This window comes from Streptomyces sp. NPDC006516 (assembly GCF_040611875.1).
Lineage (GTDB): Bacteria > Actinomycetota > Actinomycetes > Streptomycetales > Streptomycetaceae > Streptomyces.
This window is the reverse complement of sequence record NZ_JBEXPD010000011.1, coordinates 1-50,998: the sequence shown is the minus strand read 5'-3', so window position 1 is coordinate 50,998 and position 50,998 is coordinate 1. Positions and strand designations below refer to the sequence as shown.

At 71.0% G+C, this 50,998-nt stretch carries 41 protein-coding genes, 1 pseudogene and 1 riboswitch; of the genes and pseudogenes, 18 read left to right on the top strand and 24 right to left on the bottom strand.

The annotated features are described in order from the left end of the window. The 6 genes from ABZY45_RS25875 to eccD all read right to left on the bottom strand — a co-directional run. Positions 1–1,423, bottom strand: a 1,423-nt coding sequence (locus ABZY45_RS25875) for an AAWKG family protein (RefSeq protein ID WP_356743461.1), incomplete at its 3' end; no start/stop codon positions are given. Between the two features lie 159 nt (positions 1,424–1,582). Then, positions 1,583–2,047, bottom strand: a complete 465-nt coding sequence (locus tag ABZY45_RS25870; protein WP_356743459.1) for a type VII secretion system-associated protein — start codon at positions 2,045–2,047, stop codon at positions 1,583–1,585. Positions 2,048–2,203: 156 nt separating this feature from the next. After that, positions 2,204–2,512 (bottom strand): WXG100 family type VII secretion target, encoded by a 309-nt coding sequence (locus ABZY45_RS25865; RefSeq protein ID WP_356743458.1) that lies wholly within the window; start codon positions 2,510–2,512, stop codon positions 2,204–2,206. Between the two features lie 90 nt (positions 2,513–2,602). Next, positions 2,603–2,938: a hypothetical protein gene (locus ABZY45_RS25860; protein WP_145805774.1), complete on the bottom strand. Its 336-nt coding sequence runs from the start codon at positions 2,936–2,938 to the stop codon at positions 2,603–2,605. 441 nt (positions 2,939–3,379) lie between these two features. Next, positions 3,380–4,981 carry a type VII secretion protein EccB gene (eccB, locus tag ABZY45_RS25855; RefSeq protein ID WP_356743457.1) on the bottom strand — a complete coding sequence of 534 codons (1,602 nt, stop codon included), beginning with the start codon at positions 4,979–4,981 and terminating at the stop codon, positions 3,380–3,382. Between the two features lie 44 nt (positions 4,982–5,025). Beyond that, entirely contained in the window at positions 5,026–6,432 is a 1,407-nt protein-coding gene (eccD, locus tag ABZY45_RS25850; protein ID WP_356743455.1) for a type VII secretion integral membrane protein EccD, read from the bottom strand. A gap of 458 nt (positions 6,433–6,890) precedes the next feature. On the opposite strand from eccD, the gene eccCa reads away from it, so the two are divergent. Further along, positions 6,891–10,913 carry a type VII secretion protein EccCa gene (gene eccCa / locus ABZY45_RS25845; protein ID WP_356743454.1) on the top strand — a complete coding sequence of 1,341 codons (4,023 nt, stop codon included), beginning with the start codon at positions 6,891–6,893 and terminating at the stop codon, positions 10,911–10,913. A 103-nt stretch (positions 10,914–11,016) separates the two neighbouring features. On the opposite strand, the gene ABZY45_RS25840 is transcribed toward eccCa, so the two are convergent. The 4 genes from ABZY45_RS25840 to ABZY45_RS25825 all read right to left on the bottom strand — a co-directional run bounded on the left by ABZY45_RS25840 (position 11,017) and on the right by ABZY45_RS25825 (position 17,913). Then, positions 11,017–12,264 carry a S8 family serine peptidase gene (locus ABZY45_RS25840; RefSeq protein WP_356743453.1) on the bottom strand — a complete coding sequence of 416 codons (1,248 nt, stop codon included), beginning with the start codon at positions 12,262–12,264 and terminating at the stop codon, positions 11,017–11,019. Continuing rightward, positions 12,261–15,572: a right-handed parallel beta-helix repeat-containing protein gene (locus ABZY45_RS25835; protein WP_356743451.1), complete on the bottom strand. Its 3,312-nt coding sequence runs from the start codon at positions 15,570–15,572 to the stop codon at positions 12,261–12,263. Before ABZY45_RS25835 ends, ABZY45_RS25840 begins: the two co-directional genes overlap by 4 nt. Positions 15,573–15,718: 146 nt before the next feature. Continuing rightward, positions 15,719–17,116 carry a ricin-type beta-trefoil lectin domain protein gene (locus tag ABZY45_RS25830; protein WP_356743449.1) on the bottom strand — a complete coding sequence of 466 codons (1,398 nt, stop codon included), beginning with the start codon at positions 17,114–17,116 and terminating at the stop codon, positions 15,719–15,721. Beyond that, positions 17,113–17,913, bottom strand: coding sequence for a type VII secretion system-associated protein (locus ABZY45_RS25825; RefSeq protein ID WP_356743803.1), 801 nt, complete (start codon positions 17,911–17,913; stop codon positions 17,113–17,115). Before ABZY45_RS25825 ends, ABZY45_RS25830 begins: the two co-directional genes overlap by 4 nt. 546 nt (positions 17,914–18,459) lie before the next feature. Here ABZY45_RS25825 and ABZY45_RS25820 point away from each other — a divergent pair. After that, positions 18,460–19,581 (top strand): mannose-binding protein, encoded by a 1,122-nt coding sequence (locus ABZY45_RS25820; RefSeq protein WP_356743448.1) that lies wholly within the window; start codon positions 18,460–18,462, stop codon positions 19,579–19,581. Between the two features lie 3 nt (positions 19,582–19,584). Here the strand turns inward: ABZY45_RS25820 and ABZY45_RS25815 are convergent, their stop codons facing one another. Further along, on the bottom strand, positions 19,585–20,142 hold the full coding sequence (locus ABZY45_RS25815) for a TetR/AcrR family transcriptional regulator (protein WP_356743802.1): 558 nt from the start codon (positions 20,140–20,142) through the stop codon (positions 19,585–19,587). A 91-nt stretch (positions 20,143–20,233) separates the two neighbouring features. Here ABZY45_RS25815 and ABZY45_RS25810 point away from each other — a divergent pair, with 91 nt between their 5' ends. The 5 genes from ABZY45_RS25810 to ABZY45_RS25790 all read left to right on the top strand — a co-directional run bounded on the left by ABZY45_RS25810 (position 20,234) and on the right by ABZY45_RS25790 (position 27,406). After that, positions 20,234–21,283: a zinc-binding dehydrogenase gene (locus ABZY45_RS25810; protein WP_356743446.1), complete on the top strand. Its 1,050-nt coding sequence runs from the start codon at positions 20,234–20,236 to the stop codon at positions 21,281–21,283. Positions 21,284–21,819: 536 nt separating this feature from the next. Next, the gene (locus ABZY45_RS25805; protein ID WP_356743445.1) at positions 21,820–23,055 is read left to right on the top strand and encodes an oxygenase MpaB family protein; all 1,236 of its coding nucleotides are present in this window, start codon (positions 21,820–21,822) and stop codon (positions 23,053–23,055) included. A 111-nt stretch (positions 23,056–23,166) separates the two neighbouring features. Next, a complete protein-coding gene (locus ABZY45_RS25800) occupies positions 23,167–24,390 on the top strand; it encodes an oxygenase MpaB family protein (protein ID WP_356743443.1) in 1,224 nt (407 codons plus the stop codon). Positions 24,391–24,604: 214 nt separating this feature from the next. Continuing rightward, positions 24,605–26,914, top strand: a complete 2,310-nt coding sequence (locus ABZY45_RS25795) for a molybdopterin cofactor-binding domain-containing protein (RefSeq protein ID WP_356743442.1) — start codon at positions 24,605–24,607, stop codon at positions 26,912–26,914. Positions 26,915–26,929: 15 nt separating this feature from the next. Further along, the gene (locus ABZY45_RS25790; RefSeq protein ID WP_356743440.1) at positions 26,930–27,406 is read left to right on the top strand and encodes a (2Fe-2S)-binding protein; all 477 of its coding nucleotides are present in this window, start codon (positions 26,930–26,932) and stop codon (positions 27,404–27,406) included. 448 nt (positions 27,407–27,854) lie between these two features. Here the strand turns inward: ABZY45_RS25790 and ABZY45_RS25785 are convergent, their stop codons facing one another. Beyond that, the gene (locus ABZY45_RS25785) at positions 27,855–27,977 is read right to left on the bottom strand and encodes a hypothetical protein (RefSeq protein ID WP_356743438.1); all 123 of its coding nucleotides are present in this window, start codon (positions 27,975–27,977) and stop codon (positions 27,855–27,857) included. A 240-nt stretch (positions 27,978–28,217) separates the two neighbouring features. Between ABZY45_RS25785 and ABZY45_RS25780 the strand changes: the two genes are divergently transcribed. Further along, on the top strand, positions 28,218–29,096 hold the full coding sequence (locus ABZY45_RS25780) for an alpha/beta hydrolase fold domain-containing protein (protein ID WP_356743436.1): 879 nt from the start codon (positions 28,218–28,220) through the stop codon (positions 29,094–29,096). A 101-nt stretch (positions 29,097–29,197) separates the two neighbouring features. Beyond that, positions 29,198–29,725, top strand: a complete 528-nt coding sequence (locus ABZY45_RS25775; RefSeq protein WP_356743434.1) for a DinB family protein — start codon at positions 29,198–29,200, stop codon at positions 29,723–29,725. A 135-nt stretch (positions 29,726–29,860) separates the two neighbouring features. On the opposite strand, the gene ABZY45_RS25770 is transcribed toward ABZY45_RS25775, so the two are convergent. The 3 genes from ABZY45_RS25770 to ABZY45_RS25760 form a co-directional block, all read right to left on the bottom strand. Further along, the gene (locus ABZY45_RS25770) at positions 29,861–30,694 is read right to left on the bottom strand and encodes an NAD(P)H-binding protein (protein WP_356743432.1); all 834 of its coding nucleotides are present in this window, start codon (positions 30,692–30,694) and stop codon (positions 29,861–29,863) included. Positions 30,695–31,424: 730 nt separating this feature from the next. Then, a complete protein-coding gene (locus ABZY45_RS25765; protein WP_356743430.1) occupies positions 31,425–32,621 on the bottom strand; it encodes an MBL fold metallo-hydrolase in 1,197 nt (398 codons plus the stop codon). Between the two features lie 123 nt (positions 32,622–32,744). Next, entirely contained in the window at positions 32,745–33,185 is a 441-nt protein-coding gene (locus tag ABZY45_RS25760) for a PPOX class F420-dependent oxidoreductase (protein WP_356743428.1), read from the bottom strand. A gap of 210 nt (positions 33,186–33,395) precedes the next feature. Between ABZY45_RS25760 and ABZY45_RS25755 the strand changes: the two genes are divergently transcribed. Beyond that, positions 33,396–34,610 (top strand): Glu/Leu/Phe/Val dehydrogenase dimerization domain-containing protein, encoded by a 1,215-nt coding sequence (locus tag ABZY45_RS25755; protein WP_356743426.1) that lies wholly within the window; start codon positions 33,396–33,398, stop codon positions 34,608–34,610. A 56-nt stretch (positions 34,611–34,666) separates the two neighbouring features. After that, positions 34,667–35,278, top strand: coding sequence for a TetR/AcrR family transcriptional regulator (locus tag ABZY45_RS25750; protein ID WP_356743424.1), 612 nt, complete (start codon positions 34,667–34,669; stop codon positions 35,276–35,278). 59 nt (positions 35,279–35,337) lie between these two features. Here ABZY45_RS25750 and ABZY45_RS25745 read toward each other — a convergent pair whose 3' ends face one another. Both ABZY45_RS25745 and ABZY45_RS25740 read right to left on the bottom strand, forming a co-directional pair. Beyond that, positions 35,338–36,339: a DUF6745 domain-containing protein gene (locus ABZY45_RS25745; protein ID WP_356743422.1), complete on the bottom strand. Its 1,002-nt coding sequence runs from the start codon at positions 36,337–36,339 to the stop codon at positions 35,338–35,340. Positions 36,340–36,430: 91 nt separating this feature from the next. Continuing rightward, on the bottom strand, positions 36,431–36,757 hold the full coding sequence (locus ABZY45_RS25740; RefSeq protein ID WP_356743420.1) for a hypothetical protein: 327 nt from the start codon (positions 36,755–36,757) through the stop codon (positions 36,431–36,433). Between the two features lie 218 nt (positions 36,758–36,975). Here ABZY45_RS25740 and ABZY45_RS25735 point away from each other — a divergent pair, with 218 nt between their 5' ends. From ABZY45_RS25735 to ABZY45_RS25710, 6 genes are read left to right on the top strand one after another with little or no spacing between them, the layout of a single operon-like run. Further along, positions 36,976–37,932, top strand: coding sequence for an STM4015 family protein (locus ABZY45_RS25735; RefSeq protein ID WP_356743418.1), 957 nt, complete (start codon positions 36,976–36,978; stop codon positions 37,930–37,932). A gap of 7 nt (positions 37,933–37,939) precedes the next feature. Further along, positions 37,940–38,905 (top strand): STM4015 family protein, encoded by a 966-nt coding sequence (locus ABZY45_RS25730; RefSeq protein ID WP_356743416.1) that lies wholly within the window; start codon positions 37,940–37,942, stop codon positions 38,903–38,905. Next, complete coding sequence (locus ABZY45_RS25725; protein ID WP_356743414.1) at positions 38,886–40,031, top strand: STM4014 family protein; 1,146 nt, start codon at positions 38,886–38,888, stop codon at positions 40,029–40,031. The genes ABZY45_RS25730 and ABZY45_RS25725 overlap by 20 nt, the downstream gene beginning before the upstream one ends. 37 nt (positions 40,032–40,068) lie before the next feature. Next, positions 40,069–40,881, top strand: a complete 813-nt coding sequence (locus ABZY45_RS25720) for an STM4013/SEN3800 family hydrolase (RefSeq protein ID WP_356743412.1) — start codon at positions 40,069–40,071, stop codon at positions 40,879–40,881. Continuing rightward, complete coding sequence (locus tag ABZY45_RS25715) at positions 40,878–42,257, top strand: STM4012 family radical SAM protein (protein ID WP_356743410.1); 1,380 nt, start codon at positions 40,878–40,880, stop codon at positions 42,255–42,257. The genes ABZY45_RS25720 and ABZY45_RS25715 overlap by 4 nt, the downstream gene beginning before the upstream one ends. A gap of 9 nt (positions 42,258–42,266) precedes the next feature. Further along, positions 42,267–43,226 carry an STM4011 family radical SAM protein gene (locus ABZY45_RS25710; protein WP_356743408.1) on the top strand — a complete coding sequence of 320 codons (960 nt, stop codon included), beginning with the start codon at positions 42,267–42,269 and terminating at the stop codon, positions 43,224–43,226. Between the two features lie 4 nt (positions 43,227–43,230). Here ABZY45_RS25710 and ABZY45_RS25705 read toward each other — a convergent pair whose 3' ends face one another. Then, positions 43,231–44,058, bottom strand: coding sequence for an SGNH/GDSL hydrolase family protein (locus tag ABZY45_RS25705; protein ID WP_356743406.1), 828 nt, complete (start codon positions 44,056–44,058; stop codon positions 43,231–43,233). 164 nt (positions 44,059–44,222) lie between these two features. Further along, positions 44,223–45,137 (bottom strand): LysM peptidoglycan-binding domain-containing M23 family metallopeptidase, encoded by a 915-nt coding sequence (locus tag ABZY45_RS25700; protein WP_356743404.1) that lies wholly within the window; start codon positions 45,135–45,137, stop codon positions 44,223–44,225. Positions 45,138–45,141: 4 nt separating this feature from the next. Further along, positions 45,142–45,330, bottom strand: a riboswitch (cyclic di-AMP (ydaO/yuaA leader). 402 nt (positions 45,331–45,732) lie between these two features. Here ABZY45_RS25700 and ABZY45_RS25695 point away from each other — a divergent pair. Continuing rightward, positions 45,733–46,557 (top strand): tyrosine-protein phosphatase, encoded by an 825-nt coding sequence (locus ABZY45_RS25695; RefSeq protein ID WP_356743402.1) that lies wholly within the window; start codon positions 45,733–45,735, stop codon positions 46,555–46,557. A 32-nt stretch (positions 46,558–46,589) separates the two neighbouring features. On the opposite strand, the gene ABZY45_RS25690 is transcribed toward ABZY45_RS25695, so the two are convergent. The 5 genes and pseudogenes from ABZY45_RS25690 to ABZY45_RS25670 all read right to left on the bottom strand — a co-directional run. Beyond that, complete coding sequence (locus ABZY45_RS25690; RefSeq protein ID WP_356743400.1) at positions 46,590–46,763, bottom strand: DUF6126 family protein; 174 nt, start codon at positions 46,761–46,763, stop codon at positions 46,590–46,592. An 85-nt stretch (positions 46,764–46,848) separates the two neighbouring features. Beyond that, entirely contained in the window at positions 46,849–47,463 is a 615-nt protein-coding gene (locus ABZY45_RS25685) for an XRE family transcriptional regulator (RefSeq protein ID WP_356743398.1), read from the bottom strand. A gap of 62 nt (positions 47,464–47,525) precedes the next feature. Further along, positions 47,526–48,923 (bottom strand): aspartate aminotransferase family protein, encoded by a 1,398-nt coding sequence (locus tag ABZY45_RS25680; RefSeq protein ID WP_356743396.1) that lies wholly within the window; start codon positions 48,921–48,923, stop codon positions 47,526–47,528. Further along, entirely contained in the window at positions 48,920–50,830 is a 1,911-nt protein-coding gene (dxs, locus tag ABZY45_RS25675; RefSeq protein ID WP_356743395.1) for a 1-deoxy-D-xylulose-5-phosphate synthase, read from the bottom strand. The genes ABZY45_RS25680 and dxs overlap by 4 nt, the downstream gene beginning before the upstream one ends. A 25-nt stretch (positions 50,831–50,855) precedes the next feature. Continuing rightward, positions 50,856–50,998: pseudogene (locus tag ABZY45_RS25670) on the bottom strand (4-hydroxy-3-methylbut-2-en-1-yl diphosphate synthase); the annotation flags it as partial.

Below are 50,998 nucleotides of genomic sequence, written 5' to 3'. Positions count from 1 at the left end.
GTATCTTGTCCTCCTCGCGCTGCTGGTTCTGCTCCTCGCGCAACTCGTCCTGGTACTTCCTGTCCTCCTCCCGCTGCCTTTCCTGCTCCTCGCGCAGCTCGTCCTGGTACTTGCGGTTCTCCTCGTTCTGCCGGTTGATCTCGTCCTTCTCCTCCTCGAGCTTCTTCTCCTCGTACTCCTCCGAAGCCGTACCGGTCGACTTCGGCTTGGGCACGTTGTCGGAGAAGTCCGCCCCCAGCTCGAGGAAGTGGTTGTTCAGCGCCGACTGCACCTGGGCCGCGGGCTTGCCCAGGTACTCGTCGACGCCCTGGGTCCAGATCTTGACCGCCTTGTCGCCGACCTTCGCCCAGTTCGCGATGTCCGCGAGGTCGCCGTACTCGGGGTGGACCTGGGAGAACCCGCCCTGCGGGCTGTGGCTGACAGTCGTGTTGTAGCGGGTGGTGTACGAGGTGATGTCCGTCTTGGCGACGTTGTTCGCGTCCACCCACTGGGCGAGGTCGTCCAGGACGTAGCGCAGCACTTGGTGAGGGTCGTAGTACGAGGATTTGGCCCAGGTCAGCCACGCGTCCAGCAGCTTGCCCGCAGCGTCCTCGAGGTAGGTACGGCCCAGTGACAGGGCGCGCGAGTAGACCGTGTTGCCGGTGCCCGTCCGGTCCCCGGTGCCGACCGAGGAGTTGAAGGTCTCGACGTAACTGTCGTAGTTCTCGCGGATCTTCTTCAGCAGACTGCGGAAGACCTCCGCCGCCTCGCCCTTCCAGCTCGCGTCCTCCCGGCCGAACCGGTCCTCCCAGTCCTTCAGGACTGTCGCGTGGTCCTTGAAGAACTTGGCGGCGAAGTCGAACGACTGGCCTGTGCTGTCGAAGGACGTGAGGTCGACGACGTCGGCTCCCGGCACACCGAGGTTGCTGAACCGGGCGTCCTGGGTGTTGCCTCCCAGCAGCCCGAGAAGCGCTGCCCGCGGCCCGTTCATGTACCGGGCGAGCGGGATGGTGCTCATCTTGTCCTTGTTGTAGTCCGTGAACTCGTTTCCCTCGCGGACCTGGGCGTCATGGACGCTGTCCGAGCCCGGGCCGGCGAAGATGATCTCCTCACCGGCTTTCACACGGCCCTCGAAGACGATCCGGGCCTGCATGATCGACCGCTTCTTGCCGCTGTCGAAGAACCAGATGTCGTAGTCCTCGCCCTTGTTCGTCAGGAATCCGGAGTCCTTGACGAGCAGGCCGAGGCTGCGCTCCTTGATGTCCATCCGGAAGAGCTTGCCGCCGTGGTCGGAGCGCAGGGTGTCGAAGACGGTACTGCGGTCCGGGACGGGATAGCCGGTGATGTGGGTGACCAGGGTGGCCCAGGTGTCGGTCGAAGGGTCGCCCGCGTTGTCGAACTTGTCGAGGTTGGCGACGGAGTTGGGATCGTACCGATCGGCCACCGGGCGCCCTTTCTGGTCGGTTGTCGGCCGTGTCGGCAGACGGCTTTCTCGTGCGGTGTTACTTCCGGGTGTTCCGGGGCCGCCGGGCTTCCGAGGCCTCCGGGTGGCTCACACGCGCGTTCCGGACGCTGAGGCTTCCGCGACCCGCGCGTATCGGGATCAGGTGCCTTCTGTCTCCGACGATCCGCTGGTGAGCGCGTCGACCTCGTCGAAGGTCTGGAGCAGCGTCTGCGCGTCGATCGCGTCGAGGTTCTTGTCCTTGGTCTTGTTGGCCTCCTCGATCGTGTCGGTGAGCGCCTCCTTCAGTTCCTTGAAGAGGTCCATCTGATCGCCCAGCAGCTTGTCGATGGCCTCGGCCGCCGTACGGACGCCCTCGATCAGCTTCGGCCCCGAGACGAGGGGTTCGGTGACCATCCGCCCGATGCGCAGGAGTTGCTTGTTCTGGTCGAGGTTGTCCGGGGTGGTGTGCCCGTCGACGAGGTGGCCGAGCGGCCGGATGTGGGCCCCGTCGCCGTCCTCGCGGTGCTTCTTCGCGGCGGTGTACACCGGCTGCACCTCGTTGTCCCGGAAGTTCTCCATCTGCTTGAGGTCAAAATGCTTGACGTCGGCCTTCTCACCGGCCATGGGGCGTCCTCCTGCCGTTCGGTGCCGGACGGGGGTCGGGATGTCCGGGCGGGCGACCGACCTGTAGGGGGCGGCCCCGCCGGAGCACCCGCGCGCCGGGGAGCGCGCGGGTGCCTGATGCTCCCCTCCGGGCCGGCCGGAGGGGAGCATCACGAACTAACGGGCCCGCACATTGCCCCAGTTGTCGGCGCTCCTGCGCTCGTCCCGGGAGTGGTTGTCGTGGATGCTCTGGACCAGAGCGCCGCTGTCCCCGAGGAGCAGGGCCATGTTCTTGGTCGCCTGGTCCCACTCCGCCTGCACGTTGCGGTACATCTGCTGGTCATCACCCTCCCAGGAGGTGACGAGCGGCCTCAGCTCGTCCTCCAGATTGTTCAGTGTGGTGATGATCTGCTGGGTCTGGTCCTTCAGCTCCTCGATCGCGTGCCGGACCGTGGAGTACTGCACATCGATGATGCCGTCGGCCATGACGTCTCCTTTTCGATGGCCGGGCCCGCGGGGCCCGGGTGGCTCACGCGCTCCGGCCTCCTGGAACGGGGCCGGTGCCGCATGGTGGGGTCAGCGCAGCGCTTCGAAGACGCCCTGACTGGTCTTGCTGTTGAGGACCTCGGTCAGGTCCTGGTTCTCCTTCGCCAGGCGGTTGGCCGAGGTCACGTTCTCCTGCAGCGCGTCGACCATCGTGCTGATCTGCACGACGACCTTCTGCGCCTCGGCGTTCCAGCTGCGGAAGAGCTTCAGCAGGGCCTGGCCCTCGTCGCCACCGACGCCGGAGCGCGCGGCTATCTCGGCGACGTTGTTCTGGACCTTCTCGACCGCGCTCCGGGCCGACTCCAGGGAGGAGACACCTCCCAAGCCCTTGGCATAATCCGCTTTCCTCGCGCCACTGTCCGCCATGTCGCGCTCCCTTCGTTGAGGCCGGTCTCGTTGCACCGTTGCCCGCTGAGGCTAAAGAAAGGCACTCGCTCGGCGCAACGCATGTAGGGAAGATTTGAGCATAGGTCAGCTGCCCGGATTCCCTTCGTGGCGCGGGAGTTGCCCGAATGTTTCCACGAGATGATGTCCGGCCCAACCATCCGGGCAGCCGGCCCGTCACACAACGCGATACGGCAGGAGAACGGGCAGGGCGGGAAGGCAAACGGGCACGCCCACTGTTTGTTTCCGGCGATATGCGGGCTTCTGCGGGATTCCACGGAGGTGCCGGTCGATTGTCTGAGCTTTTTCTGAGGTTTCCCACCGTGCTCGCCCCATGACGAATCACCGGTCGGCGCCGAGTTCGGTGCGATTTTTTTCCCGCCCGTCTTCCCTTTCTCGACGCCTGGTGCGGTCCTTACGCGGTCAGGAAGCGGAGCCTGCCGTGTCGACCGCGGCTGCGGCGCCGGCCGTGTCCCCCTTGTCCGTACCGGCCTTCTCCTCACGCACCCCCGGCCGCGTGCCGGTGGCGCATTCGGGAGCCGTGACCGAGGGCTCCGCGGCACCGGAGGCCGCTGCCGGGTCCAGGTCCGCACCGGTCGGGAGGGCGGCCAGCAGCGGTGCGGGGACGGAGCCGATGTCCCCTGCCGTGTAGCCGAGCGCCGCCAGCGAGTCCTTGGCGGAGACCCGGTACTTCACCCCGTTCTCCGCCACCAGGTAGGTGGTTCCCGCGTGCGCGGCACCGCTCGCGTGCAGAGCCCGGACCAGGGCACCGTGTCCTGGCCGCACCACTGTGGCGTCCGTCCGGACACAGGCCTGCCGGAACGGCTGGGCGGTTCCGTCCGACACCACGACCGGGGTGAGTTCGGCCAGCGGGACGAGCACCGACCTGATCCGGGTGCCGCCGTCGTCGCCGTCCACCTGGGCGCACAGCGCCGTACCGCGTGGCGCGGACTGCGGGGCGGGCGGGGCGTCCGGCAGTCCGGCGGAGGCGGCGGGACCGGAGTCCTCGGCCCGGTGGGTGCGCAGCGCGTCGGCGCCGAGCGTGCGGACCTCGGGTGACCGCCCCTCGTAGGCGTCCTTCTGCGTGGCCGGATCCCCCAGCACCAGGGCGGCGCCGAGCCGGGTCAGCGGCGCCAGGCCGTCCTCGCGCAGCAGGTGGTACGTGCTGCCGCCGCCGGGCACGCTGACCTTGAACAGCTGGCCGATCCGGCTCGCCTCCCCGCCGAGTACGGGACCCTCCTTGCCGCGTCCCGTGACCGCGGGCGGTTCGAGAGTGGGACCCGGGGCCAGCGCGTCGAGGAAGGCCGCGGAGACCGGCATCGGCCGCTCGGAGGCGTAGCCGAGGGCGTTGCGGGCGTCGGAGGCACGGTCCAGAGGCATTCGGCTGCCTCGCCACACCAGGTACTCGGCACCGTCCGGGCCGCGGACGAGTACCCCGTTGTCGCTCCCGACCCCGCGGGAGCCCAGGGGTGCACCCGCGACGAGGGTGGTGGCGCCGGGCTTCTCCACACCGGTGGTCGACGTGGCACCGGAGGTGCTGGGCAGGGCCCCGTCCGGTCCGGTGACGCACATGTGCCAGGCGCCGTCGTCGAGTCGGCCGGGGCCGGGCACGCTGTCCGGCGCGCCCGGTATGCCGGCCGGGGTACCCACCGGGACGTCCCGCAGCGAGGCGGTGCCGACGTCGGCGGTGGCCAGGTCGGCGCCGCCGATCAGCCGTGCCGATGCGTAGTTGCGCACCGGGTGCAGTACGCCGTCGGTCCCGGTCCAGAGGTAGCGGGCACCGGTGTCCCGGTTGACCACCAGGTGTTCACCCTTGCGCCAGCTGTCGTTCCCGCCGGGCCGCAGCAGCCCGTAGACGGTGGCTCCGGCGCCGATCAGGACGGTCACCAGCACGCCGAAGACCACTCCTCGGGTGGTGCGTCCGAGCGGGCTCTCGGGGGCGTCGGGGTCGGCCGTCAGCAGACCCGAACTGAGTCTGCCCATCATGAAACTGTGGGCCTGTACCTGGTCGCGCTTGGACTGCACAGCCTCTCCTCAACTCGTATCCCATGTCCTGCCTGCGGGGGTGCTCAGCCGAACAGGCCACGCAGCCAGCCGAAGAGGCCCACCACCCACAGGCTGAGCGGCAGCAGCGCGACGGCGAAGCCGGTGTGCGCGAGCTCCGCCGCACGCCCCCAGTACGGCAGCACCCGGCGGCCGGGCACGATCCAGGAGGCGATCACGAGCCCGGCCGCCGCGGCGAGCAGCACCGCGAAGACCACCACCCGCCCGTCGCTGTCGCTGTCCACCGCCCAGGCCCGGGCGAGCAGCAGCAGCCCCCAGACCCCGGGCACCGCCAGGGTCAGCCGCTGCCAGATGTGCACCAGGCCCCGGCAGTGGAGGAGCAGCAGCAGGCTCAGCGTGAGCGCGGTCAGCACCTCGGGCAGGTCGGGGTGCTCGGCGAGGACGGCCAGAGCGCCCGCGGTGACCGTGCCGGTGGCGGCGAAGAGCGCGGTGACCCAGCGCCCGGCCAGTTCGGTGCGCTCGGCCACCTCGTCGCCCGAGTAGGGGTCGATGCCCTCCTGGAGCTGGCCGGCGGACGACGGCAGCGCGGGCAGTCGCATTCCGGCCAGTTTGAAGGCGAACGGCGCCACCGCTCCGGCGGCGAGCACGACGACCGCGGCGACCAGCGCCACCGCCGCCGGCATGTCCAGTCCGGTGTATCCCATCAGGGCCCCGGCGATCGCGGCGGCCACGGAGACCACCGCGGTGGCCAGCAGGGCGGGGGCGCCGACCGCGGTGGCGGCGAGCGCGATGACCGCGCCACCCGCGCCTGCGGTGCCCGCGGCGAGCAGCCGCGCGCCGACGACCTTCACGGCGTCAGGGCCGGTCAGATCACCGCCGGGGAGCACCCAGCCGGCCAGCGCCAGGCAGGGGGCGACCAGCAGGCCGAGGGCCGTCGCGGAGAGGCGGTCGCCGACCGCGCGGCTGGCTGAACCCGCTCCCGCGAGCAGCAGCAGCCCCGCGAGGGCGGCGCAGGCGGCCCGGGAGGAGCCGGAGGCGGCCACCCCCGGCCGGAACACCAGCACGAGGGCAGCCGCCACGGTCGCCACGGCGGTGCCCACCAGCAGGCCACGTGCGGCTCCGGGGTGCCAGGTGTGCAACCGCCGGCTCGCGGTGTCGGCTATCCCGTCCACCAGGTCGTCGAGCCGCGCCTCGGGCAACGCCTCGGTGTGCGGGCGCAGGTAGAGCACGGCGCCGTCCGCGAGACCGGCTCCGGCCAGGGTGGTCTCCTCGTCGAGCGGGGCGTCGCCGAGCCGCTGGAGCACCCATCCGGCGTGGTCGAGTCCGGCCTCCTCGGCCTCCTCGCCGACGTATCGCAGCAGCGTGGGCAGCAGATCGGCGACCGGTACGTCGGCGGGGACCGCCAGATCGACGGAGACGCTCGGCGCACGTACGGTCAGGCGGCACGATTCGGCCACCGCACTGTCGGTCATCAGCTGAACTCTCGTCTTCCGTGGGGGCTCTGACAGGAGGACGCCCCCGGGGGCGGGGGACGTGGGAACGATACGGAAGGTGCGCACGGCCGGGAAAGAGCTTCCCGGGCAGCGGAATTGCGGCCGCACGCCCGGCTGCCACCACACCCGCGTGGACAGGTCGCGTTCCGTGAATGCAGACTACTGCCTACGACCACCGGGTCGTGCTGCGGACCGGTCTCCATTTCCGGTATGCAATTGGCCGCCAAGGGAGTTGGCCGTCCCCACGCCATCCGCTCGTCACATTCACCCGGCGTACACCCGCGTCATGTGGGACCCGGGGGAATCAGGGCGGCGCGGTCTTTCCCACTACCGGGTGCACCGGTATTCGGTACGGGCCGGAAGGCCAGTGAAACCGGAGGTTCTGTTCCTTGAGCGTGGTCCTGTTCCGACGACCGGCCCGCAGACGCGGACCGGAGATGCCCGAAGGGCAATTGACCCTCCAGGAACCCCCGGTCCTCGCCGAGACAGTTCCGGACACCTCGGCAATATGGACCTATTTGCCGATGGCGCTGATGTCGGTCTCGATGATGCTCATGTTCCTGCGGCCCGGCGGCGGGAACGGCGTCTTCATGTACCTGGCGATGGGCGTCATGGCGCTCTCCGCCGGCGCCATGCTGCTGGGACAGCTGATGCGGCGCTCCAGCGAACGCAAGCAGCGCCTCAAGGGCGAGCGCCGGGATTACCTGCGCTACCTGGCGCAGACGCGTAAGCGGGTCCGCACCACCATCGCGGAGCAGCAGCGGGCGCTCGCCTGGCGCCACCCGGAGCCCGCGTCGCTGCGCTCGCTGGCCCGTACGTCACGGCTGTGGGAACGCCGCCCGGCGGACGAGGACTTCGGCGAGGTCCGCCTCGCGGTCGGCGAGCAGCAGCTGGCGCTCAGCCTGAACCCCGTCTCCACCCGCCCGGTCGAGGACCTCGAACCTCTCTGTGCCCACGCCCTGCGGCGCTTCATCCGTGCCTACTCCACCATCCCCGACCAGCCGCTCGGCCTCTACCTGCGCTCCTCGGCCAGGATCCTGCTGCGCCCCGAGGGGGCGGACGGCGAGCTCGCGGAGCCGGACGCCCCGGCGCGCGGTGCGAACGGCGCCGCCGGAAGCGACCCGGCCGCCGGCGAGGCCGACGCGGTACGCGCGCTGGTGCGCGCCGTGCTCGGGCAGCTGGCGGTGTTCCACGCACCCGAGGAGCTGTGGCTCGCGGTCTGTGCGAGCGACGAGCGGCGCGCGGACTGGGAGTGGGTCAAGTGGCTGCCGCACGCGCTGGATCCGTACGAGGAGGACGGTGCCGGCCAGGCCCGCAGGATCACCGCCGACCTCACCGAGCTGGACGATCTGCTCGGCGCCGAGTTCGCCGAGCGCCCGGGCTTCGACCCGGAGGGGCGCCCTGGCCGGGACGAGCCCTACACGGTCGTCGTCCTGGACGGTGTCACCGTTCCTGAGGGGCATCGCTGGGAGGGAAGCGGCTACCGCAACGCCTTGGCCCTCGACGTCTCCGGGGCGCTGCGCTGGCGCCCCGGACGCAACACGCTGCGGCTGACCGTCGGGGCCGACCAGGTGAGCCTGGTGCGCACCGACCGCAGCCGCAAGGAGCGCTCCGTGCCTCTCGGCCGCCCGGACCGGCTCGGCCCGCTCGGCGCGGAGTCGCTCGCCCGGCTGATCACCCCCCGGCGGATGAGCCTGGGCACCGACATCGCCCAGCCGCTGGACGCCGACGTCGAGCTGACCACGCTGCTCGGTATACCCGACCTGCACCGGCACGACCCGCGCACCCTCTTCGAGCGGCACACCGGCTCCGCCCGGCTGCGGGTGCCGATCGCGGTCGGAGTGGACGGCCGCCCGGTGGAACTCGACATCAAGGAGTCCGCGCAGGGCGGCATGGGCCCGCACGGCATGCTCATCGGCGCCACCGGGTCCGGCAAGAGCGAACTCCTGCGCACCCTCGTCCTCGGACTCGCCCTGACCAACTCGTCCGAGACACTGAACTTCGTGCTGGTCGATTTCAAGGGCGGCGCCACGTTCCTCGGCCTGGAGGAACTCCCCCACACCTCGGCCGTCATCACCAACCTCGCCGACGAAGTCGCACTGGTGGAGCGCATGCAGGACGCGCTTCACGGTGAACTCATTCGTCGGCAGGAGTTGTTGCGCGCCGCAGGGAACTACACCTCCGCCCTGGAGTACGAGCGGGCGCGCGCCGCCGGCACGGCCCTCACCCCGCTGCCGAGCCTCTTCGTCGTGGTCGACGAGTTCAGTGAGCTCCTCTCCACGCACCGCGAGTTCATGGACCTCTTCGTGATGATCGGCCGCCTCGGCCGTTCGCTCGGGGTGCATCTGCTGCTCGCGTCGCAGCGCCTGGACGAGGGCCGCATGCATCAGCTGGAGAGCCACCTGTCGTACCGCATCGGCCTGCGCACCTTCTCCGCCATGGAGAGCCGTGGCGTGCTCGGTGTGCCCGACGCCTACGAGCTGCCGGCCCAGCCCGGGAGCGGCTATCTGAAGTCCGGTGTGGAGGCCCTGACCCGGTTCCGCGCGGCGTACTCCTCTGGCACCTACCGGCGGCGCACCGGCGCGGTGGTGCAGGCCCGGGTCGCCAGCCAGGTGGCGCCGTGGACCAGCGGATGGGTGGTGCCGCGCGCCCTGCCGCCCGTCCCCGATCCGGAGCCGGAGGCCGGGCAGGCCGAGGACGAGGAGGCGCTGCTCGACGTGGCTCTCGACCGGCTGCGCGACTCCGGCCCCGCCGCCCACCAGGTGTGGCTGCCTCCGCTGGACGAGCCCTCCCCGCTGGACGTCCTGCTGCCCGGCATCGCCCCCGACCCGGAGCGCGGACTCACGTCCGCGGGCTGGCCGGGCACCGGCAGGCTGCGGGTGCCCGTCGGCCTCGTCGACAAGCCCTTCGAGCAGCGCCGTGACCCGCTGGTCGTCGACCTGTCGGGAGCGGGCGGCCATGTCGCGATCGCGGGCGGCTCGCAGAGCGGCAAGTCCACCCTGGCCCGGACGTTGATCGCCGCCCTGGCCCTCACCCACACCCCTGCCGAGGTCCAGTTCTACTGCCTCGACTTCGGCGGTGGCGGCCTCTCGCAGCTCGCCGCGCTCCCCCACGTCGGCGGCGTCGCCGCACGGCTCAACCCCGAGCGGGTGCACCGGGCCGTCGCCGAGGTCATGACGCTGCTCGCCCGCCGCGAGCAGTTCTTCGTGGACCACACGCTGGACTCCATGCAGTCCTACCGACGCCGCCGCGCCGCCGGGGAGTTCCCCGACGAGCCCTTCGGTGACGTGTTCATGGTTGTCGACGGCTGGTCCACGGTTCGTCAGGACTACGACGACCTGATACCGAAGTTCAACGAACTCGCCGCCCGTGGCCTCAACTACGGCATCCACCTGCTCATCACCACCACCCGCTGGGTCGAGCTGTCGGCCCAGGTCCGTGACCAGGCCGCCACCCGCCTCGAACTGCGGATGGGCGACCCGATGGACTCCGAGATCGACACCCGCAAGGCCCGCTCGGTGCCGCGCAGCGGCGGCCGGGGCATCACCGCCGACAGCAAGATGCACTTCCTCGCCGGCCTGCCCCGTCTCGACGGCAGCGGCTCGCTCGACGACCTCGGCGAGGGAGTCACGCATCTGGTCGCCGAGATCTCCCGTCACTGGGCCGGCGCTTCCGCTCCCGCGATCAGGATGCTGCCGCATCGGCTCCCGCTCGCCGATCTCCCCGCGCCCGAGCCCACCGAGGGCGGCGGCATGCGCCTCGCGCTCGGTATCGACCAGGAGGCCCTGGAGCCGGTCTGGCACGACTTCAGCCGTACCCCGCACCTGATCGTGGTCGGTGACACGGAGAGCGGCAAGACCAATCTGCTGCGCCGCATCTCGAAGGGGATCACCGACCGGTACGCCCCGGACGAGGCGAAGATCATCGTGGTGGACTACCGCCGCACCCTGGTGGACGCCGTCCCCGAGGAGTACCGCATCGGCCACGTGATCTCCCTGGACAACCTCAACGAGACCGTCGAGGGCGCCGCCCGCGCCATGAAGGGGCGCGTCCCCGGCGCGGACATCGCACCCGCGCGGATGCGTCAGTGCGACTGGTGGACCGGGCCGCGGCTCTTCATCCTGGTCGACGACTACGACATGGTCTCCGGCAATTCCTTCCAGAGTCCGTTCGAGCCACTCTTCGAGAATCTGACCCTGGGCTTCGAGATGGGTCTGCATGTGGTCGTCGCCCGCAGCGCCATGGGGGCGGGCCGCGGCCTCAGCGACGGTCTCGTCCGGCGGCTCGACGAGGCCAACAACCCCGCCGTGCTGCTGTCCTGTCCGCCCACGGAAGGCCGCCTCTTCGGCGACGCGAAACCCCTCAATCTGCCGCCCGGCCGGGCCCTTCACATCGCCCGCCGCCGGCCGCGGCTGATGCAGACGGCCCTGATGGAGGAGAGCGGGGGACAGCGGGACTGAGGCACGGACGACACGCAGCGGAAGCGGGGGCCACCGGTGGTGGCCCCCGCTTCCCGTAGGACCGGGCGACACCGCGGGCGCCCCCGGGGCCGGAGCCCTCGGCTCAGTCCCTTCCCGCTCCGCCCGCTTCCGCCGGGCGCCATCCCCGCCTGCGGGCCCGGGAGAAGGTGAACGTGGCCCAGAGCAGCGCGAGGACGGTGGCGGAGCCGAGCAGTACGAAGAGCACCGCTCGGCCCGCGGCGCGGTCGGCCCCCGACGTGTCGCGGACGGTCACGGGGACGGCGGCACGCTCGGCACCGGCGGACGCCGGCGGGGCGCCGAGGACCGTGGTGACGGCGGCGTAGGGGTCCAGCTGGGGAATGTCGGCGGGGTAAGCCGTGGCGGTCAGACGGCGGACGACGGCGTCGGGCGATTCGCCGGGGTGCGCGGCCCGGACCGCCGCGGCGGCACCGGCGGCGTAGGCGGTGGCCACGGGCACGCCACCGCCGAGGTAGTGCCCGTCGCCGCGCGGGCCGCCGGACACCACCCCCGCGCCGGGGGCGGCCAGGTCGATGCCGTCGGTGGGCAGGGAGCCGTCGGGTCGGGCACCGCTGGGAAGCATGCCCGCGACCGAGAGGACGCCGGGTTCACCGGCCGGCCAGTACGTGCGGGACGGAGTCTCCTCGCTCCCGCTCCGGGACGGTGGGTCCGGGGTGGCCGCTGCCACGACGACGGCTCCCGCCCGGCGTGCCTCGGCGACCGCACCGCTCAGTGCCGCGTCCTGACGCGGCAGGGCGACGGCGACCGCGATCACGTCCGCCTCGGCCTCGGTCGCCTTGCGCAGCGCGTCCACGACCAGGGCGGAACTCGCCTGTCCGCGACGGTCCGTACCACGCAGGGCGAGGATCTTCGCGCCCGGGGCGACCCCCGCCAAACGCGGGCTGTCCCCTCCCGTCCCGGCGATCAGGCCTGCCAGGAAGGTGCCGTGCCCGACGCAGTCGTCACCGGCCTGGCCTGTGGCCGAGACCCGGCCGTCGAGGCCGTCGGCGCCGGGGGCCACACCGGTGTCGATCAGCGCGACGGTCACGCCCTCGCCGGTGCTGTGCTGGTGCAGCCGGTCCAGGTCCAGGCGCTGGCGCGACCAGTCCTGTTTCTTCGCCTTCTCGCGGGAGGCGGGTGTGCAGACCACTCCTTCGGCGTCCGGGTCCAGCGCGGAGGGCATGCCGGGTAGCTCCTGGCCCTTGTCCCCCTCGGCCGCCGGGACCCGCGAGAGGGGCTCCGCCTGGGCCGGGACCGCCACGGACAGCAGCAGGGTGGCGGCGAGGCCGGGGCCGGACAGCAGCCGGGCGATCCCCCGGGTGTGAGGCCTCATCGGGGAGCCGCCTCGGGCGCCACGGCCGCGACGTCGGCGGGGAGAAGGACGCGCAGGTCGTCCAGGGTGGGAGCGGCCAGCGAACTGAGCCGTCCCGCCTGCCGGGTGACCATCGACTCGACCACCTGGCGGGCCAGGCGGGCGTTACCGAAGGAGCGGTCCCGGGGCAGCGAGTCGAAGTACTCCTTGAGCAGCGGGCCGGTGCCGGGCCCGCACTCGTAGCCCATGTTCGTCGCCTGGGTGCGCACGATGGTGACGAGTTCCTCGGAGGAGTAGTCGGCGAAGCCGATCCGGCGCGGGAAGCGGGAGGAGAGCCCCGGGTTGGAGGCGAGGAAGCGTTCCATCTCGTCGGTGTAACCGGCGACGATGACCACCACGTCGTCGCGGTGGTCCTCCATCAGCTTCAGCAGGGTGTCCACCGCCTCCTGGCCGAAGTCGGCGCCGCCGCCGCGCGGTGTGAGGGTGTAGGCCTCGTCGATGAACAGCACGCCACCGCGGGCCCGTTCGAAGACCTCGCGGGTGAGCTGGGCGGTGTGTCCGATGTAGCGGCCGACCAGGTCGGCGCGCGCGGCCTCGACCAGCTGGCCCCGGTCGAGGATGCCCAGCTGGGTCAGGATCTCGCCGTACAGGCGGGCGATGGTGGTCTTGCCGGTACCGGGCGGGCCCGTGAAGACCAGGTGGTGGCTGAGCGAGGGGACCGGCAGCCCGGCGGCGGCGCGATGGCGGGCTGTGGTGATGAGGTTGACCAGGTCCGCGACATCGCGCTTCACCTCGGCCAGACCGATCATGTCACCGAGGCGCGTCAGCGGGTCGTCGGCCGGTACGGCGGTCTCGGTGGCCTTCGCGGCGGCGGCGACGGAGACGTCCTCCGGCATCAGCAGTCGCAGATCGCGCTCGCCGATCTGCGACTGCGCGGAGAGCCGGATCGCCTGTCTGTCCACCATCTCCTCGAACACCCCGCGGGCGGCGCGTCCGTTGCCGAAGCCGGCGTCCCTCGGCATCGCCCCGAAGTGGGCGGCCAGTGCCTCCGCGGTGCCCTCACCCAGTTCGTACTGGTGCTGACCGCACATGTTCTCCATGATCGCGACCAGTTCGGGCACCGAGTAGTTCTCGAACTCGACGGTCCGCGAGAAGCGCGAGGCAAGGCCGGGGTTGGAGCCGAGGAAGGAGTCCATCTCGCGGGAGTAGCCCGCGGCGACCACCACCACGTCGTCGCGGTGGTCCTCCATCAGCTTCAGCAGGGTGTCCACCGCCTCCCGGCCGAAGTCGGCACCGCCGCTGCCGCTGTCCGCGGTCAGCGTGTACGCCTCGTCGATGAACAGCACGCCGCCCAGGGCCCGTTGAAAGGTCTCGGAGGTCTTGATCGCCGTGCCGCCGACGACCTGGGCGACCAGGTCGGCACGTGAGACCTCGACCAGGTGCCCGCTGCGCAGCGATCCCAGCTCCGCCAGGATCGCGCCGTAGAGCCGGGCGACGGTGGTCTTGCCCGTGCCCGGCGGGCCTGCGAAGACCAGATGCCTGCTCATCGGCGGTGCGGGCATGCCGAGTTGCTCGCGGCGCTGGGCGAGCTGGGTCAGGTTGACCAGCGTACGCACCTGGTGCTTGACGTTCTCCAGACCGATCAGCGCGTTGAGGGCGCCGAGCGGTCCGTCTGCCCGGTCGGCAGCGGGCGCGTCCGCCGCACCCGAACCGGCCGGGTCGGTGTTCTCCGCACTGCCGGACCCCCAGGCGTCCCGCTTGCCGTTGCCCGTACTGTTCAGGCCTTCGACCGCGAGGCGTTCGCCGGGCGCGGTCTGCACGAGCCCGCCCCCCTCGTTCTCCCTGGCGAGGCAGTTGACGAGGGAGACGGGGGCGGTCGATTCCACTCTGAAGCCGTCCTGGGCACCGCCGGTGACCTCGCACCCGCTGATCGAGGCGAGCGCGCCCTCGTGGAGCATGAAACCGTGGCCCTTGGGGGCGTGCACCGAGGTGCGGTTGGCGGTCAGCTCGCCGCCCCCGGCGACCACGACGCCCTCCTCCCCGGACACCTCGACGCGGAAGTCGCGGACGGTGACGTTGCCGCCGTCCTCGACGACGAGGCCGCTGGTGGTGGGCTCGGAGACTCCGCCACCTGCCAGGTAGAGAGTGCTGCCCGACGCCACGCGCACACCCGCGCCCTTGGGCCTGACCACCTCGCAGTCCTCGACCCGTCCCCGGGCGTCCCTGGTCGCCGCGATCCCGTCGCCGGAGGGCTCCACCAGGCGGGCCCGGCGCAGCAGCGGATTGGCGCCGCCGAGCACCGCGACCGAGGGCGAGCCGCCGATCACCTCCAGGCGGTCGAGTTCAGGCGCCGAGTCCTCCTCCAGCAGCAGTCCCGCACCGTCGCAGTCACGGACGGTCAGACCGGTGAGCGCCGGGGACGCCGCCCCGGCGACCCTGAGCGCCGCGCCCTGCGCGCCGTCCACCCAGCAGTCCTCGAAGGTGCCGCGCGCCCTGTCGGTGACCAGCACGCCGTGGCCGCGCACGCGCGAGACCCGGCAGCGGCGCAGCACCGGGTCGGTGCCCCCTGCCAGGGTGATCCCGTTCCCGGAGGCACCCGTGACCCGGACGTCCTCCAGCGCCGTACGGCCCGCGCTGCTCAGGTGCACGCCGGTGCTGGTGTCGTGGACCACGGTGCGGACCACAGAGACGGCGCAGTTCTGTTCCAGGGCGATGGAGGGCTTGTCGGTGGAGGATATGTCGCAGTCCTCGACACTGCCACGTGCGTCGCCGTTGGCGAGCAGCCCGTTGCCGCGGGCGTCGCGCACCGTGCAGTCACGCACGCGTGCCTCGCCCTGCTCGGCGAGGACCAGGCCGCTGGTGCCCAGGTGTTCGAGGGTGCAGGACTCGACGGTGGTGGGAGTCGTCGAGGTCACCACGATGCCGGCGCCCTGCGGGTTGCTCACCCGGCAGTCCCGCAGCGCGAGGGAACCCGTACCGCCGGCCAGCATCGCCGTCCAGGCGGCGCCGACGATCTCACAGCCGTCGAAGGCGGCCTGGCCGCGCCGGACGTCCACGGCCGGAAGCTCGGCGTCGCCGCCGCGCAGGGTCAGCTCGGAGAGCATCACGGCGTCCGCGCGAAGCGCGACCACGCTGCCCGAACGCGGGCGGATCTCCACCGTGCCCCGCCCCTCGGCGGCAGTGAGGGTGACCCTCGTGTGGATCACCAGGTTCTCCGCGTACGTCCCGGGCCGGACGCTGATGAGCGCGCCGGTACGGGCTGCGGCGAGTGCCTCACCGATCGTCGAAAAGCGGTCCCCGGGGCCGACCGACAGTACCTGGCGCGACACGCACCAACCTCCTTGCTACGGCGGCGTCTTGTACGGACGCCCCCTTCTCTGGCGGGGACGTGTGTCGGAGAGCCGACGGTGCCATCATGCCTCGCCCCCGGGGCGTGCGGGTTCCGGGAGAGGTACTCCCGGTGGGGAGGACGCCGTCAGGTGCTCCACTTCTGGGCGGGATTGCCCGAGCACTTCAGCAGTTGCAGGGGTGCCCCGTTGTTCCGGTTGGCGCCCGCGATGTCTATGCACATGCCGACGACGGTGTTGACCAGGTCATGCGCACCGTTCAGGGCGAACTTCTGGGCGGCGTTGCCGTTGCACCAGGCGATCTGGATGACGGTGCCGTCGCTGAAGTCGGCATTGGCCACGTCCAGGCACTTGTCCTTGATGCGGATGGTGCCGTCGGACGCGAACTGCCATTTCTGCGCGGGGGCGTTGTTGCAGTCCCATACGTGCAGCGCCTTGCCGTCGCTGAAGTCGTGGTCCGGTACGTCGATGCAGCGGCCCGAGAGATGGCTGCGGAAGGAGACCGGGGAGCTGAGGGTGACTGCCGGAGCGGCGGGCGCGGGCTGTGACTTCGTGGTGCCCGAACCCTTGTCGGCGCTCTTGCGCTCCGTCTCCTTCTGCTCGGCGTCCTTCTTCGGTGTGGCCTTGGCCGTGCTCTTCGCCGGTGCGGGAGCGGGAAGTTGCCGCACCGGCTTGTCAGGCTTCTCGGCGCCCTTGCCGGGATCGGCCGCGGAGCTGGTCTCGGGCGTCGTGACGGCGAACTCGCCGGGCGTCTCCTGCCCACTGCCGTCGAGCACGGTTCCGGCCGCCAGAGCCGACGGCTGCTCGGGGCCCTTGTCATCGTTCCCCGCGAGCACGAGGAACGGCACCGACACGAGGAGCGCCCCGACCACCGCCGCACCGGCCAGCACCGCCTTGCCCGGGCGGCCTACGGGGGCGGCCTGCTGCGGCCGGCCGATCGCGGTCGCCGTCATGGTCCGTACGAGCGCGGGCAGCCGGCTCTGGGCCGCGGCAGCGGCACCTGGGTCCGCACCGGAGTCGGTCTCGGCCTCCGGCCGCGTGCCGGAGGAGGGCCCGGGAGCGGGGGCCGCGGGTGTGACCGCCGCGCCTTCGGCCTCTGCGGAGGGGGCAGGTGCAGATGCGGAGTGCGTGGCTGCGGGGGTCGCGGGTTCGGACGTCGACTTCGCTGGTTCCGAAGTGGTGGCAGGTTCCGCGGACTTCGCGGATTCGGACGACGTGGCCGCTTCCGGGGACTTCGCGGGCTCGGACGTCGCAGCCGCTTCCGGCGACTTCGCGGATTCGGCCGTCGTAGCCGGCTCGGGGGACTTCGCCGGCCCGGACGTCGCAGCCGGCTCCGCGGACTTCGCGGGCCCGGACGCGACCGAGGGCTCCACGGCCTCAGCCTTGGTGGGTTCGGCGGCTTCGGCGGCTTCGGTGTGCGAGGAGGACACGACGGGCGAGCCGGGCGCGTCCGCCGTCCCGCCCTCGGAACCGGACTCCGCGCGAGCCTCGGGGGAGACAGGGTGTTGCTGGGTCGAACGCGTCACGGGGTCCTCCCTGTGGTGTGGGGCCAGGGTGAAGCTGAGCTGTCGGCCCGGTCCCCGGAGGGGCCCTCGGCCGGGCCTCCGGTACGTTCCGCCGCACCGGAGGGAAGGACGGGGTCCACGCCCCCGCCGGAAGGCGTCCCGTTGCCGCTCACCGGACCGGCAAGGCTGTCAGCGGGGACGAGCAGCGGAGCGGCGGCCCCGGCGTTGACCAGCAGCAGTGTGCCGGGCACGTTCGGGGAGCGGGCCAGATCCCTTGCGGAGACCATGTCATGGCGAAGTTCCGCGGACATGAACTCGTGTGCGGATGAGGTGAACAAAAGGATCACCGGCGCCCCGTCCCGGCCGGCGGCCGTGAGCGGCCCGCCGTCCGGTCCGCGCAGCACGGTGATGTCCGCCTCCGCGAGTGCGGCGATCGCCTCCTCGGTGGAGCCGTACCCCGTGGCGGCTCGCTGCGCCGCCGCGTCCACCGGGTCCGTGGGCTCCGGCCAGCCGAGTACACGCGCGGAGGGCCGGTACGCGGGGTTGGCGCGGTACTCCCCCACTCCACCGCTCTCGTCCGACTCCCACTCCCCCAGCACCGCCCATTCCGGCGGCGTCCGCTCGTCGGTCCACTCCGGGTCCACCACTCCGATCCAGTGCCCCGGGGCCTGGCGGGCGGCGGCCCGCACGGCCTCGGGTATTCCGGACGTGTCGGCGTCGGCTTCGGCGGGTGGGGAGGGGGCGGCGGCCGGGCCGGAGCCATGGGGCTCCACGGCCGAGGCGCCGTGCCGGGCCGCATGCCGTTCTCCGGGCCGCATCTCCACCTGAGCTCTTGGTTCCGTACGAATGCGTGGGTGCCGAACAGCGTACGTACGCATCGACACTTGATCAGATCGGGATGCCAACAGGATGCCACACGGGCCCTGCCCGTAGACGGCTGGGGAAGATCCGTATCGGGCATCCACGTGCCCGTTCTCCGCCCGAATGAGGAACTTTCCGGGAGCAGTGAGGCGTCCGGGGACAAAGCTGCGCCCCGTCACGGGTGGGGAGGCGCGACCGCCGACCGTGCTACGGGCTAAGTTGGTCACGCCATCGGCTACTTCGACGTTCCGCGCCCTCCGGCCGGACGTCCGGACCGAGGCCGTCCGGGAGACGCTCGAAGCTCGGACGGTTCCGGAACGGCCTGCGGCCGCCACCGCGCCGGGTCACGGGGAAGCCGGCAACGAGGAGCGGGCCCGAACCGGCTCCCCTCGACGTTCCATCGACCGACACACGCCAGTTCACCGGGCGTTCACCCGGACCCAGGTCGCCACCGGACGGGTCCGTGGCCCGCCGACAGCTCCGCCACCGAGGAGGAGTACCGCATGTCCCCCCAGCACCAGCCCCCCGGCGCGAACGCGGCGACGACGAACACGGCCCGCACAGGGGAGGCCGGGCCTCCGCCGACGGCCGCCGAACCGGACGAGCGCACTTCGAGCACCGCGGCGGGCGCGGGGCCGAAGTCCAACTCCCCCGCCCCCGAAGCGCCCGGGGAGACCGAGACCTCCGGGCAGCCGGAGGGGACCGAGGGGGCCCGGGGGTCCGGGAAGACCGGGGCGAGCGAGGAGGAGCCCGAGGCGCCCACCGCCCCCAGGCCGACTCCCGCGACCACGCCCGCCGCCTCGCCCACGCCCGCCGCCGCCACTGCCTCCGCCGCGGGGACGGCCGAGGCACCCGCGAAGGGCACGGCTGCGGCCTCCGAAGAGGGCGCCACCCTCGCGACGACCGCTGTGGCGACCCCTCCGGCCGTCAGGACGACCACCGGCGTCGACGGAGGACGTCCTCGCAAGCCCGTCCTCGCGGCGGCGGCGCTCGTCGGAACCGCGCTCATAGCCATACCGTTGCTGCTGGTCGGAGCGAAGGACGAGGAACCCCGCGACACCGCAGGTACTGCCGCGGCGGGTTCCGACACGGTGCTGAACGCGGACTCCCCGCCCGCCGCCCTCGACGACTTCGTGACTGTGAAGCCCAGCGCTTCCCCGACCAGGGCGAAGCCGAAGGAGAGCCCGGTCCCGAAGGCAGTCGTCCCCAAGCCCGTCGTGCCCGCGCCGGCACCCAGGACGAGCAGCCCGGCCGCGAAGACTTCGCCCCCGCCCCCTGCGCCCAAGGCCTCTCCGAAGCCCGACTGGGGCACGGCGACCGTCTCGGCGCCGAGCGTGCTGCAGGTCAATCAGGCCTGGACGACCAACCGCATCCGCATGGTCATGCAGCCCGACGGCAACCTCGTCGTCCTGAACGAGAAGGGCAAGCCGATCTGGGCGGCCATGACCTTCGGGCAGAACCACCGGGCGATCTTCCAGCCGGACGGCAACCTCGTCATCCACAACGGCGACGACCGCGCCATCTGGGCTTCCCGGACCCATGACCACCCCGGCGCACAGATGGTGCTCCGGGCCGACGCCAAGGTGGTCATCGTGGACAACGGCGCGGTCCTCTGGTCGACCTGAGGCCTACCCGCCGGCCGGCGCGGCGGCGCGAACGAGGGCGTGCGCCAGGTCGATGCTCGCCGCGAGGGTGCCCAGCGGGAGCGGCTGCGTGGCGAGAGCACCCTCGTGCACCACGAGGAGCTGCGCGCCGAGGACGGCGGGGCCCGAGCACCCCGCCTCGGTGGCGAGCTCCGTGAAAAGGTTCAGCAGCCAGCGCTTCTGGCTCGCGGCGATGTGGTGCGCGGGATGCGAGGGGTCCGGGAGTTCGGCCAGCGCGTTGATGAACGCGCACCCACGCGTGTTGGTTGCGGTCCAGGTCCGCAGTGCGTCGAAGGGGGCGGTGACGGCCTCGACCGGGCCTTCACAGGCATCGACGGCGCTGAGGACGAGTGACCGCCACCGCTCGTCACGTCGCCCGAGGTAGACGGCGACGAGGTGGTCCTTCGAACCGAACTGGTTGTAGAGGGTCCGTTTGGTCACGCCTGAGTGCTCGGCGATCAGATCCACGCCGACCGCTGTGATCCCGCGGTCGTAGAACAGCTCCTCGGCCGCCTCCGCGATGCGACGGCCGGCCGGGGTCATGGGCCGCTCTTCTCGCACCGGACGCTCCTTCACTGATCGGTGTACGGTGGATGGAGTTCACAGATCAGTATACCCAAGGGAGGTTCAGGAGATGGGTACGTCCGAGACCATGCGCGCAGTGCGCATCGCAAGGCACGGAGGGCCGGAGGTTCTCGAAGTGGTGGAGGTGGCCGTACCCGTCCCGCAGGCCGGGGAGGTACTCGTCCGGGTCGGCGCCGTAGCGCTCAACAACACCGACCTGTGGACCCGGGAGGGTGCGTACGGCAACCCCGGTGACCCGCAGGCGCTGTCGGGCTGGCGTGGCCCGGTCACCTTTCCCCGTGTACAGGGTGCCGACGTGGCCGGCCGGGTCGCGGCGGTCGGCTCGGGCGTGGACGAGGACCTCGTCGGCCGCCGTGTGGTCGTCGACCCGGCGACGTACGACGCCGAGGGGCCGGACGCGAACCCGGTGGGTCTCATGGGGAGCGAACGCGACGGAGGTTACGCCGAGTACGTGACCGCTCCGGCGGTGCGCGTGCACGACGTGACGGAGTCCCCGCTCACGGACGACCAGCTGGCGGCCCTGCCCACCGCGTACGGCACGGCGCTGGGCATGATCGAGCGGGGCCTGCTGCGGGAGGGGGAAACCGCACTGGTGTCGGGAGCGTCCGGCGGAGTCGGCCTCGCGCTGGTGCAGATCGCCCGCGCACGCGGGGCGAGGGTGCTCGCCGTCAGCAGCGGCTCCAAGGTGCGGGCTGTGCGCGAGGCGGGCGCACACGAGGTGCTCGACCGCGCACGGGACGTCGTCGGGCAGATCCGCGCCGTCGCCCCGGAGGGCATCGACGTCGCCCTCGACGTGGTCGCGGGGGACCTGGTGGGGGACGGGCTTCCGCTGCTGCGTGAAGGCGGCCGGTGGGTCGTCGCGGGCGCGCTCGGCGGCTACGACGTGACCTTCGACGTGCGCAGGCTCTATCTGCACAACACGCGCCTGATCGGCTCCTCGATGCACACGCCCACGCACTTCGCTCTCCTGATGGATCTGGCGCGCCGGGCCGCGATCCGGCCTGTCGTGGCCGCGGCCTTCCCCCTGGACCAGGCCGCTCGGGCACAGGAGGAGCTGTCCCGCAGGAAGCATGTCGGAAAGATCGTGCTGCACCCGTAGACCGTCGTGCGTTGCCGTCACCCCACCGGGACGTGGTGGTGCGGGAGCTGCGAACGGTGCTCGGCCCGATCCGTTCCCATGCTGGACGTCTCGCTGACCGCGCCCCCGCAACAGGGGGTCTGTGACCAGTGGGCGCCCCCACCTTCGCCGCCTGGCGCGACGACGCCAGGCGCGGCTACCGGCGCCGGCCTACGGCGCAGCGCCTGAGCCGGGCGCACGAGCCCGGCCCCGGGCGGGGTGGTCACCGCCCGGGGCCGGACGCCACGGCATACGCAGCCGGGCGAGGCCTGCCCGCCCACAGGACCGCGGCTCCCTCGGCCTGAGCGAACTCCTGGTGCGTACGGGGTGTTCCGGCGGGCGGCGACGCCCCGCGGGTCCCGCCGGGCCAGCTTCCGCAGAGGCGCCTGTTTTTTTGAAAAATCTCTGGCGTTCCGCACCCGCCTTGTGCTCATCTGGTGACACAGAGAGGCTCACTTTGTTTCATTGTACCGCCGAACAGCCGCAGGGCTGAAGGACCCGAGAAGGAGTTCCGGGCTATGGATGGACTCAGTAGGCGCAAGATGCTGCTGGCGGGAGGGGCCTTAGGGGCCGTCGGCGCGCTGAGCGCCGCATCGCCGGCCGGTGCGCGGCCCCTGTGGACCTGGGCGCCGAGCGCGTCGGTGGCAGGCACGGGAGAGGGTCTCGACCCGGAATGGGTGTGGGACGACGAGGTCGACCGGCTGATGGCCTCGGTGATCGACCGCGGGGACGTGCCAAAGGTCAACGAGTCGTTGCGCACCTGGACCCGCAACGACCAGGCACTCCCGGCCGGACTCCCGCAGGACGTGCGCGACTTCATGGAGAAGGCCCGGCAACTGCCCTCCTGGGCCGACCGGAACAAGCTGGAGACCGCAGCCGCGTTCAACAAGTCCCGGGGCTTCTACCTCAATCTGCTCAACGGAGTGGGCGGTGGAATGCTGAGCACCGCCATTCCCAGGGAGGCACGGTCCGTCTACTACTCCAAGGGCGGCGCCGACATGGAGGACCGCGTCGCCAAGACGAGCCTCCTGGGCTTCGCCATCGGCGACCTGAACGCCTACCGGCCCGACGGCGACGTCATCGTCCACGCCGTCAAGACCCGGATGGTGCACGCCGCGGTGCGTCACCTGCTGCCGCAGTCCCCGGAGTGGACCCGGACGGGCGACGGCCAGAAGATCCCGATCAGCCAGGCCGACATCATGGTCACCTGGCACAGCCTGGCCACCTACGCCATGCAGAAACTGGTCGAGTGGAAGGTCCCGATCTCCGCGGCCGACTCGGCGGCCTATCTGCATGTGTGGCAGGTCACCGCCCACATGCTCGGTGTCCGCGACGAGTACATCCCCGCCACGTGGGAGGCGGCCAACTCCCAGTCCAAGCAGGTCCTCGACCCGATCCTCGCCTCCACCAAGGAGGGCGTCGAGCTGACCGACATTCTGCTGGGCCAGCTCGCCGAGCAGACGAGCCCCGGCGGAATCGACCGGCCGCTCGTCGACGCGCTGGCCCGGTTCCTCGTCGGTGACCGGATCGCCGACATGGACGGGATCCCCGAGGAAGCGTTCTGGGGAAAGGTGATAGCCACCGTCTGGCCGAAGCTGGTCGCCTTCCGGGAGAAGCTGATCCCCCTGCCGCTCGTGCCGCCGCTCGCCTGGACGCTCGACGAGGCGGCGCGTCAGTACATCCTCTTCTACCTCACCAAGGGCCGCGGCACCCGGATCGAGATCCCCGACACCAACCGCCCCGCATCCCGCTGAGGTCACCCGCGGCCCGCGGGGCGGCGCCACGCCGTCAGCAGCCGGCCGTGCGTCTCCGGTCCGCCTCACCGCGGTGTTCACCGATCAGAACTCACGAAGGAGCTCGGAAAGATGGACGTGTACAGCAGGCGCAAGATGTTGATGACAGGCGGGGCCCTGGGTGCCGCCGGGGCGCTGGCGGCAGCCTCCCCCGCGAGTGCCCGGTCTCTGTGGACCTGGTCGCCCACCGGGTCGGTGGCCGGGGCGGGAGCGGGCGTGGACCCGGAATGGGTGTGGGACGAGGAAGCGGACCCGGTGCTCGCCGCCGTGATCGACCGCGGCGACGTACCCCGGGTCAACACCCTGCTGGCGCGGTGGACCCGCAACGACCAGGCGCTGCCCGACGGTCTCCCGGCAGACCTCAAGGAGTTCATGGAGCACGCCCGGCAGATGCCGGCCTGGGCGGACAAGGCCAAACTCGACCGCGCCGCCCAGTTCAGCAAGACCAAGGGCATCTATGTGGGGGCTCTGTACGGTCTCGGCAGTGGCCTGATGAGCACCGCCATCCCCAGAGAGGCGCGCGCCGTCTACTACTCCAAGGGCGGTGCGGACATGAAGGACCGCATCGCGAAGACCGCGCGGCTCGGCTACGACATCGGGGACCTGGACGCCTACCTGCCGCAGGGCTCGATGATCGTGACCGCCGTGAAGACCCGCATGGTGCACGCGGCGGTACGCCATCTGCTCCCGCAGTCGCCGGGCTGGTCCCAGACCAGCGGCGGCCAGAAGATCCCCATCAGCCAGGCCGACATCATGGTCACCTGGCACAGCCTGGCCACGTTTGTCATGCGCAGGATGAAGGAGTGGGGCGTCCGGGTCAACGCCGCCGACTCGGAGGCGTATCTGCACGTGTGGCAGGTGAGCGCGCACATGCTCGGCGTCAGCGACGAGTACATCCCCAACTCGTGGGACGAGGCCAACGCCCAGTCCAAGCAGGTGCTCGACCCGATCCTCGCCCACAGCCAGGAGGGTGAGGCACTGACCAACGTCCTCCTCGGGATCGTGGCCGAACTCGACCTCGGCCTGACGCGCCCTCTGATCAGTGCCTTCACCAGGTACACGCTCGGCGGCAACGTCGGCGACATGATCGGCCTGTCCAAGCAGCCAATACTGGAGAAGCTCATAGCGACCGCGTGGCCGCTGCTTGTCGCCTTCCGCGAGGGGCTGGTGCCGCTGCCCGCGGTCCCCGCGGTCCTGTGGACGCTGGAGGAAGCGCTCCGCAAGTTCGTCCTGCTCTTCCTCGCCGAGGGCCGGCCCATCGCGATCGACATCCCGGACGTCAACCGTCCGTCCTGAGCCGCCCCTCACCTTGCACCACCACGCACAGCACCCGCCGCTGCCAGGGACGGCACCCTGGACCGTCCCTGGCAGCACCGTCCACGACCCCAGCCGGAGCCGCACCGCCCCATGCACCCACCCATGAGATCGCGCCGAAGCAGGACGCCGGGACGAGTCCTCCGCCAGACTCCCGGAGAGACGACGCCGAAGAGGCGTACGGGAGAGGAGACCGATGGTGAACGGTGAGGACCGCGCGGCCCGACCGCCGCACGGGAGCCGTGCCTTGGACAGACGCAAGTTCCTGGGATTCGTACTGGCGGCACCGACCCTGGTGACTGCCGCCCAACTCGTACCTGCCGAGCAGGCCCGGGCCGACGTGCCGTCGGCGGACATCACGGAACTGGTCGACCTCAACGATGTCATGACCCTGGCGGCTCTGCCGACCTCGGGTCTGATCACCGTCCAGGTCAACACCGACGGCACGGTGTCCTTCGCGTTGCCCCGTGCCGAGGTGGGGCAGGGCATCACCACGTCGACGGCCATGCTGATCGCCGAGGAGATGGACGTGCCTCTCGACAAGGTGCGGGTCACCCTGGCCGACGCACGGCCGGAGCTCGTGTTCAACCAGCTCACCGGCGGGTCGAACACGACCATCGCGACCTACACCCCCATCCGCGTCGCGGCCGCTGTCGCGCGCGGACGGCTGCTCGAGGCCGCCGCGACGGTGTTCGGCGCGGCCCTCACCGAGGTCACCATCAGAGCGGGCGTGGTCCTCGGCCCCGCGGGCCGGAGCATCGGCATCGGCGCGCTGGCCGAGAAGGCCGCGGCCGTGCGGACGCAGCAGGTCACCGCCGAACTCAAACCGGCCGAGCAGTTCACCGTCATCGGAACACCGCAACGCCGCATCGACGCCCTCGACGCGGTCACCGGGCGCAAGAAGTTCGCGATGGACCTCGCCGTCCCGGGAGCCCTCCCGACCATGGTGTGCCGTCCGCCGACGATCAACGGGAAGGTCGGACCGGTCGCCAACGCCGATGCGGTGCGGGCGATGCCGGGCGTCACCGACGTCGTCGTCATCAACAGCGGTGTGGCCGTACGCGCCCGGACCTTCGGTCAGTGCATCGACGCCGTACGCGCCCTGAAGGTGTCCTGGGGGCCCGGCACCGCGCAGGGCAAGTCCGACGAGACCGTGCTCAAGGAACTGAAGGCCGCGGAACCTTCGCTGGGGCTGCCGCCGCTGACCCCGAGCGTGGAAGGCAGGTTCACCTTTCACTTCCGCAGCAACAGTGCCCTGGAGACCAACTGCGCCATCGCCGACGTACGGTCCGACCGCGCCGAGATCTGGTCCGGTCTCAAGGCGCCGATCGTCGCGAAGGAGGCGATCGCCGCCAAGCTGGGACTGCCGCTGAGAGCCGTGACGGTGCATGTGACCGAGAGCGGCGGGTCCTTCGGACGCAAACTCTTCTTCGACGCGGCACTGGAGGCCGTCGAGATCTCCGCGAAGATCGGCAAGCCGGTCAAACTCATGTGGCACCGGGCCGACGACTCCCGTCAGGGACGTACGCATCCGATGGCCACGTCCCGCGTGCGCATCGCCTATGCCGGGAACACCGTCCTCAGCTACAAGCAGCGGCACACCAGCGTGGCCACCGACCTCAGCCACGGATTCGGAGAGATCTTCACCGCCCTGGCCGCGAAACTGCCGGTGGCCGACCTCGGATTCTCCGAGACGTTCTTCCAGCTCTCCCAGTCGATGCCGTACAACTTCGGTGTCAACAGCCGGCTCCTCAACGAGACCGACAAGGGTTTCAACACGGGCAGTATGCGCAACGTCTACTCACCCGACGTCACCTGCGCCCGTGAGCTCCTCATCGACCGTCTGGCGACGAAGATGGGGAAGGACCCCTATCGGATCCGGCGCGACTTCCTCAAGGACGACCGGTCCGTCGCGGTCCTGGAGAAGGTGGCCGAAGCCGGACGCTGGGGCCGGTCGATGCCCGCCGGCACGGCACAGGGCATCGCGCTCCACTCCGAGTACCACTCCGCCAGCGCGGTCCTGGTGGAGATCGACTGCCGGCCGGAGACCGTCGACCGGCCGATCCGCAACGGTGTCGCGGGACCACGCGTCACCAAGGTCGTCCTCGCCGTGGACGCAGGTCTCACCATCAACCCGCGGGGCCTGGAGGCGCAGATGATGGGCTGCGCCATGGACGGGATCGCGCTCGCGCTGACCTCCAGCCTGCACCTGCGCGACGGCTACTTCCTGGAAGCCAGCTGGGACAACTACTTCTACACCCGGCAGTGGAACACGCCGCCCGAGCTGGACGTCATCATCATGCCTGACACCACCGGAAAGCCCGGCGGAGCCGGAGAGCTGGGTGTCGCCGCGTCGATGGCGGCGGTCGCCTGCGCCTACGGCCGGGCGACCGGCACGATGCCCACCACCTTCCCCATCAACCACGGCACACTCTCCTTCGAACCCAAGCCGGTCGTTCCGCCTGTCCCCCAGTCCCCGACCGACGGCCTGGAACACGCCTTCTGATGTGAGGAGCTCTACGTGCCCGAGCACACATTCCGCCTCAACGGCGAGCAGGTCACGGTCGACATCGCGGACGACGTCCGGCTTTTGTGGGTGCTGCGCGACGTCCTGGGCGTCACCGGTCCCAAGTACGGCTGCGGCATCAACGTCTGCAAGGCCTGCACAAGCCATCTGAACGGCAAGGCGGTCAACCCCTGCGCGATCCCGGTGGGCGACCTGGACCCGACCGACGAGGTCACGACGATCGAAGGGCTCCCGGCCACGGTGGGCGCCGAGCTGCACCCCATGCAGGAGGCGTGGCTCGACCTGGACGTGGCCCAGTGCGGCTACTGCCAGCCGGGCCAGATCATGGCGGCGGTCGCCGTCGTACGCCGAGCAGCGGAGGAGGGCCGCGAGATCACCGACGCCGACCTCGACGGCATCCGCAACATCTGCCGCTGCGGTACGTACGTCCGGATCCGGGAGGCCATCAAGGCCGGTGCCGCACGCATGTGACGAGGCGCGGACGGCGGCCGGGGCGCGTGCGCCCGGGCGGGACAGCGTGGAGGAGCGGGGAGCGTGCCGGGGTCCTGCGCCGAGGCCCCCGGACTGCGAACTGAAGCGCCGGAAGCGCGACGGCCGCCCTCGGCCTCGCGGCCGACGTCGGCAGAACGCCCTTCCCCTTCTCGTCCCCGGGGGCAGTGGACGCGTCTTCTGCCTCCGTGGCACGCATCCACAGGACCAGGTGCCGGCCCTGGTCAAGACGTCGCCTCACAGACGCTTGGCGCCGAACCAGTAACCGCCCCTGTGGCGGATCGCGACACCGGGCAGCCGCACATGAGGCTGGGGCCCGGACAAGGCCGGCAGCCAGGGTTGACGTCCCTCCACCGGGTCCGAACACCGGGACCCGGTCGCCGAGTTCGACGACGAACCGGGCGGCCACGCCCTCACCAGCCGTCTCACCTCAGCAGAACACCGGCGCATGGCCCTCCCCGGTGACCTGCCCGGCATCAGCGACCTCGACGCCCACCATCACTCCGCACTCCCCCAGGACGGGCTCGACACCGAGGACTCGCCTCGCCCCCATTGCTTCAGGTCACGTTGCCCGACGGCACGACGACAGGTGTCCGGGCCCACGCGCCGGCGTCCCGGTGGGAGACCTCGCTGGGGACCCGTGGTGGCTTTCCGCCGTCCGGACCGTGTTGAATCGTGCGACGGAGCACGTGCGTCCCGTCGGCCCGTTCGGCCACGGACCGCCGGCGCCCCGACTCTCAACTCGTCCGATGCCCGCGGAGGCAGAGTGAAGCAAGCGCCGATACCTCCTTCGGTGACGACCGAGGATCACTCCATCGACGGTCCGCACGGCACGATTCCACTCCGCATCTACAGGCCTACGGGCAGGCCCACGTCCGCGCTGCTGTGGATGCACGGCGGAGGGTTCCGCCACGGCTCGATCGACATGCCGGAAGCACACGGTGTGAGCGGCGAACTCGCAGCGCGTGCCTCGGCCCTCGTGGTGTCCGTCGACTACCGGCTCGCGGGAGACGGCCTCGTCTTCCCGGTCCCGCTCGACGACGTCTACGCTGCGTGGGAGTGGCTCGGCTCGATCGCCACGCGCTCGGAGCTGGCCACCCGTGCGTTGGGAGGTGCCAGCGCGGGAGCGGCCCTGGCACTGGCCGCGGCCGTCCGCGGACGGGACGGCTCCGCGCCCGCCGACCGTCTGCTGCTGGCTTATCCCTTCGCGCACTACCCCAACCCCGCACTCGACCAGGAGACCGCCCGCGCGATGGCCGCGATGCCGGAGATCCTGCGGTTCCCTCCGGATGCGGTCGACTCGATGGTCGCCAATTACGTCGGCCGGATCACGGACATCCCCGCACTCGCGCTCCCTGGCGCCGCACGGCTCGACGGCCTGCCGACCACCGCCATCGTGCTCTCGCAGTTCGACGACCTGCGCCCCTCGGGGGAGTTGCTGCAGCGGCAGCTCGACTCCGTGGGAGTTCCGGTGAGGACACACCTGGCGACCGGAATGCCTCACGGCCACTTCAACCACATGCCCCTGTCCGCACAGGCCTCCGCGTCCTTGGAGTTCTTCGCCACGGCACTGACCGACGCCACGCCGGAGCCGCGGCGGCCGCAGCGAAGAGAAGAGTCCGGTCCGCTCCCAGATCGCGCCGAGCGACCGGCACGGCTGCCCGCCGCATGACGGTGGCCCCGCGCCGGGTTCGCCCGCGGAGGCGGACCCGTGGGACCCCGCACCGGACAACGTGATGGCTTCCCTTCAGGACTGCGTGCGAGCATCGAACGATGAGCAATCCTCGCTGCGAGCTGCTGCGCTGGCAGTTCGACATGAGCTGGTCACTGTTCGACTACCACCTGGAGCGGCTCGCGCCCGATGACTTCTTGTGGGAGCCGGCTGATGTGTCGTGGACCGTGCGTCCGGACGCCGCCGGTAACTGGCTGCCGGACTGGTCCGATACCGAGCCTGACCCCGTCCCCGTTCCCACCATCGGCTGGGTGAGCTGGCACATCGGCTGGTGGTGGAGCACTGCCATCGATCACGCCCAGGGACGTACTCCCCGGGAGCGTACGGACATCACCTGGCCAGGCAACGGACCGGCGGCGGTCGCCTGGCTCAAGGATCTGCGTACCCAGTGGCTGGCGATCCTCGACGAACTCACCGATGCCGATCTGGATGCCGCCACCACACTGCCGTGGCAGACTCCGCCGGACAACACCATCGGACACATGCTCGCCTGGCTGAACGCCGAGCTGACGAAGAACGTCGCCGAGATCGGGCAGCTGCGGCTGATTCGGGCGGCATCGAAGCGGTAAGGCTCAGGAGCCTCGTCGTCCAGCACAGCCGCCACGGCCTCGAGCCCAGTTGCTCCGGAGGTCGTCAGCAGGCCACCTCACCGTGGCCTCAGGCCGCACACGCCGGACGACCCATGCACGCCGGGCCCGGGTGTCTCAGCGGAAGACGTCGGCATGCTCGGCAGCCCACTGCCGGAATTCTCTGGCCGGAACGCCGGTGATCCGTGAAACCGTGTCACGAACCATGAGCAGCTCGTCATTGACGTCTCCGCCTGTGACGTCGAGGACCGCGTCCGCCGCCTCATCCCCGAAGGCCGCGGCCATCTGCTCGTAGGCTTCCTGCCGGGCGATCTCCATGAAGGGCACATCCCGCCCGAGTGCTGCCGCGATGGCCTGCACCTGCTGCCGGGCTGTCACCTGCTCCGGACCGGTCAGGGCGTACGTCCGCCCCTGGTGGCCGGGCTCGGTCAGCGCCACCCGGGCCACTGCCGCGATGTCCGCGGGGTGGATCGTGGGTAGCCCGGTGTCCGCATAGGGCGCGCGGACCGCTTCACGGCCGCGGATCGACTCCGCCCACATCAGAGCATTCGACGCGAACTGCGTGGGCCGCAGGATGGTCCATGCCATGCCGCTGTCCTTGAGCAGCTGCTCGACCGCCACGTTCTCCTCGGCGGGGCCCAGATGTGGATGCGTCTGCACAGTGATGGAGGACACCAGCACCACGCGCTCCACACCCGCCAGCCGCGCGGCCTCGACGACGGCGGCATCCGGCCCCAGACGCGACACGAGGAACAGGCAGCGCACTCCGTCCAGAGCGGACCCCAGCGACTCCGGCTCCGTGAAGTCACCCTCGACAGCCTCGACCCCTTCGGGGAACACCGCCCGTGCGGCGTCGCGGGTGAAGGCTCTCAGCGGCCCCGCGTCACATGCACGTAATTCCTCCAGCAGCGCGCTGCCTATGTTTCCGGTGGCTCCGGTCACGAGGATCATGAGCGCGTTCTCCCGTTCGTCAGGTGATCAACTTGAGGACACGCTAAGAGCTCGATCGCACTTCAGGTCAAGAGGACCTATGCCCCCTCCAGATGTGGATCCGGCCCCGTCCCCGATCGGACGGTGCCGGAACGACGCCCGTGAAGCCGGAGTCCACCGTGCCCTGATCCCGCGTGACACGTAACCGCACGGAGGCCGGGTTCTCGACGTGTACCTCCTGCCCCGGGCGCGGGGCGCGCTGTCAGGGGCGACCACTCGGGCGGCGGCGGCGACAACTCACCGGTGTATGCAATGCGTTCCGCCGGCCGGACCTCTCAGGGGAAGGGCCGGGACGGCGGCACCTCTTGCATGTGGACGACGACGTCGAACCAGCTCGCGAACGACCCGCCCGACATGTGGTGGGCCTAATCATCCTGAGGGTCGCAGGAGGGGCCGATCAGCCAGGTACGCGTCGGGGCGTCCAGGAGGCAGGGGGATGGACTCGGGCCGCGAAGTGCCCAGCTCCAGGAGGTGTCCCGCCCTGTCCTCGGCTGCCGAACGCAGCAGGCTGTCGACGAAGTACGGGCGTGGAGCGGGCAAGGGCTGACCGGAGGAGGGGCGCCGACGGCGGTGTGCTTGCCTGGGTGACGGGTGACGCTTGTTGCAGGAACGCATCCAGCGCACGAGATCGAGGGTGTCGGCGGTCCCACACCCAGCACCCGGGCGAGCTCCAGGGCCCTCCTGCCCACCTTCACCGCTCGCCCGCGAGGTCCACTTCCTCACGGTGCACCGGTGCCGCGTCCGTCACCTCAGGACGACGCCAGGGGTGGGCGATCGGTGCGGACACCGCACGCCACCACGGATCCGAGGGCAGCTCGCCCGCCGGTTCGAACGGCTCCCCCGGGCGGGGGAAGGCCACCGCCTGCCCCGCCTCCTCACCGGCGTCGTTCATCCACTCCCCCGGCTCGGACCACGGATGCGGAGCGAGATTGAAGGTGCCCCAGTGGATCGGCATCAGCGCGCCGTGTGGCCGCCCGCCCTGAAGGTCCAGATGCGCCCGCATGCCCTCGGCGGGCGTCATGTGGATGTCGGGCCAGAACTCCGAATAGGCGCCGACCTGGATCATCGTCGCGTCGAACGGGCCGTGCTCGGCCCCGATGTCCTGGAAGCCTGAGAAATAGCCGGTGTCCCCGCTGTGGTAGACGCGGTGCTCCGGGCCGGCGACGACCCACGACGCCCAAAGGGTGTGCTGCTGATTGCGCAGCCCTCGGCCGCAGAAATGCCGTGCTGGTGTCGCGGTCAGACTGATGCCCGCGACGTGCGCGGTCTCGTTCCAGTCGAGCTCGCGGATGCGGGCCAGGGGAACACCCCAGCGCTCCAGGTGGGCACCCACACCGAGCGGAACGGCGAAGACCGTGTCGGTCCCCGCCAGACTTTTGATCGTGGGCAGATCCAGATGGTCGTAGTGGTCGTGCGAGATCACGACGACGTCGACGGGGCCGAGCGCGGCGATCGAGAGGGGGACGGGGTGAAGCCTTCTAGGCCCCGCGAAGGCGAAGGGGGAGCAGCGCTCGCCCCAGACAGGGTCGAAGAGCACGCGGCTGCCGTCGATCTCGGCGAGCACGCTGGAGTGACCCATCCAGGTCAGCCGCAGCCCTGTCACGGGCGGCGCGGAGAGGTCCGCAAGGGTCGTCGCGTGCACCGGAACCGTGCCGAGCGGGGCTCTGCGAGTGCGTTCCTCCTTGCGGAAGTACCCCTTGGCGAATTCGATCATGGACCCCGACGGCCTGGTCCGGGCACCTGACGGGTTCTGGAACACTCCGTCGGCGAAGTTGGGCGATCGGCGGATCCGCTCCATCCGCGCGCCGGCGGGATCCGCCCCGAAGGCGTCGGGACGCAGCGAGCGGAGTCGCGTGCGGAGCGAAGGTTGGTTGTCGGCGCCGGTCACGGCATCTCCTGAGGGAGTCGGTGTCGTCTCATTATGGCCGGGAGGCACGGCCGGGCGAGGGCTCGGCGGTGAACGGAGGACGCTCGCGCGCTGCGCCGGAGCATCCGGTCGAGCATCGTGACGTCAGGCACGCGGCTGCCCGTACACATGCTCGATTCGCAGGGTCAGCACGACCCTGCGGTCCTGCACCATCGCCCGCCGGTAGTCGTCCCAGTCAGGGTGCTCGCCCCGGACGTCGCGATAGAGCGTGATCAACCGCTCGACGGTCCCGTCGTGCGGGTCGGCGGCGGGCGGGGTCAGCTCGGCCGCGGTGTCGGCGACGGTCCAGGCCCAGCGGTCGTCGCTGGTCACGTGGTAGCTCGCGCGAGGGTCGCGACGAAGGTTGCGCGTCTTGGCCCGGCCCTCGGTGATGGACACCCGGATCACCCCTTCATCGGGGTAATAGGCGTGATTCACGTTCGACAGTTGCGGCCTGCCGTCGCGCTTGAGTGTGACCAGTACCCCTCCGTCACACTCGCCGAGGAGTCGGAGCAGGGCCGCGCGCTCGGGTTCGAAGTCCGTCATGCCAACTCCAACGTCCGTGCCCGCCGGAGGATTCCGCCCTGGGCAGGAGGACGGCGGATCCGGCCGAGGCCACGTTGACAGGCGGGGCACCACATCCGGATACTGACCCGCTGTTCAGTACGGCCGCCCGCTCAGCGGGCCTGCGCGCCCAGTACGCCCCCGCGCCCAGTACGCCCGTCCGCGAGATCCCGGAGATTCAGGAGCCGCCCGATGACCCGCAGCCCGATGGCCAGCGCCTCCCCAGCCCCTCTGATCTCGCTGACCTGGACGGATCACGTCACCGGCACCAAGGGGTATCTGGTCGTCGACCGGCTCGTCCGGGGGGTGTCGAGCGGCGGGCTGCGCATGAGAGAGGGCTGCACACTTGCCGAGGTGACCGGTCTGGCCCGTGGCATGAGCATGAAAGAGGCGTTGCACTTCGACGCCGATGACGCCCGGGCGCGGTACATCCCCCTCGGCGGGGCGAAGGGCGGAATCGACTGCGACCCCCGTGCCCCGGAGGCGTACGGGATCCTTGTGCGCTTTCTGCGGGCGGTACGTCCGTACGTGGAGAGCGTCTGGACGACGGGCGAGGATCTCGGACTCGGCCAGGACCTGGTCGACCGTGCTGCGGCGGAGGCGGGACTGGTCTCCACGATCCAGGCGGTCTACCCACTGCTGGAGGACGAGGCGGTGGCACGCAGGCGGCTGGCGGACGCGTTCGCCCTCACGGTGGACGGGATCGGCCTGGACGAGCTGGTCGGCGGGTGCGGAGTGGCGGAAGCCGCGCTCGCAGCGCTGGACCGGGCCGGCACGGCCTACCGTGACGCCCGGGTCTCGCTCCAGGGCCTCGGCACCATGGGAGGGGCTACGGCGCGCTTCCTCTCCCGGTCGGGGCTGACGGTCGTCGCGGTCGCCGACGTCAAGGGCACGATCGCCAATCCGGCGGGGCTGGACGTCGAAGCGCTGCTGGCCGCGCGGGACGCGTACGGGACGGTGGACCGCGCGGTGCTGCGGGAGAGGGACAGGGAGCTCCCGGCCGACGCCTGGCTGGCCGCCGACGCCGAGATACTCGTTCCCGCCGCCGTGTCCTACGCCGTCGACGCGTCGAACCAGGCTTCGGTCAGGGCCCGGTGGGTGGTCGAAGCGGCGAACATGCCCGTACTGCCGGAGGCGGAGGCGCTGCTCGCCGAGCGGGGGATCACGGTGCTGCCCGACGTGGTCGTCAACTCCGGCACGAACGCCTGGTGGTGGTGGACGCTGTTCGGGGACATCGGCGCCGACGCCGAGGAGGCGTTCGCACACACCCGTCGCTCGATGCGCGCCCTCGTGAGCCGCGTCCTCGAACGTGCGGAGGCGGACGGCCGCACACCACGGGCGGCGGCACACGCACTCGTCGGGGAGCGGCTGCCGGTGATGGCGGAGCGGTTCGGCTGGTACGGCTGACCCCCTTGCGACCGGGCGGCCCGTGATCCGGTGGCGATGTTGGCTAGGGTGAACGCGTGGCGAGAGTACGGCTGAGCGTGGCGGAGCGTCGTGAGGAACTCCTGCGCGCTGCCGTCGAACAGATAGAGGTGCGAGGCGTTGCCGCCGTCCGGATCGCCGATGTCGCCTCCGTTCTCGGGGTGAGCAACGCACTGGTGCTCTATCACTTCTCCTCCAAGGAGAAGTTGGTGGCAGCCGCGTTCGCCTACGCGGCCGAGGCCGACCTCGCCCACCTGCGCAGGCTGCTGACCCGCCGCACGAGCGCCGTACGGCGGCTGCGCGCTGCCGTCCGCTGGTACGCCCCGACCGGGCAGGCGAAGGGCTGGCGGCTGTGGATCGAGGGCTGGGCGTCCTCCCTCCATGATCCGACGCTGCGCGAGGTGGCCGGTGATCTCGATCAGCAGTGGAAGGCCGAGCTGGCCGAAGTCATCGAGGAGGGCGCGGCAGGCGGCGAGTTCCACTGCGACGACCCGATGTCGGTTGCCTGGCGGCTCACCGCGCTCCTGGACGGTCTGGCCGTCCAGATGACGTCGTACGCGGGCCCGCTCTCCCGGACCACCATGCTGCAGTGGGCCGAAGAGGCACTCGCGCGCGAACTCGGCATCGACCACGAGGTTCTGACCGCCTGAGCGCCCCCACTGCCACGAGGTTTCGACCGCTTGACCGCGCCACTGCCGGGACCGCGGGGTCAGGTCTGGAGCACCGGTGCGTAGACCTCTCCGTCGAGCCCGAAGGTCCACGCGACTCCCTCCTTCGCCGTCCTGGTCCTGGGCGGCACCCGCAGCCAGTAGGTGCGGTGGGTGCCGTCCGGCTCCGGGGTGGAGTTGACGACCTCGACCATCACCACGTCCTCGTCACCTTCCATTCCTATGCGCCAGAGGATTCCCGTCTCGTCACGGTGCACCGGCTCGGCGCCCGATTCGGCGAGGTAGCGGTCGTAGCCGTAGTACTCCAGCATGACGCGGCGCAGCTCCGCGTTCTCCTCGCCGCGGATCCGGTCGGGTGTCAGACTCGCCAGCCCGTCCAGGAATTCCACCGGGACGGGCATTCCGCGCCAGGCGTACAGGGCGAAGCCGTCGGAGTAGGCCAGGGCCGGGCCGTCGCCGCGGTCGAGCCGTCCCGCCTCGTCGCGGTGGAGGACGACGGGGCGTTCGCTGATGACCACGGCGTGTTCGTACGGCCACCACCAGCCGGCGTTCCTCGCGACCTCCGCCAGACCCCTCAGCCGGTCGCCCCGTCCGTCGAAAGCAGCGAGCCAGGCCGCGTCGTGCTGGCCCAGGACCGCGTCGAGCAGCACCAGCCGCACATCCGGCTCGTCCTCGGGACGGATGGCGAGCTCGGCGACGACTCCCGTCCGTATGCGGTCGGCGAGAGCGGCCGTGGTCTCCCACAGCTGGGCGCCCGTCGCCGACCAGAGCGACGACCAGCCGGCAGGGCCCAGTTCGTCGTACATCCGGCGCCGCTCCTCCGCCCAGGGGCGGGTACGGACTTCTTCGCGGACCGACCGCCCGGCGCCGGCAAGCTCCTCCACCGCTCGGACGGCCGCCTTCGGCGAGTCGGCCCAGATGATGTGCTCCGGCTCGTCGAGCCCCGCGCTGCGGTAGGCGAGCCGCACCCCGTCCTCGGCGGCGCCCCGGTCGGCCCTGCCGGTCGCCGCCGCCACTGCCCGCCACGTGTTCACGTACTGCATCGGTCTTCCCCGTCCCCTGTTCCTTGTCCCTGTTCCCCGTCTCCTGACCGCACATCGCCGAGGCGCCCTCCCCCGGTCCGTCGCGAGGGCGTCAGTCCGCGACGATCCTGACCGCGCCCGGTGCGTACTCCCGCTGGCGCACGACGCGGAACCAGCCCTTCGGCAGGGCTATCGCCGCGTGCTCCTCGTGCACCACGCGTCCGCCCTCGGGGAGATGGAGCAGCATGGGACCGAACGGTCCCGCCTCCCGCATGAGGCGCCCCGGCCCCTGCACGGCGTGCGCGTGCCCGGTGACCTCGCCCAGCGCTAGGACGAGCCTCCCCCGTCCGTCGCGCGGTTCACCCGGTGCGTCGAGGAAGTGAGCGGGCACGGCCGACTCCTCCGTCGCCACGATCAATACGTCACCCTGCCGGTACACAGACGTCTCCCCTCGGTCCCGGCACCTCTGTGCCGGCCATGGATGAAACGCTACGAGGGGGGTCTGACAATCGGCTGCGCCCACGGTTCGTACCTGGCCCGGCAGCCGTTCGCACCGGGCCCGGTAACCGTTCGCACCGGGCCCGGTAGCGGCGTTGTCAGTGGCACTTGATAAACCTTGCGGACATCAGTCGCCCCCAGTATCAGGAGCTCAGTGCCATGTCCGACGCGGACCGTCTGCACGAGTTGCTCGGCCTTCCGGCCGTCGATTTCCAGCGCGAGACCGACGGGGAGGCCCGTCCCGCGGCCGATGCCGCGGCCTGGCGCATCAGCGTCGATCCGTACTCCGGTGAGGAGGACGCGGACTGGGGGGCGAAGTTCGGCGCTTTCCTCGACGCTGTCGATCCGTCAGGGGTGGAGGCGCTGATCATCGGGCAGTGGGGCGAGACGTACGAGGAGAACTCCTCCTACCCTCTCGGCCTCGTCATCGCCGCGGCAGAACGGCTGACCTCGCTGCGAGCGGTGTTCGTCGGGGATCTGGTGGCTGAGGAAGCCGAGATCTCGTGGATCGAGCAGTCCGACGTCACGACCTTGCTCACCGCCTATCCCGGGCTCACCCACCTCGGTGTACGGGGCGGCAGCGGCCTGAAGTTCCCGCCCGTCGAGCACGCGTCGCTCCGGGCGCTCACGATCGAGAGCGGCGGGCTCCCGGCGGACGCGCTGCGCGGTGTGCTGGACAGCGAGCTTCCGGCGCTGGAGCGGCTGGACCTCTGGCTCGGCGTATCCGCGTACGGTGGTGACGCGACCGTCCCGGACCTGGCGCCCCTGCTGGCCGGGACCCGATTCCCCCGGCTCAGCCATCTCGGCCTGCGGAACAGCGAGTTGCAGAACGAGATCGCGGTCGCGATAGCCGCGGCTCCGGTCGTCGCACAGCTCCGCACGCTCGACCTGTCGAACGGCACACTGGGCGACGAGGGAGCCGCCGCGCTGCTCGAAGGCCAGCCGCTCATCCATCTCGGAGCGCTCGATCTGCACCATCACTTCCTGAGCGTCCCGATGGAGCGACGGGTGGCCGAGGCACTGGAGCCGCACGGCGTGTCGGTCGACCTGTCCGAGCGCTGCGAGCCGTGGGACGACCGCGGAGCCGAAGGCCGCTACACCGCCGTCGCGGAGTGACGGAGCGATGATCGACACCGCTCACCCCGACACCTTTCACGGCCTGCCGGTCCACACCCTGTCCCTGTCCGGTTCCGCGGTGACCGCGCCGCTGCCTGCGGCCGAAGCCGTGGCCTGGCGGCTGGACTGCATGACGGACGAGCTGGCGTTCGAGGAGGCCTGGCCGCGTTTCCTCGCGACGGTCGACCCCGGCCGGGTCCGCGCGCTGTTGATCGGCCCGTGGTGGGACGAGGACTACGTCCCCTTCGCGCCGGTGGTCGAGGCGATCGCCGCCGACGCGCACCGCTTCCCGGCGCTGCGCGCGTTGTTCCTCGCCGATGTGGACAGCGAGGAGTGCCAGATCTCGTGGCTGGAGATGTGCGACATCACTCCGGTGCTGGAAGCCCTGCCGCTGCTGGAGGAACTGGTGGTGCGCGGCTGCGGTTACACGGAGCCCGAGGAACACCTCCGGATGCGCCCGGTCCGCCATCAGGCACTGACCTCGCTCGGGGTCGAGTCCGGTGGGCTGCCCGCTCATTTCGTCCGCGCGGTGGGCGCGTCCGAGCTGCCGGCCCTCGAGCGGCTGGACCTCTGGTTCGGTGTCAGCTGGTACGGCGGTGACGCCACGGTCGCCGATCTGGCCCCGGTGCTGTCCGGCGCAGCGCTGCCGCGTCTGCGCCACCTCGGCCTGCGCAACAGCGAGATACAGGACGAGATCGCCGCGGCCGTGGCTTCCGCCCCGGTGGTCGCCCGGCTGGATTCGCTCTCGCTCTCCATGGGGACCCTCGGGGACGCGGGCGGGCGAGCTCTTGTCGAAGGGCAGCCGCTCACCCATCTCTCCGTACTGGATCTGCACCACCACTACCTCTCCGCCCCCCTCGTCTCCCGCATCAGGGAGCTGTGCGACCGCGCAGGCGTCCGGGTCGATCTGACCGAAGCGGAAGACCGGGACACCGGCGACGACGAGACGCGCTATGTCGCCGTCAGCGAGTAGCGCGCCGCCGCGCCTCGCGGTGGTCGGCATCCCCGGCAACCGCAGGGTCGGCCTCTTCCAGGACGCCGTGCGCGCTGCCGGCCTCCCGCCGGCACGCACGGTGTCCTGGCCGGCCGTGCTGCGGGGTGAAGCGGAATTCCACTCAGGGGAGACGGTGCGCATCGACTCGCCCGGGGAGGACCCGGAAGTGGACCGCTTGCTGCGCGGGGGCGACGACCCGACGCGGGTGGAGGGTTCGGCCCGTTGGTACGCCCGCTTCACCTCGGCCGTACGGGAGGTCGCGGAGTCCGCCGCGAGGGCCGGAGCGGTGCTGCTGGACGATCCCGGGGACATCGCGGTGCTGTTCGACAAGCGGCTCTGCCACGGAGTGCTGGACGCCGCCGGGGTACCGGTGCCCGACTCCCCCACCTCCGGTCCCGATGGGGCCCCTGTGCGCGGCTGGCCGGACGTGCGGGAGCTGATGGCGGAGCACCGCATGCCGCGCGTGTTCGTGAAGCCCGCGCACGGCTCCTCGGCATCCGGGGTGATCGCCCTGGAAACGGCCGGGCCGGGCAGGGTGCGGGCGGCCACCTCCGTGGAGCGCGACGAGGAGGGCCGCCTGTTCAACTCGCTCCGGGTGCGCCGGTGTACGACGGAGCGGGAGGTCGCGGGGCTCGTCGACGCCCTGGCTCCGGACGGACTGCACGTCGAGCGCTGGCTGCCCAAGGCCTCCCAGCACGGTCGTGTCGCCGACCTGCGGGTCGTGGTGGTCGCCGGGCGGGCGACTCACGCGGTCGTGCGGACGAGCCGGTCCCCGATGACCAATCTGCATCTGGGCGGGGCTCGCGGGGATCTGGACCACGTCCGGGCCGCCGTGGAGACGGCCGGCGGCAGCTGGAGCGCGGCCCTGGCGGTGTGCGAGGAGGCCGCGGCCTGCTTCCCGGACACGCTGTGTGTGGGCGTCGACCTGCTGCCCTCCACCGGCTGGCGGCGCTTCGCGGTGGGCGAGGTCAATGCCTTCGGGGACCTCCTGCCGCGCCTGACGGGCCTGCCGGGCAGCGGCGCGGAGGGCCTGGACACCTATGGCGCGCAGATCGCCGCCGTACTGGACCGAGCAAGGAAAGACCGTGTCACCGAAACGCCCTGAACGGCCGGACCGCGAGGCGAGGACGCCGGACCCCGACATGAACGCGGTAGTGGGGAGCCACGATCTTCTGTTCGTCACCCTGGACACCCTGCGGTTCGACGTGGCCGAGGAGCTGGCGGCTGCCGGGCGCCTGCCGAATCTGGTCCGGCATCTGCCGGGCGGCGTCTGGGAGAAGAGGCATGCCCCCGGCAGCTTCACCTACGCCTCCCACCAGGCGATGTTCGCGGGTTTCCTGCCGACGCCCGCGGCGCCCGGCCCCCACCCGAGGCTGTTCGCCGCGCGCTTCGCCGGCAGCGAGTCCACGGCGGAGCGCACCTTCGTCCACGACACCCCGGACATCCTCTCGGGACTCGCCGCGGTGGGTTATCGCACGGTGTGCGTCGGCGGCGTGGGCTTCTTCAACGGCCGCCCGCCGCTCGGCTCGGTGCTGCCCGGCATGTTCCAGGAGAGCCACTGGGAGCCCGGGTTCGGGGTCGCGTCTCCGACGTCCTTCGAGGCCCAGGTGTCGTGCGCCGAGCGGGTGGTCGCCGGTGTCCCCGCGGACCAGAAGCTGTTCCTGTTCGTCAATGTGTCGGCGCTGCACCAGCCGAACTGGTTCCACCTGCCCGGCGCCGACGCCGGCGCGGGCGATTCCCGCGCCACCCACGCCGCCGCCCTGGAATACGTGGACCGGCACATCGGACGCCTCTTCGCTGCGGCGAGCAGCCGCCGCCGGTGCTTCGCCATCGTCTGTTCCGATCACGGCACCGCCTACGGGGAGGACGGCTACACCGGTCACCGCCTGGGCCACGAGGCCGTCTGGACCGTTCCCTACGCCCACTTCTTCCTCGAACCGGGGGCCACTCGATGACCGGCACCGCACACGGTACGACGAACAGCTCCGGCCCGTACCGCAGCTACGTCTACGCCTACCCGCACAAGACCGCCTACCGGCCGCTGGGCGACGATCCCGCCGGACGGCCGCTGTTGAGCGAACTGTGGGCCGCTGAGCGCAAGGACGCGCTCTCCCTATACGCCCACATACCCTTCTGCGAGGTCCGCTGCGGCTTCTGCAATCTGTTCACCCGCATCGGCGCCCCCGACGAGCTGACGACCCGCTACCTCGACGCCCTCGACCGGCAGGCGGCCGTCGTGCGGGAGGCGCTGGGCGACGCGGAACCGGTCCGCTTCGCCGCTGCCGCCTTCGGGGGCGGCACCCCCACCTTCCTCACCGCGGGCGAGCTGGAGCGGCTCTGCGACATCGCGGAGAAGCGCATGGGCGTGGATCTGCCCTCGGTGCCCCTCTCCGTGGAGACCTCGCCGTCGACCGCGACGGCGGACCGGCTGGCCGTGCTCGCCGACCGGGGCACCACTCGCGTCAGCATCGGCGTGCAGAGCTTCGTCGACGCCGAGGCCCGCGCGGCGGTCCGCCCGCAGCACCGGTCCGACGTGGAAGCGGCGCTCGGCCGGATCCGGGACGCCCGCATCCCGGTCCTCAACATCGATCTGATCTACGGCATCGAGGGCCAGACCGAGGCGAGCTGGCGCACTTCGCTGGACGCCGCTCTGGCCTGGCGCCCGGAGGAGCTGTACCTCTATCCGCTCTACGTACGGCCGCTCACCGGTCTGGGCCGGCTGGGGCCCGGGGCCGACGCGCAGGACGAACCGGACGCGGCGTGGGACGAACAGCGGCTGCGGCTGTACCGGGCGGGTCGTGACCGTCTGCTGGCCGAGGGCTACGAGCAGGTGTCCATGCGGATGTTCCGCCGCGCGGACGCACCGCACGCCGGTCCCGAGGACTACGCCTGCCAGACCGACGGCATGATCGGGCTCGGTTGCGGGGCGCGCTCGTACACCTCCTCGCTGCACTACTCCTTCGACTACGCCGTGGAGATGCGGGAGATCCGGGGGATCATCGACGGCTTCACCACGGCCGAGGACTTCTCGCGCGCGGAGGTCGGCCGGTATGTCGACGAGGGTGAGGCGCGCAGGCGCCACCTCCTGCAGTCGCTCCTCCAGGCCGAGGGGATGCGGACCGCCGAGTACCGCGAGCGCTTCGTCTCCGATCCGTACGACGACTTCCGGGCCGAGCTGGAACTCTTCGACGCCCGCGGCTGGCTGGACGCCGCGGCCCGCCCCGCGCTGCTGCGTCTCTCCCCCGAGGGCCTGGCCCACTCGGACGCGCTGGGACCCGAGCTGTTCTCACCCGGGGTACGGGCCGCGATGGCCGCGTACGAGGCGAAGTGAGGGACGGGCGTGGACCTGACGCTTCTGTACCGGGGCCCGCTGGCCTCGTGCGACTACGACTGCCCGTACTGCCCGTTCGCCAAGCGGCGGGACAGCGGCGAGCAACTGCGGGCCGACCGCGCCGCCCTGGAGCGGTTCACGACGTGGGCCGCCGACCAGACCGGTGACCGGCTGTCGGTGCTGTTCACCCCGTGGGGCGAAGGCCTGGTGCGTTCCTGGTACCGGCGCGCGCTCGTGGAGTTGTCGCATCTGCCGCACATCGAGCGGGTCGCCGTGCAGACCAACCTCAGCGGGCGTACGGGCTGGCTGGCCGAGGCGGAGCGGGACAAGGTCGCCCTGTGGTGCACCTACCACCCGGGCCAGACACCGTACGAGCGCTTCCTCGGCAGGTGCCGGGAGCTGACGGCGCTGGGGGTCCGTCACAGTGTCGGTGTCGTCGGGGTGGCGGAGCATCTGGAGGAGGCGAGGAGGCTGCGCGCGGAGTTGCCGTCCGAGGTCTATCTCTGGGTCAACGCCGCCGAGGGGCACACCTATACGGACGAGGAGGCGTATCTCTGGACCGCCCTGGACCCGCTGTTCCCCTACAGCCGGTTCCCGCACCGCTCCGCCGGGCTGCCCTGCCGGACGGGCGAGTCGGTCGTCTCGGTGGACGGCGACGGGACGGTGCGCCGCTGTCATTTCGTCAGGGCGGAGCTGGGCAATCTCTACGACGGCAGCTACCGCGAGGCGCTCGGTCCGCGTGGCTGTCCGCTCGACGTGTGCGACTGCCACATCGGCTACGTGCACCTGGAGACGCTGCCGTTGTACGACGTCTTCGCAGGCGGCGTGCTGGAGCGCGTACCGGCTCGTCCGGTCCCTGTGCCGGGCGGCCCGTCGGGGACGCCCGACCGCCCGGGGCGGGATGCGGCCCCGGGCGGACCCGTGACACCGGGCCCGGCCCGGCGTCCCCTCCCGATCGTCACGCGCTGATCGGTCAGAGCGGGAGCAGGTCGGGACGCTTGGCCGCAACGTGGTCACCGGAGGACTCGCCGCGCAGCCGTCGGCCGATCCAGGGGACGAGGTACTCCCGCGCCCACTGGATGTCGTCACGGCGCACCTCCAGCGGCCCGCGGTACGCCTGCGGGGGCCACGCCTGGTCCGGGTCGGCCGGCACGTCGAGGCCGAGGACCTGGGCGGCGCGCAGCGCGACCCGGGTGTGTCCCTCGGGCGAGAGGTGCAGACGGTCGTTGTCCCAGGCGCGCCGGTCCTGCACGGACCGCAGGGACCACAGGTCCAGCACCGGGCAGTCGTAGCGGTCGGCGATGGACCGGACATGCGCGGTGTACATGGCGATCTTGCCGCGCAGGTGCTTGAGCACGGGGATGCCTCGGGTGTCGAAGCCGGTGGTGACCATGACGGTGCCGACCGTCTGCGTCAGCTCGGCGACCGCGCGTTCGAAGCGTTCCGCCACGTCGTCCGGGTCGGAGCCGGGACGGAGGATGTCGTTGCCGCCCGCGCAGAAGGTCACCAGATCAGGTGCCAGCTCCTTGGCGCGGGGGACCTGTTCCTCGACTATCTGGTCGAGGAGGCGTCCGCGTACGGCGAGATTGGCGTACCGGAAGTTCCCGTGCGTGTCGTCCACAGGGGCGACCACCGCGTGCGGGACCGGGAGCCGGTCCGCGAGGAGGACCGCGAGCCGGTCCGCCCAGCCGACCAGCGCGCCGTCCGGGCCAGGGTCTCCGACGCCTTCGGTGAAGCTGTCGCCAATCGCTGCGTACGACCCGATGATGCCTCGTTGGTTGTTTCTCGAATCGTCTGCCACAAGCGCTTATCTTGCACCTTCGAATGTGACCTACGCGACCGTAATAAGGGGTTGACGGGTGGTGAGAAAGACCACCCGGTCAGTTTTTGGTAAAGCCGGAATAAGGAGAGGGGCGGTGCGCCGTGGCGCACCGCCCCTCTGCCTCGCCTTCAGGCCGCCGGGTCTCAGATGGAGACGCCGTGCGAACGCAGGTAGGCGATCGGGTCGACGTCCGAGCCGTAGCTCGGGCCGGTGCGGACCTCGAAGTGGAGGTGCGGACCGGTGGAGTTGCCGGTGGAACCGGAGAGACCGATCTGCTGGCCACCGGTGACGGTCTGGCCGGCCGAGACCTCCAGCGAGGACAGGTGGGCGTACTGGGAGTACATGCCGTCGCTGTGCTGGATGACGACCTCGTTGCCGTACGAGCCGCTCCAGCCCGCCGAGACCACGGTGCCAGGGCCGATGGACCGGACGCTGGTGCCGGATGCGGCCTGGAAGTCGGAACCGGTGTGGTAGCCGCTGGACCAGCTGGCGCCCGAGGCGCGGTACTGGGTGGTGACGTTGGGGTTCTCGACCGGGGCGGCGTAGCCGGAAGTGTTGCCCTCCGACGCGGCGGACTCGGTGGAGGTCGTGGTCGCCGTCTTCTCCGCCGGGGCGGCAGCCTTCTCGGCAGGGGCGGCCGGCTTCTCGGCCGCCTTCTCCTTGGAGGGCGCGGCCTTGGAAGGTGCGGCCTCCGCGGAACCGGACGCCTTGGCTCCGAGAACCAGCTTCATGCCCGGCTGGATCAGGCTCGGGTTCCCGCCGACGACCTCACGGTTGTCCTTGTACAGCTTCTGCCAGCCGCCCTTGACCTTCTTCTCCGCCGCGATCTTCGCCAGGTAGTCGCCGGCGACGACGGAGTAGGTCTTCGGGGCGCTCTTGGCCGCGGCGGGCGCGCTCTGCGCGGCCGGCTTGGCGGCCGGTGCGGACTGCTCCGCCGCGTTGGCGCCGGTGGCGCCGATCAGCGGAAGGGCGAGAACGGCGCCGCCGGTCCCCGCGGCGAGGATGCCGCGCGAGATCGGGCTGGTCCTGGTACGGCGGTGCTTACCCTTTGCGGGCATGGGGCATTCCTCTCCGGCGCCTGCGAGGTGAGCTGTCGGGTGCGGACTGGAGATGCCCGGCCGCGCGGTGCGCGACTTGACCCCGAGCCGGTTCCGGATCCCTCCGGCCGGCGGCTTACCTGGTTCCCCCGCTCCTGCCACACGTGTGTCGGTGCGGATTCCGGACGGCGGCAGGATTAGGCGTTCCATCCGGATTGACCGTGACCGTAAGCGAGCCGGGTCGCCGGGAACAAGCCACGGATTGCGCACCGGAATCGGCGCTTCAATTTCTGCGCGGAATTCCCGTCACCCTCCGTGGATTACGGATCTTGGCATTCCGCGCGGCGTCAGGAATACCCACCGGCGGCTCCGCCACACACCGTCACGGATATGATCCCGCTCACCCGCCTCACACCATCTCCCGCACAAGCAGAGCATGTTCGGCTAAATACACCAATACGGACATGTCATTGCTTTTACTGACCAACCCATACGACCGGTCACCCCATTTCGCCGAGCGGCGTCCGAGACGATTGGCCGGTGCAGTTATGTCGTATCGTCGCGAGCGTGCCCCCGTCGGCGAGCGGCGCCGACGCCAGACACCACAGGAGCCCTTGTGACGCAGCTGCCAGAGGTCCCGCCGGCCGACGCCGGGACGACGGACGTCGAGCTGACCGGTGTCCGCAACTTCCGCGACGTGGGCGGCCTCCCCACCGTCGACGGCGGCAGGGTCCGCTACGGGCGCCTCTACCGCAGCGGCCACCTCGCCCACGCCACCCCTGAGGACGCCGCCTTCCTCTCCGGGCTCGGCCTGCACACGGTCTTCGACTTCCGCAACGCGGCCGACCACAAGCTCGACGGCCATGACGTGGAGCTGCCGGGAGTCCGGAATGTCAGCATTCCCCTCTCCGATCCGGCCGACGGCGCGGAGTTCTGGCGACTGGTGCGCGACGGCAACATCCAGCAGCTGCGTTCGATCCTGGCCGACGGCAAGGGCACGGCACGGATGGTCGCCTCGTACCGCGCGATCATCAAGGACCGCACCGCCGAACACAGCCGTGTCCTGCACGCGCTGGCCGAGGACAGTGTGCCCGCGCTGATGCACTGCGCCGCGGGCAAGGACCGGGCCGGGCTGTCCGTCGCGGTCTCGCTGCTGGCCGTCGGGGTCGAGAAGGAGGCCATCGAGGCCGACTACCTCAAGTCCAACGACGCGCACCGGCGCTACAAGGTGCGCCGGAGCGACACCTCCTCGGCGGGGATGTCGGACGAGGTGATGGAACTGCTCAATCCGCTCTTCGGCGCCCACCCGGACTATCTCGCGGCGGCGTTCGAGACCATCGAGGAGGTCTGGGGCGGGACGGACCGCTATCTCCGCGAAGGACTGAAGATCGACGCGGCGACCCGCGAGAAGCTGCGTGAGCGGCTCGTCGAGGACGCCTGAGCCCGGCGGTCAGCCTCCGCACGCCACACCGGTCAGCCTTTGCCCGCCACGCTGAAGAGAAGGAAGAGGAAGGCCGCGACGACGTGGCCGGCCACCAGGTAGGCGAAGAGCCGGATGACGACGCCGCGGGGCATCCTCCGTTCTTGGGTGTCCGCGCTCTTCTGCCTGCTCGGGGTGAGCGGGTCGTAGTGCTCCGAATCGGACATGACGGTCCTCTCTTCCGGCCCTTCGGGCCGGGATGACAAAGGGTCGGCAGGCTGGGGCGCGTGCCGGATCGGCGACGGTGCCGGATCAGAGGCGGTGGGCCCCGCCGCCGAGGCACAGCTCCGCGGTGGGACTCTGCAGCAGCGTGTGGACGAAGAGCAGCCGCGCCCCGCCGGCGTCGAGCGCGGCGATCCTGTGCGGGGTGAGCGAGTCGAAGTGCGCGCTGTCACCCGGCTCGAGGTCATGAACGGTGTCCCCGAGCACGACGCGCAGCCTGCCGTCGAGGACGTACAGCCACTCCTCTCCGGGGTGTACGCGCACGAGGTCGCCCTCGGTGCCGTACGGCACACGCACGCGCAGCGCCTGCATCGCCCGGCCCGAGCCGCCGGCCTGCCGGTAGAGCCAGCCACCGTCGCCGCCCGGCGCGCCTTCGAGGGGACCGCCGCGGACGATCGCGTCACGTTCGGGCGGCATCTCGCCCAGCAGCTCGGAGACGGTCGTACCGTAGACCCTGGCGAGTCCGAGCAGCATGGGCAGCGAGGGCTGCCTCCGGCCCGTTTCGAGCCGGGAGAGGTGGGCGGGCGAGAGTCCTGCCCGCCCGGCCGCGGCCTCCAGGGTCAGACCGCGGTTGCGGCGCAGGTCACGCAGGCGTGGCGCAACCCCTGGAAGCTCTTCGGCCGCCCCTTCGTCAGAGGGATTCATGCCTCCATTGGGCCAGGATCTTTCCTCTGAGGCAAGTTTATTGCCTCAGAGGCAAATCACCCTCAGCGGTTGGCGACGGCCTGCTTCACCAGAGTCCTGCCGAAGTCCCACATCAGCCCGCCCCCGCTGTGCGCGTCGTCCATGACGGCCGTGAACGCGGTCACGAAGCGTTCGACCTCCGCCTCCCCGATGACCAGCGGCGGGATCAGCTTGATCACTTCCAGGTGGTCGCCGGAGACCTGGGTGAGGATGCGGTGCTTCTGGAGCAGCGGCACGACCACCATCTGCGCGAAGAGACCCTTGCGCGCCGCCTGGAGCATCGTCCAGCGACTGCGGAGCTTGAGCGAGGAGGGCCGGCCGAACTCGATCCCGATCATCAGCCCGCGGCCTCGTACCTCGTGCAGCAGCTCGTAGCGGCCGACGAGCGCGGAGAGCCGCTCGCGCAGCAGATCGCCGGTACGCCGGGCGTTCGCGACGGTCTCCTCCTGCTCCATCACCGCGAGGACGGCGAGCCCGGCCGCCATGGCCTGCGCGTTCGATCCGAAACTGGCGGAGTGGACGAGGACGCGGTCCATGGAGGAGTAGACGCGCTTGAAGATCCAGTCCTTGCCGAGCGTCGCTCCGACCGGCACGTAGCCGCCGGAGAGCGCCTTGGCCACGCAGAGCAGATCGGGCTCGACCCCCTCCTCGTGCTGGTACGCGTAGAAGTCGCCGGTCCTGCCCAGCCCGGTCTGGACCTCGTCGGCGATCAGCACGGCCTTGTGGCGGTGGAGCAGCTCCTGCGCCTCCCGGAGGAAGCCGGGCGGCGCGGCATGGACGCCCTTGCCCTGGATCGGCTCGACGACCAGTCCCGCCACGTCCCCGCGCTTCAGCTCACGGCGCAGGGCGTCGAGGTCACCGAGCTCGATGGCGGTGTCGGGGAGCAGGGGGGCGAACCCGTCCCGGAACCCCTGCTCCCCGTTGACCGAGAGCGAGCCGGTCGTCAGCCCGTGGAAGGCGTGGGAGCAGTAGAGGATCCTGGGCCTGCCGGTGGCGTACCTGGCGAACTTCAGCGCGGTCTCGACCGCCTCCGTACCACTGTTGCCGAAGAACACCCGGTCCAGATGCGGGCTGTGCGCCAGAAGCTTCTCGGCGAGCAGACCGGGCAGCGGCTGGCAGTCGAAGCGCGTGAGGTCGGCGAGCGAGGCGTCCAGGACGTCGTGGACGGCCTTGCGTACGACGGGGTGGTGTCTGCCGAGCCCCATCACCCCGAAGCCGGCGAGCATGTCGAGGTAGTCGTTGCCGTCCGCGTCCCAGAAATAGGCGCCCTCGGCCCTCTCGTAGACCTTGTCGAAACCGATGGTGCGCAGCATGCGGGGCAGTTGGTGGTTGAGGTGGCGGGTGTGCAGCTCGTAGCGTTCGCCGCCGCGCTCCGCCAGAAGCCGCGTGAGATCGAACCCTTCCGGCCGTTCGTCCTTCATGCGCCGCTCTCCCTCCGCACGCTCTGCTCCTTCCCTGTCGCGCGCCGCTCCAGCACGGCGCCGATGCGTCCGGCGATCTCCACCGGCGTGAGCCCGATGTCCGCCAGCACCTCGCCTCGTCCGGCGTGCGCGAGGAACTGCTCGGGGATGCCGAAGGTCCGCAGAGGTACGTCGACGCCCGCGTCCCGCAGCGCCTGCCCCACGGCCGAACCTACGCCGCCCGTACGGCTGTTGTCCTCGACGACCGCCACGAGTTCGTGCCGCGCCGCCAGTCCGGGCAGTTGTCCGTCGACCGGCTTGACCCAGCGGGGATCGACGACCGTGCAGCGGACGCCGGAGGCGGCGAGGAGGTCGGCCGCCTGCAGACAGACCGGGGCGAGCGCCCCCACCGCCACCAGCAGGACCGTTGGGTCCGCGGCCCGGTGCAGCAGGTCCATCCCGCCGATCCTCCCGAGGGAGGCGACCGGCTCCCCCACCGGCTCCTTGGGGAACCGGATCACGGTGGGCGCGTCGTCGACGTCGACGGCCTCACGCAGTAGCTCACGGAGCCGTTCGGCGTCGCGCGGGGCCGCGATCCGCAGGCCGGGCACGACCTGGAGCAGGGACATGTCCCACATGCCGTTGTGCGAGGGTCCGTCGGTGCCCGTGACGCCGGCCCGGTCCAGGACGAACGTCACCCCGCACCCGTGCAGGGCGACATCCATCAGCAGCTGGTCGAAGGCGCGGTTCAGGAACGTCGCGTAGACGGCGACGACCGGGTGCAGACCGCCGGTGGCGAGGCCCGCCGCGGAGACCGCCGCGTGCTGCTCGGCGATCCCCACGTCCCAGATCCGGTCGGGGAACTCCTCGGCGAACCGGGTCAGCCCCACCGGATGCAGCATCGCCGCGGTGATCGCGACGACGTCCCGGCGCTCGGCACCGATCTCGGCGATCTCGTCGCCGAACACGGAGGTCCAGGACGGCGCGGCGGGCACCACGAGCGGCTCACAGGTCAGAGGGTCCATCCTGCCGACGGTGTGGAAGCGGTCGGCGTCGTCGGCCAGCGCGGGCGGAAAGCCTCGGCCCTTCTCGGTGATGCAGTGCACCAGCACCGGCCCGTGGTAGCGCTTCGCCCTGCGCAGTGCGGTCTCGACGGCTTCGACGTCGTGCCCGTCGACGGGGCCGAGGTACTTCAGGCCCAGGTCCTCGAACATGCCCTGCGGGGCGAAGGTGTCCTTGAAGCCCTTCTTCGCGCCGTGCAGGGAGCCGTACAGAGGCTGTCCGATCACCGGGGTCTGCTGGAGCACTCCCTTGCCCCAGGCCAAGAAGCGCTCGTAGCCGTCGGTGGTGCGCAGGGTGGCCAGGTGGTTCGCGAGGCCGCCGATGGTCGGAGCGTAGGAGCGCTCGTTGTCGTTCACCACGATGATGAGGGGCCGGTCCCCGGCCGCCGCGATGTTGTTCAGCGCCTCCCAGGCCATCCCGCCCGTGAGCGCCCCGTCGCCGGTGACCGCGACGACGTGGTCAGGGCGCCCCAGCAGCTCGTTGGCCTTGGCGAGGCCGTCGGCCCAGCCGAGCACGGTCGAGGCGTGCGAGTTCTCGATGACGTCGTGCACCGACTCCTCGCGGGAGGGATATCCGGAAAGGCCGCCCTTGCCGCGCAGCTTGGAGAAGTCCTGGCGTCCCGTCAGCAGCTTGTGCACATAGCTCTGGTGTCCCGTGTCCCAGAGGATGCGATCCACGGGCGAGTCGAACGCCCGGTGGAGGGCGATGGAGAGCTCGACGACTCCGAGGTTGGGGCCGAGATGGCCGCCCGTCCTCGCCACCGCCCGGACGAGGAACACCCGGATCTCCTCGGCGAGTTCGCCGAGCTCCGGGTGAGTCAGCGCCTTGAGGTCCTGCGGCCCCTTGATGGATTCCAGTATCGTCACGCTCGGGCCCCTCTCTCTGGTCCTGTCATCGGCTCACGGTCACCGCCGGAGCCCCGCTGGGGGTTCCCGCCTCCTCCATCTGTTCCGCGATCTTCATGGCTTCCTCGATGAGGGTCTCCACGATCTTCGATTCCGGGACGGTCTTGATGACCTCGCCCTTCACGAAGA

Bases quoted from the DNA above. Each gene is read 5' to 3' on its own strand.
- ABZY45_RS25715 (WP_356743410.1), top strand. From the start codon at position 40,878: ATGACCGGCACCGCACACGGTACGACGAACAGCTCCGGCCCGTACCGC.
- ABZY45_RS25825 (WP_356743803.1), bottom strand. From the start codon at position 17,913: ATGCGGCCCGGAGAACGGCATGCGGCCCGGCACGGCGCCTCGGCCGTG.
- ABZY45_RS25700 (WP_356743404.1), bottom strand. From the start codon at position 45,137: ATGCCCGCAAAGGGTAAGCACCGCCGTACCAGGACCAGCCCGATCTCG.
- ABZY45_RS25755 (WP_356743426.1), top strand. From the start codon at position 33,396: ATGACCCGCAGCCCGATGGCCAGCGCCTCCCCAGCCCCTCTGATCTCG.
- ABZY45_RS25720 (WP_356743412.1), top strand. From the start codon at position 40,069: ATGAACGCGGTAGTGGGGAGCCACGATCTTCTGTTCGTCACCCTGGAC.
- ABZY45_RS25805 (WP_356743445.1), top strand. From the start codon at position 21,820: ATGGATGGACTCAGTAGGCGCAAGATGCTGCTGGCGGGAGGGGCCTTA.
- ABZY45_RS25745 (WP_356743422.1), bottom strand. From the start codon at position 36,339: ATGCAGTACGTGAACACGTGGCGGGCAGTGGCGGCGGCGACCGGCAGG.
- ABZY45_RS25685 (WP_356743398.1), bottom strand. From the start codon at position 47,463: ATGAATCCCTCTGACGAAGGGGCGGCCGAAGAGCTTCCAGGGGTTGCG.
- ABZY45_RS25870 (WP_356743459.1), bottom strand. From the start codon at position 2,047: ATGGCCGGTGAGAAGGCCGACGTCAAGCATTTTGACCTCAAGCAGATG.
- ABZY45_RS25795 (WP_356743442.1), top strand. From the start codon at position 24,605: ATGGTGAACGGTGAGGACCGCGCGGCCCGACCGCCGCACGGGAGCCGT.
- ABZY45_RS25820 (WP_356743448.1), top strand. From the start codon at position 18,460: ATGTCCCCCCAGCACCAGCCCCCCGGCGCGAACGCGGCGACGACGAAC.
- ABZY45_RS25840 (WP_356743453.1), bottom strand. From the start codon at position 12,264: ATGAGGCCTCACACCCGGGGGATCGCCCGGCTGCTGTCCGGCCCCGGC.
- ABZY45_RS25810 (WP_356743446.1), top strand. From the start codon at position 20,234: ATGGGTACGTCCGAGACCATGCGCGCAGTGCGCATCGCAAGGCACGGA.
- ABZY45_RS25725 (WP_356743414.1), top strand. From the start codon at position 38,886: ATGTCGCCGTCAGCGAGTAGCGCGCCGCCGCGCCTCGCGGTGGTCGGC.
- ABZY45_RS25770 (WP_356743432.1), bottom strand. From the start codon at position 30,694: ATGATCCTCGTGACCGGAGCCACCGGAAACATAGGCAGCGCGCTGCTG.
- ABZY45_RS25785 (WP_356743438.1), bottom strand. From the start codon at position 27,977: ATGGGGGCGAGGCGAGTCCTCGGTGTCGAGCCCGTCCTGGGGGAGTGC.
- eccCa (WP_356743454.1), top strand. From the start codon at position 6,891: ATGCCCGAAGGGCAATTGACCCTCCAGGAACCCCCGGTCCTCGCCGAG.
- ABZY45_RS25690 (WP_356743400.1), bottom strand. From the start codon at position 46,763: ATGTCCGATTCGGAGCACTACGACCCGCTCACCCCGAGCAGGCAGAAG.
- ABZY45_RS25775 (WP_356743434.1), top strand. From the start codon at position 29,198: ATGAGCAATCCTCGCTGCGAGCTGCTGCGCTGGCAGTTCGACATGAGC.
- ABZY45_RS25735 (WP_356743418.1), top strand. From the start codon at position 36,976: ATGTCCGACGCGGACCGTCTGCACGAGTTGCTCGGCCTTCCGGCCGTC.
- eccD (WP_356743455.1), bottom strand. From the start codon at position 6,432: ATGACCGACAGTGCGGTGGCCGAATCGTGCCGCCTGACCGTACGTGCG.
- ABZY45_RS25860 (WP_145805774.1), bottom strand. From the start codon at position 2,938: ATGGCGGACAGTGGCGCGAGGAAAGCGGATTATGCCAAGGGCTTGGGA.
- ABZY45_RS25730 (WP_356743416.1), top strand. From the start codon at position 37,940: ATGATCGACACCGCTCACCCCGACACCTTTCACGGCCTGCCGGTCCAC.
- ABZY45_RS25680 (WP_356743396.1), bottom strand. From the start codon at position 48,923: ATGAAGGACGAACGGCCGGAAGGGTTCGATCTCACGCGGCTTCTGGCG.
- ABZY45_RS25800 (WP_356743443.1), top strand. From the start codon at position 23,167: ATGGACGTGTACAGCAGGCGCAAGATGTTGATGACAGGCGGGGCCCTG.
- ABZY45_RS25865 (WP_356743458.1), bottom strand. From the start codon at position 2,512: ATGGCCGACGGCATCATCGATGTGCAGTACTCCACGGTCCGGCACGCG.
- ABZY45_RS25815 (WP_356743802.1), bottom strand. From the start codon at position 20,142: ATGACCCCGGCCGGCCGTCGCATCGCGGAGGCGGCCGAGGAGCTGTTC.
- ABZY45_RS25760 (WP_356743428.1), bottom strand. From the start codon at position 33,185: ATGACGGACTTCGAACCCGAGCGCGCGGCCCTGCTCCGACTCCTCGGC.